This window comes from Thermus sp. H19.2 (genome assembly GCF_054979525.1).
Map to the genome: position 1 here is coordinate 196,130 of NZ_CM143429.1, position 52,614 is coordinate 248,743.

The window sequence follows — 52,614 nt, forward strand, 5'->3', positions numbered from 1 at the left end:
GAGGGCGGAGAGCACCGTGAGCCCACCCACCCCCGAGTCAAAGACGCCGATGGGGGCCTTAGGGTCCTTCACGGGCCCCCATCCTACCTCCCTGGACGGAAAAGGGGGGGTGCTATACTATCAGGGTTGCCCCGAAGGGGCGCGAAGGAGGTGCCTGCGTTGAGGCTGGTCACGTCTGAATCGGTAACCGAGGGACACCCGGACAAGCTGGCGGACCGGATCTCCGACGCCATCCTGGACGCCCTCATCGCCCAGGACAAGAAGGCGCGGGTGGCGGCGGAGACCCTGGTCACCACCGGGCTCGTCTTCGTGGCGGGGGAGATCACCACCGAAGGCTACGTGGACATTCCCGGCCTGGTGCGCAAGACGGTGCGGGAGGTGGGGTACACCCGGGCCAAGTACGGCTTCGACGGGGACACCTGCGCCGTGCTCACCGCCATAGACGAGCAGTCCCCGGATATCGCGGGCGGGGTCAACCTCTCCTACGAGTGGCGGGTCCTCAAGTCCACCGACCCCCTGGACCGGGTGGGGGCTGGGGACCAGGGGCTCATGTTCGGCTACGCCACCGACGAGACCCCCGAGCTCATGCCCCTCCCCATCACCCTGGCCCACCGCCTCACCATGCGCCTGGCCGAGGTGCGGAAGACAGGGCTTCTGCCTTACCTCCGGCCCGACGGCAAGGCCCAGGTCACCGTGGTCTACGAGGGGGATAAGCCCCTTTACGTCAAGACCGTGGTGGTCTCCGCCCAGCACTCCCCCGAGGTGGAGCAGGACCAGCTCCGGGAGGACCTGATCCGCGAGGTGGTGCGCCAGGCCATCCCCCCGGAGTACCTGAAGGAAGGGGAGACGGAGTACCTCATCAACCCCTCGGGCCGCTTCATCCTGGGGGGGCCCCACGCGGACACCGGCCTCACGGGCCGCAAGATCATCGTGGACACCTACGGGGGGGCGGTGCCCCACGGGGGCGGGGCCTTCAGCGGCAAGGACCCCACCAAGGTGGACCGCTCCGCCAGCTACTACGCCCGCTACATGGCGAAGAACATCGTGGCGGCGGGGCTTGCGAGGAGGGCCCTGGTGGAGCTCGCCTACGCCATCGGCAAGGCGAGGCCCGTCTCCCTTAGGGTGGAGACCTTCGGCACCGGGGTCCTCCCCGACGAGAAGCTCACGGAGATCGCCAAGAAGGTCTTTGACCCCAGGCCCCTCGCCATCATCGAGGAGCTGGACCTCCTGCGGCCCATCTACACCCCCACCTCGGCCTATGGCCACTTCGGCCGCCCGGGCTTCCCCTGGGAGGAGACGGACCGGGTGGAGGCCTTAAGGCGGGAGGCGGGGCTCTAGGCGCTCTCCACCCGGTTCTTGCCCTGGCGCTTGGCCCGGTAGAGGGCCTCGTCCGCCCGCTTGAGAAGGGAGAGGGGGGAGTCGGTGGGGCCCGCCTGGGCCACCCCGAAGCTGGCGGAGAGGCCTTCCACCGGGGGCACCTTGAGGCGGGCCACTTCCCGGCGCAGGCGCTCCGCCAGCCGCAGGGCCTGGGGAAGCTCGGTCTCGGGCAGGACCACGGCGAACTCCTCGCCCCCGAGGCGCACGGCGCGGTCGCTCTGGCGGAGGTGGCCCTCGAGGCACCGGGCTAAGGTCCGGAGCACCCGGTCCCCCACCTCGTGGCCGTGGGTGTCGTTCACCGCCTTGAAGCCGTCCAGGTCCAAGAGGATGAGGGAGAGGGGGCGGCCGTAACGCTGCAGGCGGAAGAGCTCCCTTTCCAAAACCAGCTCTAGGTAGCGGCGGTTTCTGAGCCCGGTGAGGAAGTCGGTGTAGGCGTCCAGCTGGGCCTCCATATACCCTTCCTTCAGGCGTACCAGCAGGTAGAGGAGGCCCACGTAGGCCAGGTTGGCCCCGAAGAACTGGGCCAGGGCGTTCCAGTGGACGGGCTGAAAGGGGTTGCGCAGGAGGCCCAGAAGGGTCACGAGAAAGAGGGTGAGGAGGTAGAGGAGGGCCAAGCGCACCGCCCTCTTAGCGGGAAAGAAGAGGTAGCTGGAGAAGTAAAAGAAGGGCACCCAGTAGGCGGCGGGGGAGAGGCCTAAAGGGTTGGGCTTGAAGAGGAGCTGGTAGGTCAGGGTGGAAAGAAGGTACAAGGCGATGAGGGCGTGGGCGCTGGGGATCACCCACCGGGCCGAGGGGGGGAAACGCCAAAGAAGGCCGGCGGAGGCGAGAAAGCCCAGGGCCATGAGGGGCAGGAAGAGCTGGTCCACAGGGTCCAGGCCCCCTGGCCTCGAGGCCCAGTAGGCCACCCCCGCCACCAGGCTTCCCAGGGGCAGAAGCCACAGGGCCATCCGCCGCCGCACCGGGTTCAAGGGGTCCAGAAGCTCCAGGGTGGGGGACAAGTTAAGGCCAGTATAGCGCCCCTTCGGGGAGGCCATGGCCCTATCCTGCCACGCTCCCCCTTAACCGGGCCCTAACGGGCCCTTAGTCCTCCAGGTAGGTGTACCCCTGGAGCTCCCGGGCGTAGCGCTCCAAAAAGGCCCCCTTCTCCGCCGGGGAGAGGCGGCTTTGCCGCACCAGGCGCTCCACCCCCAGCGTCAGCTCCCGGGCGGCGAAGCCCATCTTCTCGATGACCTTCTCGGCGGTTTCCCCGGGCACGAAGCGTTCTATGGCGAAGCCTTCCTCGTCCACCCTCACGTGGGCCTCCCCCACCTGGCCGAAGAGGTTGTGGTTGCTTCCCAAAACGTCCTGGTAGGCCCCCACCAGGAAAACGCCCAGGTAGTAGGACTCCCCCGGGCGCACGGGGTGCACGGGAAGGGTATGGCGCACGTCGTGGAGGTCTATGAAGCGGTCTATCTTCCCATCGGAGTCGCAGGAGATGTCCACCAGGGTGGCCTGGCGGGTGGGGGGTTCCTGGAGGCGGCTTAGGGGCACGATGGGGAAGAGCTGGTGGATGGCCCAGGCGTCGGGAAGGCTCTGGAAGATGGAGAAGTTGCACACCAGCTTGTCGGCGAGGAGCTTCTCCAGGTCCTCGAACTCATCGGGAGTGTAGGGGAGCTCCCGCGCCAGGGTGTAGACCTTGCGGGCGATGTGGTAGAAGATCTCCTCCGCCAGGGCCCGCTCCCTCAGGGAGACCAAGCCCAGGTCGTAGAGGGTCTGGAGGGTCTCCTTGTCGGCGAAGGCGTCGTGGTAGACCTCGCGGAAGTTCTTGGGGCCCAGGCTTTGCAGGCTCTCCCAAAGCTCCTTGACCAGGGGGTGGGCCTCCTCCGGGGGGGCCTCGGGCCTCCTCTCCCCGGGAGGGGCGATGACGTCAATGACCTCCAGGACCAGGACCTCGTGGTAGGCGGTGACCGCCCGGCCGGACTCGGTGACCAGGGTGGGGTGGGGTTCCCCGTGCCCCTCCACCACCTCCTTGGTCACGTAGACCAGGTCCTCGGCGTACTCGGGGAGGGTGTAGTTGGCCGAGGCGTAGAAGTTGGTCTTGGAGCCGTCGTAGTCCACGGCCAGGCCCCCGCCCAGGTTGAGGTAGCGGAGGGGGGCCCCAAGTTTCCTGAGCTGGACGTAGGTCTGGGCCGCCTCCCGCACCGCCGCCTTGATCTTGCGGATGTCCGTCACCTGGCTGCCGATGTGGGCGTGGACCATGACCAGGGCGTCTAAGAGGTCCGCCTCCTTCAGGAGCTCCACCGCCCGCACGATCTCCGGGGTGGTGAGGCCGAACTTGGCGTTCTCCCCTCCCGAGGCCTCCCACTGCCCTGCCCCCTTGGCCTTGAGCTTGTAGCGGAGGCCCAGAAGGGGCTTGACCCCAAGCTCTTGGGAGAGGCGGACCACCCGGGGTAGCTCGGCGAACTTCTCCAGGGTGAGGACCACGTTGCGGCCAAGCTTCCTTCCCATGAGGGCCAGGCGGATGAAGTCGTCGTCTTTGAAGCCGTTGGTGGTGATGAGGGCCTCTGGGGAGAGGTCCTGGGCTAGGATGAGGGCCAGCTCGGCCTTGCTGCCCGCCTCGAGGCCGTAGTGGTAGGGCTTCCCCGCCTTGGCCACCGTCTCCAGCACCAGGCGGCGCTGGTTCACCTTCACCGGGTAAACCCCTCGGTAGGTGCCCCGGTAGCCGTACTTCTCCATGGCCCTGCGGAAGGCCTCGTTGAGCTCCCGCACCCGGGCCTCGAGGATCTGGGGAAAGCGGAGCACCAAAGGCAGGGGCCTTCCCTCGTCCCTCAAGGCCTCCACGATCTCCAGGAGGGAGGCGGCGGGGCCCTCGGGGCCTAAGGGAGTGACCTCCATCTCCCCGTCCCGCCCGATGCGGAAAAACCCCGCGCTCCAGTGGGGCACCAGGTAGATCTCCTCCGCCTCCTTGGGGGTAAAGCGCTTGGCCGTTCGCAACCCGGGTCAACCTCCGCTATGAGTGTAGGGCGGATGGACCTTCTTGGGAAGGGTAGCTTCGGTAGAGGTAGCCCTCTCCTTCGGGAACCTCCTCCGGGTCCACCAGGTACAGGAAAGGCCCCCCTCCCTCGTTGACCAGGGCATGGCCCCTGGCCCGGATGAGGGGGTGAAGGGGCGGGGGCGCCTGGAAGGCCAGGGGGACGGGGCCCACCTCCCTAAGCACCTCCGCAAGCAGGTCCAGCCACCGGGCGAAGACCTCCGGTTCCACCTCGGGCACCAGGAGGCGGACCGCCCCCGCCTTGTCCCCGAAGCGCCGGAACCTTCTTAAGAAGCGCCTCAGGGTACGCCGCTCCTCCCCGCTGGGGCGGAAGGAGAGGTGCTTGTGCCCCATCACGCTAAAGCGAAACCCCTCCGGGGCCAGGGCCCGGAGGCGGCTTATGGTCCTCAGGTCCCCCACCCGGTGCCACCAGGAGAGCTCCACCGTGGGGAAGGCCTTGCGGTAGGCCTTAAACCCCCCGGGAAAGCCCCGGTAGCCCCTAAGCCCCACCAGGATTTCTCCGCTAGCCGTCAAGCCAGTACTCCAGGAAGGCCAGGCCCGTGCGGGCCATGAGGGGGGTTAGGGTGTGGCCTGCCCCCTCCTCCACGAAGCGGGCCAGGCGGCCTTCGGGGTAGTGCGGCCTCAGGGCCTCCACCGTTTTCTCCATGCGCTCTAGGGGGACGATGAGGTCCTTGGTGCCGTGGAGGTGGAGGAGGGGCACGCCCCCGTAGGCCTCCCCCTGGGTGGCGGGCGGAGCCTGGTAGAGGGCCTCCACCCGGGGATCCCTGAGCCGCTGCCCCTGGGGGAGCTTCATGGGAAAGCCCGAACCGATGAAGGCCAGGGCGGCTTTGGGGCGCAACCCCTCCGAGAGGAGGAGGTGGACCACAAAAGCCCCCAGGCTTCCCCCGGCGAGGAAAAGAGGGAGGCCGAAGCGCTTTTGGGCCGCCTCCGCCACCTTTAGGGCCTCTTCCTTGAAGCCCAGGGCCACCTGGTAGACCTCCTCCACGTAGCTCGGGCTTTTGGCCGAGGGGGGTTTTCCCTCCCGCTCCCCGTGCCGGGGGGCGTCAAAGGCCAGGAGGAGGAAGCCCCTTTGGGCGTAGCCGGGGAGGAGGGAAAGGATGTGCTCCTTGGAGCCCTGCAGGCCATGGAGGGCGAGGAGGAGGGCCCGGGGATTCTCCGGCACCTGGGCCAAAAGGGTCAGGCCTTCTAGGGTGAGGCGTTCCTGGCGCATGGCCCTTAGGTGAAGAGGCTGGACACCGATTCCCCGCGGTGGATGCGCCAGATGGCCTCGGCGAAGAGGGGGGCCACGGTGAGGGTCTTGAGCTTGGGGCCTTCCTTGGGGGGACAGGTGTCGGTGGCGGCCACCTCCTTCACGGGGCTTCGGGCGATGCGCTCCAGGGCCGGGCCCACGTAGACCCCGTGGGTGGCGGCGGCGTAAACCTCCTTGGCCCCGGCCTGCAGGAGGGCCTCCACCGCCTCCACCAAGCTGCCCGCGGTGGAGATCTCGTCGTCCACGATGAGGGCCGTCTTTCCCTCCACTTCCCCCACCAGCATCCGCACCCGCACCTCGGTGTCCGAGACCCGCTCCTTGTCGATGAAGGCCAGGGGGAGGCGGAGCCTTCTTGCCAGGGAGCTCGCCCTCTTTAGGTCCCCGGCGTCCGGGGCCACCACCACGGCGTTTTCCAGGTCCACCCGGGTGGCGAAGTGGTTGGCGATGACGGGCTCGGCGGAGAGGTGGTCCACGGGGATCTTGAAGAAGCCGTGGACCTGAGGGGAGTGGAGGGTCATGGTGAGGACCCGGTCGGCTCCCGCCGTCTGCAGGAGGTCGGCGATGAGCCTGGCGGCGATGGAGATGCGGGGGGCGTCCTTCTTGTCGCTCCGGGCGTAGGAGAAGTAGGGGATGACGGCGGTGACCCGGGCGGCGCTGGCCCCCTTGGCGGCGTCCACCATCATGAGGAGCTCCATGAGGTGGTCCTGCACCGGGGGGGTGAGGGACTGGACGATGAAGACGTCCCCTTCCCTGAGGCTTTCCTCGTAGCGCACGAAGAGGTTGTCGTTGGCGAAGCGCAAGGTGGTGCTCTTGCCCAGGGGGAGGCCTAGGGCCTCGGCGATGGCCCGGGCCAGGGGTCGGTTGGACTGGCCGGAGAAGATCAGGAGGGGGCGGTCCATGCCGTTCCCCAAAATACCACGCCCCCTAAAGCGGGGTGAGCTCCCTTTGCAAGGGGGTGGTGACCTCGGGACCCGTGGGGTGGAGGTAGACGTTGACCTCCGTGCGCACGCCGAAGCCCTCCAGGTACACCCCGGGCTCCACGGTGAAGGCCAGGCCCGGCACCAGGGGCCGCAGGTCGTGGGTCTCCAGGTCGTCCAGGTGGGGGCCTGTCCCGTGGACCTCCTCTCCCAGGTTGTGGCCGGTGCGGTGCAGGACGTGGGCCCCGTAGCCCTCCTCCTCCAGGACCTTGCGCGCCACCCGGTCCACCTCAAAGCCCTTGGGGCGGCGCCCCTCGCGGTAGGCCCTCCCCACGAAGGCGATGGCCTCGTCCCGCGCCCGGGCCACCGCGCGGAAGGCCCGGTGGGCGGCCTCCGGGGGCCTTTTCCCCGCCATCCAGGTGATGTCGGCGTAGACGCCGCCCGGCTCCTTGGCCCAGAGGTCCAGGAGGACCACCTCTCCCTCCTCCAGGGGCTTCTCCGTGGGCTCGTGGTGGGGGTTGGCGCTGTGCCGCCCGAAGGCCACCATGGGGGGGTGGTCAAAGGTGAGCCCTAGGCGGGCGAGGACCCTGGCCACCTCTTCCCGGACCTCCTTTTCCGTGGCCCGGGGGTTGGTCCGGAGGAAGGCGAGGGCGGCGTCCCGGGCTTGCACCAGCCCCTGGGCGGCCCGCCTGTGGCTTAAGAGCTTGGCCTCGTCCCAGGTTTGGAAGAGAAGGAGCAAGGGCCAGGAGGAGGCCACCTCCACCCCCATTCCCCGAAGGAGGTCCACCGTTCCCCCGTCCACCCGGGAGAGGTAAGGGATCTGCCCCCCGGGGACGTACTCCAAGGCGATGCGCCTCAGCCCCTCGAGGCCGCGAAAGAGGCCTTCCAGGAAGCCCTGCCAGGTGTGGTAGGTTTGTCGGCTTCCGGGAAGGGGAGGGAAGAGGCTCGCCTCTATGGCGTGGCAGAGAAGGGTGGGTTCCCCCTCCCGGGGGAGGAGGTAGGCGAAGCGGCGGGTGAGGTGGAGGGCGGAGAGGCCTAGGACCTCGAGAGCCACGGGATTGCTCCGCCCAAAGGAGAAGAGAAGCCAACCGTCCAGCCCCTCCTCCCGCAAAGCCTCCTGCACGCGGGAAAGGTCCATGCTCCCATCCTAAACCCTTATGGGATTTGCCTCACCTTTCCCTACCCCTGCCGTGCTAGGCTTACGGGTAGGGAGGTAGAGGCATGGTAGAGGCCCAGGAGGCGGTCATCCGCATCACCCCCTTGGCGGCGGAAAAGGCCAAGGAGATCCTCAGCCGCTACGGCAAGGAGGGTGCGGCCATCCGCGTTTACATCAAGTCCGGCGGGTGCTCGGGCTTCCAGTACGGCATGGCCGTGGACGAAAGGGAGATGGAGGGGGACACCTTCGTGGAGATGCACGGGGTGCGCCTGGTGGTGGACCGGATGTCCCTGCCCTACCTCGTGGGCTCGGAGATCGACTGGGTGGAAAGCCTCATGGGGGGCGGGTTCACCGTGAATAACCCCAACGCCGCCAGCACCTGCGGCTGCGGCCACTCCTTCCGCACCAAGGACCAGGAGGGGGAGGCCCGCACCTGCGGCCACTAAGGATAGGAGCCCAGAAAGGGGCCTTTCTTTGGGCCCCTTTAGCTTTTGCCGGGTTGACCTTAACCTGGGGGGTCGTATAATAGCCTCGGCCACTGCGATAGTGCCACGAAAGGAGGCGGTATGAGGAATATAGGTAAACTGGCTGTACTCGGTATAACCGCTCTGGGCCTGGCCCTGGCGGGCCCTCAGGACAACAGCCTCGTCATCGGGGCTTCCCAGGAGCCCAGGGTTTTGGCGGGGGACTTCTTGAGCGTCATCTCCAACCAGGCCATCAAGTCGGAGATCGAGGGCTACCTCTTTGCCCCCTTCATCGGCTTCAACGCCAACAGCGAGAACTTCCCCGTTCTCGCCACCGAGGTGCCCACCCTGCAGAACGGGCGCCTTAGGGTCACGGACATCGGCGGGGGCAAGAAGCGCCTGGAGATGGACCTCACCATCCGCCCAGACGCCCGCTGGTCCGACGGCCGCCCTATCACCACCGAGGACGTGGCCTTCTACTACGAGGTGGGCAAGGCCAAGGGCATGCCCGTCCTTAACCCCGACTACTGGGAGCGCGTGCAGCTCCAGGTGAAGGACGCCCGCAACTTCACCGTGATCTTTGAACCCGCCTACTACTACGACACCTACGGCTCCCCCATCGGCTACGCCCCCAAGCACATCATGGGGCCCGAGTGGGAGAAGGTGAAGGCGGCGGCCCGAAGCCTGGATCCTGATAAGGATGCCCAGCGCCTCAACGAGCTCTACCGCAACTTCTTCCTGAAGTTTTCCACCCCGGCGCAGCTCAATAAGGGCGCCATGGTCTACTCCGGTGCCTTCAAGCTGAAGCGCTGGGTGCCGGGGAACTCCATTGAGATGGAGCGGAACCCCAACTTCCCCATCAAGCCCGAGGGCGGGGAGAGCAAGTACGTGCAGAAGGTGGTCTACCGCTTCATCCAGAACACCAACTCCCTCCTGGTGGCGGTGATCGGCGGGTCCATTGACGCCACCTCCAGCGTGGCCCTCACCTTTGACCAGGGCCGCAGCCGCCAGCTCACCTCCCGTGCCCCCGGCCGCTTTGACATCTGGTTCGTCCCCGGGGCCATCTGGGAGCACATCGACGTCAACAAGTTTGAGAACTGCCAGGCGGTGCGTGACCTGGGCCTGAACGACAAGCGCACCCGTCAGGCCCTCCTGCACGCCATGAACCGCGAGGGCTTGGTCAAGGCCTTCTTCGATGGCCTCCAGCCCGTGGCCCACACCTGGATCGCCCCCGTCAACCCCCTCTTCAACCCCAACGTGAAGAAGTACGAGTTTGACCTGAAGAAGGCCGAGGCCCTCTTGGCGGAGATGGGCTGGAGGAAGGGCCCGGATGGGATCCTCCAGCGCACCGTGGGCGGGCGCACCGTGCGCTTTGAGATCGAGTTCGTGACCACCGCCGGCAACGCCATCCGCGAGCGCACCCAGCAGTTCTTCGCCGAGGACCTGAAGAAGATCGGCATCGCGGTCAAGATCAACAACGCCCCCTCCGCCGTGGTCTTCGCCGACGAGTTCATCCAGCGGGCCAGCGAGTGCAAGTGGACGGGGATGCTTGAGTTCGCCTGGGTCTCCAACCTGCAGGAGGACGGTGGCCTCTTCCAGTACAAGAACCTGAACACCGGGGCCATCCTGGTGCCCACCAAGGAGAACAACTACCAGGGCCAGAACATCGGCGGCTGGCGCAACGACGAGTTTGACCGCCTGACCAGCCAGGGCGTCCTGGAGTTTGACGAGAACCGCAGGAAGCAGCTCTTCGCCCGGGCCCAGGAGATCTGGGCCGAGGAGCTCCCCGCCCTGCCCCTCTACTTCCGCGCCAACCCCTACGTGGTGCGCCAGGGCCTCGTGAACTACGTGGCCAGCGCCTACTCCGGCGGCTACGGCTACCCCGGCTGGAACGCCTGGGAGATCGGCTGGGCCAGCCGCGGCGCCGTGAAGAAGTGGGACCAGGCGAAGTACGCGCTTTCCATCCGGTAGTCCGGGTGGTATAGTGGGGCCCGCTGGGTTTTCCCAGCGGGCTTTTTAGTGGCATAAACGGGAGGTAAAAGGGTGTTCGCCTACACGGTGCGCAGGCTTTTACAGATGGTCCCCCTGCTCCTTGCGGCCAGCGTGGTCATCTACGCCCTCCTGGCCCTGCAGCCGGGGGACCCTTTGGACGAGCTCAGGCGGCAGAACCCCCGCATCACCGCCGAGCAGTTTGAGGCTTTGAAGCGGGCCTACGGGCTGGACCAGCCCATCCACATCCGCTACTTCAAGTGGCTTTCCCGGGCGGTCCAGGGGGACTTGGGCTATAGCCGCACCTACGGGATCTCCGCGGCGGAGTACATCTTCGTGCAACGCCTGCCCAAGACCCTCCTCCTTTCGGGTCTTGCCCTGACCCTGGCCCTGCTGGTGGCCATCCCCGTGGGGGTGTTCTCCGCCGTGCGGCAGTACTCCCTGGCGGACTACGCCATCACCTTTCTCTCCTTCGTGGGGTTTTCCATGCCCGTCTTCTTCCTGGGGATCCTCCTCCTCTACCTTTTCGCCATCGTCCTGCCGGAGCGCATTCCCGGCTTCCCCCAGTTCCCCACCGGGGGCGTGCCCCCCATCCTTTGGGAGGACGTGCGCTCCGGGGCGGTGAGCTTTGGGGCCTTCCTGGGCCAGTGGGCCTGGCACCTGATCCTGCCCGTCCTCACCCTTTCCGCCCTGCAGATGGCCGAGTGGACCCGGTTCATGCGGGCCTCCCTTTTGGAGGTGCTTTCCCAGGACTACATCCGCACCGCCCGGGCCAAGGGGCTTTCCGAACGGGTGGTGCTCTACAAGCATGCCCTCCGGAACGCCCTCATCCCCATCGTGACCCTGGTGGGCCTGGCCATCCCCGGGGTCTTGGGCGGGGCCACCATCACCGAGACCATCTTCAGCTACCCCGGGATGGGCCGGGCCATCTTTGACGCCCTGGTGGAGAAGGACTACAACGTGGCCATGGCGGCCCTGGCCTTCCTGGCCCTCATGACGGCCCTCTTCAACCTGCTGGCCGACCTGGCCTATGCGGTGGTGGACCCCCGCATCCGCTACAGCTAGGAGGAACCCATGGCGACACAAACCGTATCCGCTAAGCCCCGCACCTTCATGGGCCTGTTCTGGCGCCGCTTTAGGCGGCACAAGATGGCCATGGCGGGGCTCATCGTCATCGTCCTGCTCATCCTCATGGCCATCTTCGCCCCCTGGATCGCCCCTTACGACCCCACGGCCCAGCCCACGGGGGAGGACGTGGGCCAGTACTACTTCAACCCCCCATCCCGGGAGCACCTCCTGGGCACGGATGACCTGGGGCGGGATGTGCTTTCCCGCATCATCTACGGTTCCCGCATCTCCCTTTTGGTGGGCTTCGCCGTGGCCTTTTCCAGCGTGATCCTGGGGACCATCATGGGGACCCTGGCGGGCTACTTCGCGGGCCGCCCCCTGCGGTTTTACCTGGGCCCCTTGCGCAAGGAGAAGGAGGGGTTTTACCCCCTTTCCTTTGCCCTTTGGCGGGTCTTCTCCTGGGTGCTCTACTACGGGGTGCTCTACCTGGCCCTCTCCATCGCCTGGGCCTTGGCGAAGGACGGGATCCAGGCGGGGGCCTTGGGCAGCTACCTGGGGTTCGGCCTGGTGCTGGTCCTGGCCCTCTGGGCGGGGTGGTATGGGCTTAAGGGCCAGATCCGCCTGGACCTGGACATCGCCATCAGCCGCCTCATCGACTTCATGCTCACCATCCCCACCCTGCCCCTTCTCCTGGTGCTTTCCGCCCTCCTCCGGGATCCGGGGGTGAAGGTGGGCCAGTGGGCCCAAGGGGTGTTTGGGGATGCTGCAAGCGTGTTCATCATCATCACCATCCTGGTCCTCTTCGGCTGGCTGGGCACCGCCCGGCTGGTGCGGGGGAACATCCTCTCCCTTAGGGAGCAGGACTACGCCACCGCAGCCCAGGCCCTGGGGGCCAGGGACGCCCGCATCATGTTCCGCCATCTGGTGCCCAACACCCTGGCCCCCCTCATTGTCCAGGCCACCCTGCAGATCGGCGGGGCCATCCTGGTGGAGGCGGCGCTTTCCTTCCTGGGCTTCGGCATCCAGCCCCCGGTGGCCACCTGGGGCAACATGCTCACCAACGCCCAGGAGTACATCTTCACCGCCCCCTGGCTCGCTTTGCCCCCGGGGTTCATGATCTTCATCACCGTCCTGTCCTTCAACTACCTGGGGGACGGCCTCCGGGACGCCCTGGACCCGAGGAGCAAACTCTAACATCACCCCATGCTGGCTTGGGCCAGCATGGGGGCCCCGGTAAAAAAGCCCGCAGGGCTTCCGTACTTTGGCTTGGGCGAAGGATTCACGTCAAAGGGGGCTAGGGCCTGAGCTTTTCCTCCGGGTAGGCGGCCTCCACGAAGTAAAGGCCGTGGGCCGGGGCGGTGGGGCCGGCCAGGCGGCGGTCGGCGGTTTCCAGGATGGCCTTCAGGCTCTCCGGGGGGCGCTTTCCCAGGCCCACCTCCAGGAGGGTGCCCACCATGCCCCGCACCTGGCCCCGGAGGAAGCTTTGCCCCCGGAAGTAAAAGCGCACCTCGAGGCCCCCTTCCCCTTCCACCTCCTCCACCCTGGCCTCCAAAAGCTCCCGTACCCCTTCCCGGGTTTCCTCCTTGGCGAAGCCCAGGAAGTTGTGCCGCCCCAGGAGAAGGGGCAGGGCCTCCCGCATGGCGGAGAGGTCCAGGGGGCGCTTAAGCCAAAGCGCCCGGTGGCGCAGGAGGGGGGAAGGGTGGGGCCGGAGGAGCACCCGGTAGCGGTAGGCCCGCCAGAGGGCGTCCTTGCGGGCGTGGAAGTCGGGGGCCACCTCCCTGGCCCCCACCACCTTGAGGTCCTCGGGGAGGAGGCGGTTCAGGGCCTCGGGCACCTTCGCCACCGGGATCCTGCCCTCCACGTCCACGTGGAAGGGCATGGCCAGGGCGTGCACCCCGGCGTCGGTGCGCCCGGCGGCCACGGCCTTGGGAAGGGCCCCGATCCTGGGCAGGGCCCTTTCCAGCTCGCCCTGCACGGTGCGCAGGCCCTCCCTTTGCCGCTGGAGCCCGGCGAAGTGGGTGCCGTCGTACTCGCAAAGGAGGAGGAGGCGGCGCACGGCCAAAGCTTAAGTGCCCGCACGTCCCTTTCGCAACATGAGATGCCCGAAGTGGGGCTGGGCGGAGGCCCTTTTGGGGCCCCCGCCGCGGCGGGGTGTTTAATCCGCCCCCACGGGGGTTTTGAAGGGGTGGCCCTCGAGGGCCACCCCTTCCCCCACCACCTTAAGCCCCACCCGGTCCCCCACCCGGTAGGGCGCCCCCGGGCTTTCCTGCACCAGCACCTCCCGCTCCCCAGGCCCCAGGAGGCGCACCCGGTAGGTGAGGTCGTGCCCCTTGAACTCCCGGGCCACCACCTCCCCCGTGGGACCTTCTTTCGGGGGCGTAAGCCGCAGGGCCTCCGGGCGCAGGGAGAGGAGAAGGGGCCCGAAGGCGGGCTCGGCCAGGGGCACGGGGCCCAGGCAGGTCTCCGCCACCTGTCCCCTCCCCTCCCCGGGAAGGAGGTTGGTGCGGCCCAGGAACTGGGCCACGAAGGGGGTCTTGGGCCAGAGGTAGACCTCCTCGGGAGTGCCCACCTGGAGGATCTCCCCCCCCCGCATCACCCCCAGGCGGTCGGCGAAGGAAAGGGCCTCCTCCTGGTCGTGGGTAACCAGGAGGGCGGTGGTGCCCGTTTCCTTCAGCACCTTGCGCACCTCCTCACGGGTGGCGGCCCGAAGCCCGGCGTCCAGGCTGGAGAAGGGCTCGTCCAGAAGCACCAGCTTGGGCCCCGGGGCCAGGGCCCGGGCCAGGGCCACCCTTTGCTGCTGCCCCCCGGAGAGCTCGTGGGGCTTGCGGTGCTGGAAGAGGGTCATGCCCACCCGCTCCAGGGCCCTTTGCGCCCTCTGGAGGCGGTCCTTGCCCCTTAGGCCGAAGGCCACGTTGCCCAGGGCGGTGAGGTGGGGGAAGAGGGCGTAGTCCTGGAAGACGAAGCCCACGCCCCGCCTTTCGGGGGGAAGGGAGGTGACGTCCCGGCCCTGGAGGAGGACCCGGCCGGCGTCCGGGGCTTCCAGCCCGGCGATGATCCGCAAAAGGGTGGTCTTGCCGCAGCCCGAGGGGCCCAAAAGGGCCAGGATCTCCCCGGGGTAGACCCAAAGATCCACCCCCTTCAGCACCTCGTGTCCGCCGAAGCGCTTCCTTATCCCCTGGAGTTCTAGAAGCGGCGCTCGCTCCAAAGCAACACCCCCACAAAGGCCGCCGAAAGGAGGGCGATGAGGAGGGCGAAGGGGGCGGCCTCGGCGAACATGGCTTCCTGAGTGTAGCTGAAAACCCGGGTGGAAAGGGTGCTGTAGCCCATGGGGGCCAGGAGGAGGGTGATGGGCAGCTCCTTCACCGCCCCCATGAAGGCCAAGGCGCCCCCCGCCGCCACTCCCCGCCAGAGGAGGGGGAAGGTGACGCGGAAGAAGGCCCGGGCGGGCGTCTCCCCCAGGGTCCTCGCGGCCTCCTCCAGCCTCTTCGGCACCTGGCGCAGGGCGCTTTGGACGGGACCCAGGGTTTCCGCCAAGAGGTGAAAGGCCAGGACCAGGACCAGAAGGGCCAGGTTCCCGTAGAGAAAGGGCAGGCTTCTCAAGCTGAAAAAGATCCAGGCCAAGGCGAAGGCCAAGGGAGGGATGGCGTAGCCCAGGTAGGCCAGGCGCTCCAACAGGGAGGAGGCGAAGGAAGGGTGGCGCACCACGAGGTAGGCCAGGGGCAGGGCCATCCCCACGGAGAGCAGGGCGGCGGGAAAGGCCGCCAGGGCGGAGTGGAAGAGGGCCTCGTAAAGGCCCTGCAAGCTTTCCCTGGGGAAGCGGCTCGCCAGGTGGAAAAGGGCGTAAAAGGGAAGGACCAGGGCCAGGAGGACGGGGGTGAGGGCGAGGAGGTAGGCCAAGGGAGCCCAGGGTCCCAGGCGCACCGCCCTGGCCTTCCGGCCCGAGCCCTTGCCCGTGCGGGCCAGGGCGAGGCGCCGGAGGAAGAGCCCCTCCAGGAAGAGAAGCCCCCCGGTGAGGAGGAGGAGAAAGAGGGCAAGCCACGCGGCGTACACCCGGTCAAAGGCGGCGTTGTATTGCAGGTAGATGGCGTAGGAGAAGGTCTCGTAGCGGAGAAGGCTCACCGTGCCGAACTCCCCCAGGACGTGGAGCCCCACCAGGAGGTAGCCGGAGAGGAGGGCGGGGAGGAGCTGGGGAAAGACCACCCTAAAGAAAGCCGCAAGGGGCTTCTGGCCCAGGGTCCTGGCCGCTTCCTCCAAGGAGGGGTCCAGGCCCAGGAAGGCGGCCCGCAGGGAGAGGAAGAGGTAGGGGTAGGTGATGAAGGAGAGGACCAGCAAAGCCCCCCAGTACCCCTCCAGCCGGGGGAGGGGGAGTACTCCCCCAGGCCCCGTGGCCGCGAGCAGCACGAAGGCCCCCACGTAGCCGGGGACGGCCAGGGGCAGGGCGAGGAGGAGGGCCAGAAGCCGCTTGCCCTTGAGGTCCGTGCGGGTGGTGAGGAAGGCCAGGGGCAGGGCGAGGAGGGTGGTGAGGAGGAGAACCCCCAAAAGAAGGGCCAAGGTGTTTCCCAAAAGCTCCAGGTTCTTGGGCCGAAGGAGGATCTCCCGCAGGGCCAGGGGGTCGGCCTCGAGGGCCCTGAGGACCAGGTAAAGGAGGGGAAGGGCCACCCCACCCCCCGTGAGGAGGGCGGGGAGGAGGAAGGGCAGAAGCCCGGGAAGGTGGGGCAGTTTCAGGGTCATAACCCCTTGGTGTGCATCCCTCGTCCTAGACCAGGCGTGGTGCCAGGGCCCCCATGGGGCGGTATCACAGGATGCCTAGCTCCCGGAGAAGCTTGAGGGCCTCTTCCAGGGGAAGCCTCTCAAAGTCCAGCCTGGGGCTTTTCCTGAGGGCCTCCTCGAGGGGCAGGAGGTTGGGGTCCACCACCACCCCCTTGACCAAGGGATACTCTCCCACGTTGCCCACGAAGTACTGCTGCGCCTTGGGGGAGAGGAGGTAGGTGAGGAACCGGGTGGCGGCGGCCAGGTTCTTGCTGGTCTTCAGGATGCCCGCCCCCGTCACCAGGGCCAGGTTGCCCACGTCCCCGTCCTTGAAGTGGTGGAGGCCCAGGTTGTACCCCGCCCGGCGGAAGCGCACCACGTAGTAGTGGTTGGTGGAGCCCAGGTCCACCTCCCCGGCGCGGATGGCGTCCAGCATGGCGGGGTTGGAGGGGTAGGCCTTGGGGGCGAGGGCCTTCATGGAAAGAAGCCACTCCCGGGTCTTGGCCTCCCCGTGGAGGAGGATCATCCCGGCCACCATGTCCTGGAAGCTGGAGTAGGTGGGGGTCCAGCCTATCCGAAGCCCCTTTTCCCGGACGAACCGGGGAAGGTCCTGGAGGCTATCGGGAAGTTCCTCGGCCTTCACCTTCTGGGGGTTGTAGGCCAGGACCCGAAGCCGCACCGTGATCGGCACCCAGGCCCTGGAAGCGGGCACAAAGGCCACCGGCCTTCCCAAGAGGGTTTCCCCCAGGGGTCTGAGGAGTCCCTTGGCCGCGGCCTGTCCCAGGGCCCCGGAGGTGTTGAGCCAGAGGACATCGGCGGGGGAGCGGCTTCCCTCTTCCTGGAGGGCGGCGAGGATCTGGGCGTCGGTGCCGTAGCGCACCTGGACGCGGATCCCCGTTTCCTCCTGGAACTGGCGGAGGATGGGCTCCACCAGGCTCTGCCCCCGTCCGGAGTAAAGGGTAAAGGTGGCTTGCTGGGCGAGGCCCAGGCTTAAGGCGGTGAGGCCGATCAGGGTAAGAAGCTTTCTCATGCTACCTCCTTGGGAAATGGCCCGGAAGCGCGGGCCGAGGGCGCCCTCGGGGGGACTCTACCTCGCCTCCGGCAAAAAGTCAAGTATTCCGGTCGGATTTAGTAAGTTTAGGAATGAGAAGCGTTTGCATCCAGGGAAAGACCCCGGCCAGGTCCTTAGGGGGCGGGGGGGCCTTTCCCGTGCCCACCAGGGGCACGGGGTTTCGGGTGTGGTGGGGGTGCCAGGGTTCCTCCGCGTTGCCGTGGTCGGAGGTGAGGCAAAGTTCCCCTCCCTCGGCCAGGAAGCCTCGGAGGAAGCCCGTAAGCTCCGAAAAGCGCTGGGGCAGGGTCTCGGGGTGGCGGTGGGCGGCCAGGTCCAGGGCCCAGTACTCCAGGACCACCAGGTGGAAGCGGCGGGCGAGGTCCGCCGCCTTGGCCCCGGCCCCGTAGGGGTCTTCCCAGAAGCCGGGGGGCAGGGCCAGGGGGTGGCCCTGGGGGAGGAGGGGGAGGCCCGCCAGGCGGGCGGCCTGGGCGAAGGCGGAAAGCAGAAGCCTCCTTCCCTCCGTGGCCCGCTTCAGGTATAGGTATTCAGGCCGGTAGGCGTTGGCGTGGAGGACCTTCAGGCCCCTGCCCTTGGCCCAGGCGTAGAGGCTTTGCGCCAGGAGGGGCCTGAGCCTGGGGCTCGGGAAGGGGCCCTGGTGGTGGCCGAGAAGCCGGGCGGCGTTCACCCCCGTGAGGAGGGTGGTCTGGCCCGTGCCCGACTGGGGCAGGCCCTCTACCCCCAAGGCGGCGTCCAGGGGGTGGGGGGAGAGCTCTAGGAGGAGGGGGAAAAGGTCTTCCAGGGCTTCTCCCAGGCCCAAGCCGTCCACGAAGAGGAGGAGCACCCCTTTAGTGTGCCCTTTGGGAGAGGGGAGAAGGTGGTGGGGTTTCCAAAACCTTGGGGAGAGCGGGGTATTCTGGAAGGGGAGGTGTCCTTATGCCGGTGAGGAAAGCCCAGGCGGTATGGGAAGGCGGGTTGCGTTCGGGCAAGGGGGTGATGAGGCTTCAGAGCCAGGCCTTTGAGGGGCCTTATTCCTTCCCCTCGCGCTTTGAGGAAGGCCCTGGCACCAACCCCGAGGAGCTCATCGCCGCGGCCCACGCGGGGTGCTTCTCCATGGCCCTGGCGGCCAGCCTGGAGCGGGAGGGCTTCCCCCCCAAGCGGGTTTCCACCGAGGCCCGGGTCCACCTGGAGATGGTGGAAGGAAGCCCCACCCTCACCCGGATTGAGCTCGTGACCGAGGCCGAGGTACCGGGGATATCCCCGGAGAAGTTCTTGGAGATCGCCGAGGCGGCCAAGGCGGGGTGCCCGGTCTCGCGGGCCTTGGCGGGGGTGAAGGAGATCGCCCTCTCGGCCCGCCTGGTGGGCTAAGCGGCCACGCCTCGGTGAGTTCCCTGGGAAGGGGGTTGCCTTCGCATACCCTCTCGGCGTGAAGCCTTCGCCCGAACCAGGGTCCTGGGGCCCTTTGGGGTTCCTTTTCCGGCCCAAGCCGACATGGGGTGGCGTCAGCCTTCCCCCTTCCAAAGGAGGCGGCCACAGGAGGGGCAGCGGGTGAGCTGCCCCTGGACTACCTTTTGCGCCACGTGGGTGGGCAGGACCACGTTGCACCCCTCGCAGCGGAAGACCTGGCCTTGGCGGAGCATGCGCACGATGCCGGTGCCCTTGCGGGCCCGGCGGATGGCCTCGTACTCCTTGAGCACGGGGGTGGGAATGCCCTGGGCCATGGCCTCCCGCTCCTCCTGGAGCCTTTGGATCTCCACCTTCAGGGCCTCCACCCTCAGGGTGTTTTCCTGGAGGAGGGCCTCGAGGCGGGGACGGAGGCCGGCGAGGCCCTCCTCCACCTGGGCGATCTGGGCCTCCACCTCTTCCATGGCCTCCATGATGGGGGTGGAGAGCTCCAGGAGCTCCTTGATGCGGTCCTTGATCTGCTGGATGCGGTTCTCGTACTGGGTCTGCTCCCGGGCGCTTTGGGCCTGGCGCTGCTCCGCCTCCGCCTGCTTTTCCTTGGCGGTGAGGTCCTCTATGTCCAGGCTGTGGCGGGTGTAGGCCTTGCGCAGCTCCGCCTGCCGCTCCAGGAGGTCCCCGAGCTCCCGCTCCAGGGCCTCCACCTGGGCCTTCACCGCAAGGAGCTCCTCCGGAAGGCTTTCCGCTTCTTTCTGGAGCCGATCTATTTCCAAATCCTTTTCCTGAAGGGCGTAAAGGGCCTTCAGCGCCTCCAGCTGTCCCCGTTGAGGAGCGTCCGCCCCGTTCACGTTTCCCATTCTAACCCGGTGAGGAAGGGGTTGGCCCGGGCCTCGAGGCCCAGGGTGGTCCCGGGGCCGTGCCCGGGGTGGACCCGGGTTTTGGGGGGAAGGGCGAGAAGGCGCTTCAGGGAGGCGAAGAGGGCCTTGGGGTCGGCCCCGGGGAGGTCGTAGCGGCCCACCCCTCCCCGGAAGAGGAGGTCCCCGGAGAAGACCTGGGCGCCCTCGGGGTCATAGAAGGCCACGTGGCCGGGGCTGTGGCCGGGGAGGTGGAAGACCTGGAATCCGAAAAGCGTCATGCCCTCCTCCAGGGGCTCCACGGGGAGGGGGGGCTTGGGAATGGCGAAGCCCCAGGCCCGGGCGACGAGGTCCGCTCCTTCGTACAGGGGGAGGTCCAGGGGGTGGAGGAAGACGGGAAGGCCCAGGGCCTCCACCAGGGGGGCCACGGCCCCCACGTGGTCAAAGTGGGCGTGGGTGAGGAGGATGGCCCTCGGGGTGAGGCCGGTTTCTCGGAAAAGGGCGAAGAGCCTCTCCGGTTCGTCACCCGGGTCTATGAGGACCGCCCCCTCCCCGGTCTCCACCAGGTAGGCGTTTTCCTGGAGGGGGCCCAGGGTGACGGGAAAGACCCTCATGGCTCGGTGGGCAGGCCCTCCTGGAGCCACTCGTGCATGGAACCCAGGTAGTTCCTGGCCTTGACCCCCAGGCTCCGCAGGACGAAGAAGGCCACGGCGCTCCTGGCCCCGGAGTGGCAGTAGACCCCTACCTCCTGGCCGGGCTTCAGGGAAAGCCGTTCCAGCAGCCCTTGGGGCTCCAGAAACAGGTCCAAGGGGGCGTTCCTGCTCCCCGGGATGCGCCCTCCCCGGGGGCAGCAGGGGGGGTGAACCTGGCCCTGGAACTCCTCGGGGCTCCGCACGTCCAAAAGGAGGGGGTGGCGGGCGGCCTCGTCGGCGGTGAGGAGCCAGTCCCGCCGGAGCTTGGCCACCACCTCCGTGCGCTCGGGCTTGGGCTCTTCCTTCTCCGTGGCCTGGGCCTCCCACCCCTCGGTCCAAAGGCTCACCTCCAGCCCCCCCAGGCCCAGGAAGAAGGCGGTGCGGCACAGGCGGCTGGTGAGCCCCTCGTCGTAGAGGACCACGGGGCTTTTCAGGCCCAGGCTTTGGAAGAGCTCGGTGAGGCCCGCTTCCAGGGCCTTAAGCTCCGCCTCCTCCCGCAGGCGAAGCCGGGGGGCGGAGAGGTCCAGGTGGCGGGCCCCCGGAAGGTGCCCCGCCTCGTAAGCGGCCCGGGGACGGGTGTCCACCAGGACGGCGTCCTTGGGCAGGTCCATGGGCCTGATTATAGGGGACGCATGGGTAAGCCAGAAAGAGTAAGGGTACTTGACAAAAGAGCGCGCATGTGTTATTAGTGTACTTCGGAGGTGATGGGTATGGCTCTGGTGCGGAAGGACGCGCGCGCCACGGAGATCACGCCCTTCAGGACCTGGGGACCCCTCTCCCTCTTGGAGGAGGCCAACCGGCTCTTTGAGGAGGTGATGGGCGAGTTCGCCCGGCCCTTGGCTACCGCTTACGTGGCCCCGGCGGACCTCTACGAGACCGACGAGGCCTTGGTCCTGGAGATGGCCGTTCCCGGCCTGGCCCCGGAGGACCTGGAGGTGAGCCTCGAGGGCACCAAGCTCACCGTCCGGGGCCAGGTGAAGCCTCAGGAGGACGTGAGGGTGCGCCGCTACTACCTCCAGGAGATCCCCCACGGCTCCTTCGTGCGCACCTTCACCCTGCCCGTGGAGGTGAAGGCGGAGGAGGCCAAGGCGGAGTTCCGCCACGGGATCCTGAGGCTCACCCTGCCCAAGGTGGCCGAGGCCCGGGCCAAGCGGATCCCCATTGAGGTGGTCCAGTAGCCCTAGGCCCTGAGGAACCCCCTGGGGAAGCCCCAGGGGGATTATACCCCTTTGGCGTGAATCCTTCGCCTAAGCCCTACGGGCCTTTTTGACCGGGGCCCCCATGCTGGCTTGGGCCAGCATGGGGTGGTATTACGCTACCCTCCCCGGCCCAGGGCCTTCCCCAGCCGCCTCAAGGCCTCCTCCAGGACCTCGGGGTAGGTGGCGAAGTTGAGGCGCACGTAGCGGTCGTACCCCTCCCCGAAGCTCTCCCCCGGGTTCAGGGCCACCCGGGCCTCCTTTAGGAGGTGGGCCGCCGCTTTGGGGATCCCCGTCTTGAGCCAGGCCAGATAGGTGCCTTCCGGGGGGAAGTGGCCGAGGCCCACCTCCCGGGCCCAGGCCGCCACCCGGTCCCGGTTGGCCTTAAGCCTTTCCCGGGTTTCCCGAAGCCAATCCTCCCCCTCCAAAAGGGCAGCCTTCCAGGCGGCCATGGCCAGGACGTTGGGGAAGGTGTGGGGGAGGTGGCGCTTCAGGGCTTCCACCAGGGGCTTGGGCCCCACCGCCGCCCCCAGGGGCAGGCCCGCCAGGTTGTAGGCCTTGCCCGGGCCCAGGAGGGTGAGGGTGCGTTCGGGGAGGAAGCGGGCCAAGGGGACGTGAGGCCTCTCGTAGGTCAGGGGGGCGTGGAGCTCGTCGGAGACCACGATGAGGTCGTGCTTGCGGGCGATGTGGGCCAGGGCCAGAAGTTCCTCCTCGGTGAACACCCGGCCCGTGGGGTTTTGCGGGTGGCAGAAGAGGAGGAGCCTCGAGGCGTAGGCCAAGCGCTCCAGCCCCGAAAGGTCCAGCCTCCACCCCTCCTCCGTCTCCCTCAGGGGGTTGGAGAGGAGGGTGCGCTTCTGCTCCCGGATGGCGGCCAGGAAGGGAGGGTAGACGGGCACCTGGCTCAAGACCCCCTGCCCGGGGGCGGTGAAGGCGGCCACGGCGGCGTACAGCCCCACCACCACCCCGGGCATGAAGGCCACCTCCCCCTCGAGGCCTCCCTTTTCCAGGAGGAGGGCCTTGAGCTCCGGGTCCCCTTCCCGGGGCGGGTAGCCTAAAAACCCCTCCGCCCGCTCCTTCAGGGCCTTGCGGATGGGCTCGGCCACGGGGAAGTCCATGTCCGCCACCCACAGGGGGAGGACGTCCTCGGGGTAGGCGCTCCACTTCAAGGAGTCCTTGCGGGGGGGAAGCACCATGGGGTTATCTTACCGCCCGGCCCAGGCGCCTCAGCATGTAAAGGGAAAGGAGGACGAGAAAGAGGCTCACCACCTGGGTGGCGGTGAAGAGGCCGATGCCCAGGGCTTCGTTCCGGTAGACGGGAAGCCAAAGGGGGTTCAGGCGGAAGGGCTCCTCCAGGACCGAGCGGAGGACGCTGTACCAGAGGAGGAAGTTCCAGAAGGCGTACCCGTAAAAGGGCTTTTTCCTGAGCCAGTAGAGGGAGAGGGGCAGGAGGACGAGCCCCACCAGGGCCCCGTAGACCTGGGTCAGGTGCACCGGCCCCCGGAGGAGCTCTTGGCACCGGTAGACCTGGGAGATGTCGTCCATCCCGGGGCAGACCCCGGGGAAGCCCCGGGCCCACTCCGGCCAGGTGAAGCCGATGGGCAAGGAGGTGAGGCGGCCCACGGTGTCCGAGCCGTTCATGAGGTTCCCGATCCTTCCGGCCACGATGCCCAGGGCCACCCCGGGGGTGGCGGCGTCCAGGTAGGGCCACAGGGGATAGCCCCGCTTCCGGTGGAAGTAGTAAAAGGCCAGGGTGCCCCCCAGGATGGCCCCGTGGAAGGAAAGCCCCCCGTGCCAGATGTAGAGGATTTCCACCGGGTTTTCCAGGAAGTAGCCGGGGGAGGTGAGGACGTACCCCAGCCTGGCCCCCACCACCCCCCACACCACGGCCCAGAAGACCGCGGTTTCAAACCGCTCCGTGTCCAGCCCCCAGGCCTTCAGGCGCCTCTTGGCCAGCTCAAAACCGATGAAGATGGCCAGGGTGAGGAGGAACCCGTACCATTGGATCCTCAGGGGGCCGATCTGGATCATGGTGGGGTTCATCCCTGGCCTCCCAGAAGCGCCGCCATGCGCTCGGCGAGCTCTTTTTCCCCAAAGGCCCCTTCCAGAAGCACCTCCTCCCCCCAAAGGAGCACCGGGACCCGGAAGGTGTACCGCCGGAAAAGCTCCGGGTCCCGGTCCACATCCCGGCGCACGTAGGGCACCCCCAGGCTCCAGAGGGCCCTTTCCGCCTTCTCGCAAAGCCCGCACCCTTCCCGGGTGACGAAGACGAGCTCCATGGGGGAAAGCATACCCCAGCCCGGCTAGAAGATCTGGCGCAGGACCCAAAGCCCCATGGCCAGGTGGACCAGCACCTTGGCCACCAGGCCCCCCATGAGGCCCACCAGGGTGCCCCAGGCGGCCTTTAGGGCCTCCTCGGGCCTGCGCCCCGAGAGGTACTCAAAGAGCCACGCCAGGAGGAAGGGAAGGACCAAGACCCCCACCACCCCCAGGAAAAGGCCCAGAAGGCCACCCAAAAAGGCCCCCCAAAGCCCCGCCCGGCCCGCCCCGTAGCGCCTGGCCCCCCAGAGGGCCGCCAGGTTGTCCAGGGTCATGGCCAGAAGGGCCAAGACCCCAAGGAGGGCCCACGCCCCTAAAGTGAGCTCCCGGAAGCCCCCAAGGAGCTCGTGGAGGAAGGCGGCGAGGAGGATGACCAAGGTGGCGGGCACCAAGGGGAGGAGGGTGAGGAGGACCCCGAGGAGCCAGAGGACCACGAAGAGCCAGTCGGCGAAGGCGTCCACGGAAAAAGCCTAAGGCCGGGGCCCATGAGAAGGGAAAGGGACATCTGCCCAGGGGGTTTCCCGTAAGCTTGGGGCCAGGAGGCGGGTATGGACATCGGCCTACCCAAGGAGCGGATGGCGCTAAAGAACCTCCCTCTTTTCGGGGAGGAGGTGCGGGAGGGGCGGGTGGCCCTCACCCCCCAGGGGGTGCGGGAGCTCGCCGCCTTGGGCCACCGGGTCTACGTGGAGCGGGGGGCCGGGGAGCGGGCGGGCTTTCCCGACGAGGCCTACGAGAGGGCGGGGGCCCGGCTGGTGAGCCGGGAGGAGGCCTTTGGCCGCCCGGAAGTGGTGCTCAAGGTGGGGAGGCCCACCCTCGAGGAAGTCGCCCTCCTCCGCCCCGGGGCCACCCTCCTGGGCTTTTTGCACCTGGCCACGGCGGAGTCCGGGCTCATAGAGGCCATGGCGGAAAAGGGCCTCACCGCCATCGGCTACGAGCTGGTGGGGGAAGGAAAGAGGCGCCCGGTCCTCAAGGCCATGAGCGAGATCGCCGGTAGGCTCGCCCCCCAGATCGCCGGGCGGCTCCTGGAGGCCCCCTTGGGCCCCGGGGTCCTCCTCTCGGGCCTGCCCGGCATTCCCCCGGCGGACGTGGTGGTCCTGGGGGCGGGGGTCCTGGGCCGGGCGGCGGGGAAGGCCTTCTTGGGGAGCGGGGCCTCGGTCTACCTTCTGGACAAGGCCCTCCCCGCCCTGGAGGAGGCGGCCAAGGAGGTGCCCGGGGCCGTCACCGCCCTCGTCACCCAAAGCCGCCTGGAGCGCTACGTGGCCTTCGCCGACGTTTTGGTGGGGGCGGTGGCCGTGCCGGGGGAGCGCACCCCCATCCTCCTCACCCGGGAGCTCCTCTCCCGCATGCGCCCGGGCAGCGTCCTCCTGGACTTCGCCATAGATCAGGGGGGCATCGCCGAGACCAGCCGGGTGGGCCTGTACCAGGAGATGGGCGTGACCCACTTCTGCCTGCCCAACGTCCCCGCCCTGGTGCCCCGCACGGCGAGCCACGCCCTCACCGCCACCCTTCTGCCCTTCCTGCTAAGGATGGGGGACGACCCCCTAAAGGTCCCCGCCCTCCGCCAGGGGGCCTACCTCCTCCTGGGCCAGAAAGGAGGCCACCTAGAATGAGCTACCGGAAGAAGCTCACCTCCCCCGAGGACGCCGTGACCCTCATCCGGTCCGGGATGCGGGTCTTCGTGTCCGGCAACGCCGCCACCCCCACGCCCCTCCTCAAGGCCCTCGCCGCCCGCAAGGACGAGCTTAGGGACGTGGAGCTCGTCCACCTCTTGCAACTGGGGGAGGACCCCTTCGTCTCCCCGGAGATGGAGGGGCACTTCCGAAGGCGTTCCCTCTTCGTGGGCCCCGCCGATAGGGAGGCGGTGAACCAGGGGCGGGCGGACTACGTGCCCATCATGCTCCACCAGGTGCCCTGGCTCTTCAAGCGCCGGGTCCTTCCCCTGGACGCCGCCATCGTCCAGGTTTCCCCCCCCGACGAGCACGGCTTCTGCTCCTTGGGGGTGGAGGTCATCGCCACCAAGGCCGCCCTCGAGGCCGCCCCCCTGGTCATCGCCATGGTGAACCCCAGGATGCCGAGGACCCTGGGGGACACCTTCGTTCACGTCTCCCGCTTCACCGCCATCGTGGAGCTGGACTGGCCCCTGCCCGAACTCAAGCGGGAGGGCTTCGGGGAGGTGGAGCGCAGGATCGGGGAGCACGTGGCGGGCCTCATCGAGGACGGGGCCACCCTGCAGATGGGCATCGGGGCCATCCCCGACGCCGTCTTGGCGAGCCTTTCGGGCCGCAAAGACCTCGGCGTCCACACGGAGATGATCTCCGACGGGGTCCTGGAGGCCTTCCTCAAGGGCCTCATCACCGGCGCCAGGAAGACCCTTCACCCGGGCAAGGTCATCGGCACCTTCGTCCTGGGCTCGGAGAGGCTCTACCGCTTCGTCCACGACAACCCCCTCTTTGAACTCCACCCCGCCGACTACGTCAACGACCCCTTCGTGGTGGCCCAGAACCGCAAGATGGTGGCCATCAACTCCGCCATCGAGGTGGACCTCACCGGCCAGGTGGTGGCCGACTCCATCGGCACCCGCATCTACTCCGGGTTTGGCGGCCAGCTGGACTTCATCCGGGGAGCGGCGAGGAGCGAGGGAGGAAAGCCCATCATCGCCCTCCCTTCCACCGCCAAGGGGCAGAGCCGCATCGTCCCCTTCCTGAAGCCGGGGGCGGGGGTGGTGACCACCCGGGCCGACGTGCACTACGTGGTCACCGAGTGGGGCGTGGCCGAGCTCTTCGGCCGCTCCTTGAGGGAGAGGGCTCTGGCCCTCATCGGCATCGCCCACCCCGACTTCCGGGAGGAGCTCTTCAAGGCCGCCTGGGAGCGGAGGCTTCTTCCCAGGAGTTACCCCGGGGCGGACGTGGGGCCGCAAAACCCCGCCTAACCCTTGAAAAACCCCGCCTAACTGAGCTCCACCTTTAGGTTCGGACATCTGCCCCCTGCCCGGGGGAAACGGGGGTAGGGAACAACCTTTGCAGCCAGGCTTCCAGGGCGCGGCGCAGGATGTCTACCCACTCCTCTGGGGAAAAGCGCACCGGCTGCCTCAAGAGGACAAAGAGCCCGGAGTAAGCCCCCCACTTCCGCCTCCCCTTTGAGCCCCCCCTTTCAGGCGCCCCCGCGCCTCCTCCCCCACCATCAACCCTACCCCGTAAGCCAAGGCCACCAGGGCCAGGGTCTTCTCCATGGCCTCCCATCCCTTGCTCATCACCCCACCCAACCCCAGGTGCCCCTTCAGGTCCCTAAACCCCTCCTCAATCTTCATCCGCTCCTCGTAGACCCGCAAAAGCTCCTCCGGGGGAAGGTTCCCCATCACCCAAAGGGGCTCCCTCATCCCCTCCCGCCACACCCCCACCAGGTTCACCTCCACCTCACCCCGGTACCACACCCCCTCGTACCTCACCTCCCGACCCCGGTCCACCCAGGGAATAAGCCGCTCCCCACGCCACAAAAGCCTGGGCCTCGTCCCCAGGTTCAACCGCACCGCGTACCTCACCCCCCACCGCTCCAGGGCCTCCAGCCACCCCCCGAAGGAAAACTCCCGGTCAAACACCCACACCGTCCCCTCCTCCACGTACTCCACCACCTCCTCCACCAGTCCCTCCCAGGTCCGGTTCCTCCCCTCCCCCTTCCCCTCCCAGTAGCTCCCCACGTACACCGGCACCGCCCGGCCCCCGTAAGGCTGGGCAAAGACCACCGCCCAAAAACCCAGGGTCTTGCCATCGGAAAGCCGTCCCACGTAGGGGGTGCGCCTGGCCTGGGGACGGGGGACCTCCGTGGGGTCCACCAGGAGAAAGGGCGTCTTGGGGTCCAGAAGCCGCAGGAGGTAGCGCTTGGGCTCCAAGAGGGGCAAGAGGCGGTCTATCGCCTTGTAGTTGGCCTCCTCCTTGGCCTCCTCCCGGTAAGCCCTGGCCCAGTCGCTCTTCCGAGCCGAGCCCGAGGCCAGGATGGACCACAGCAAACGGGCCACCTTGTCTTCCCACCGCCAAAGCCACGGGTCCAGCAAAGGGCTCACAAAGGGCCTCAAAGCCTCTGGCTCAAAGGGTAACCTCCTCATGCCTACATGATGTCCGAACCAAAAGGGGGAGGCCAGCGCCTAACCCTTGACAAGCCCCGCCTAACCCCCCTAAATAGGGGGCGATGCCCACGAAAGGCAAGCGCCCAAGATCCCCTCATGAAACCGCTACCCAAGGGCCCACCACCCTGGTGGTGGTGGAGTCCCCCGCCAAGGCCAAAAGCATCCAGAAGATGCTGGGGCCTGGCTACGAGGTGCGGGCGAGCCGGGGCCACGTGGCGGACCTTCCCGAGAGGGAGCTGGGGGTGGACGTGGCGCGGGACTTCGCTCCCACCTACGAGGTGAAAAAGGACAAGAAGCCCGTGGTGGAGGAGCTCAAGAAGGCCGCCCAAGGCAGGCGCCTCCTCATCGCCACCGACCCCGACCGGGAAGGGGAGGCCATTGGCTGGCATGTGGCCCGGCTTTTGGGCCGTGACCCCAAGGAGCCCATCCGGGTGGAGTTCCACGAGATCACCCCGAAGGTGGTCCGGGAAGCGGTGGAGCGGCCCAGGCCCATCGACCAGAACCTGGTGGACGCCCAGCAGGCGAGGCGGGTCCTGGACCGGCTTCTCGGCTACAACCTCTCCCCCCTCCTCTCCCTGGAGTTCCGCAAACGGGCCCTCTCCGCAGGCCGCGTCCAAAGCGTGGCCTTGAGGCTCGTGGCGGAGCGGGAGGAGGAGATCGAGGCCTTCCAAAAGGAGGAGTACTGGACCCTGGAGGGGGAGTTCCGGGTAGAGGGGAAGACCTTCCCCGCGCTCCTCCTCGAGGCGGAGGGGAAGCGCATCTGGGCGGGACAGGGGGAGAAGGAGGGAAGGCTCCACCTGAGGACCGAGGCCGAGGCCAAGGCCTTGGCGGAGGCCGTGGCCAGGCCCCCTTACCGGGTGGCCCGGGTGGAGGTGAGGGAGCGCCGCAAATCCCCTCCGCCTCCTTTCACCACCTCCACCCTGCAGCAGGCCGCCAGCAGCCGCCTGGGCTACACCGCAAGCCGCACCATGCGCATCGCCCAGCGCCTCTACGAGGGGGTGGACCTTCCCGAGGGGACCGTGGGCCTCATCACCTACATGCGCACCGACTCGGTGCGGGTTTCCCCCGAGGCCCTGGCCCTGGCCCGGGAGGTCATCGGGGAGGCCTTCGGGAAGGAGTTTCTGCCGGAAGCCCCCCGGGTCTACAAAAACCGCAAGGAGGGTGTCCAGGACGCCCACGAGGCCATACGCCCCACCGACCCTAGGCGCACCCCGGAAAGCGTCCGCAGGTACCTCTCCGAGGAGGAGTACCGGCTTTACGAGCTCATCTGGCGGCGCTTCTTGGCGAGCCAGATGAAGGACGCCCTCTACGAGCAGACCTCCGTTCTCCTCCAAGACGACGCGGGCCGCTACCTCTTCCGGGCCTCGGGCTCGGTCCTCAAGTTCGAGGGCTACCTCAAGGCCTGGGGCCGGGACCCGGAGGAGAAGGAGGAGCCCCCGGTGCCCCCCGTGCCCGAAGGGGCTTTGGCGGAGCTTCTTCGGGCCATCCCCGAGCAGCGCTTCACCGAGCCCCCGCCCCGGTACACCGACGCCAGCCTGGTGAAGACCATGGAAGAGCTGGGCATCGGCCGCCCCTCCACCTATGCCCCTACCCTCGAGACCCTGGAAAAGCGGGGCTACGTGGAGAGGAGGGGGCGCACCCTCCTCCCCACTCCTCTGGGCCGCCAGGTGACCCGCTACCTCAAGGAACGCTTTCCCCAGGTGGTGGCCTACGAGTTCACCGCCCGGATGGAGGACCGCCTGGACGAGGTGGAGGAGGGCAAGGCCCCCTGGCCCAAGGTGGTCTGGGAGTTCTACGAGCCCTTCCTGGGGGAGCTCGCCCAAGTGCCCAAGAAGACCTGCCCCCTTTGCGGCAGGCCCTTGGAGCTCAAGGTGAGCCGCTACGGCCAGTTTCTGGGGTGCACCGGCTACCCGGAGTGCACCTACACCGAACCCCTAGAGAAAAAGGAGGCCGAGCCCATCGGGGAGGCCTGCCCCCGGTGCGGGAGCCCCCTTCTTCGGAAAGAGGGGCGCTACGGAAGCTTCATCGCCTGCTCCGGCTACCCGGAGTGCGACTATACCCGGGACGACGGCCGCCCCACGGGCCACGCCTGCCCCAAGTGCGGCGCCCGGGTTTTGGAAAAGAGGAGCAAGCGGGGCAAGCCCTACTACAAGTGCGAGAACAACGCCTGCGGCTTCCTTTCCTTTTATCCCCTCCTGGAGGAGACCTGCCCCGCCTGCGGCTGGCCCCTGGTGAAGAAGGGGGAAGGGGCTTGCGTAAACCCCAGCTGCCCCCGGCGCGATCCCAAGCTCCTCCCCGCTCCCAAGGCCTCCCTTTCGGGGAAGAAAAGGGCCGGGTCCCGCAAGCCCTCCAAGAAGGCCACCCCGCCTAAGGACTGGGAGGAGCTCAAGCCCTTCCTCCCCGAGCTTCCCCCTGAGGAGCGCCGGGCGGCGGAGGCCTTGGCCCAGGGGAAGGCCTTGGGCCAAGAGGAAGAAAGGCTCGCCCGGCGGGCCCTCTTCAAGCTCCGCATGAGGAAGGGCCGGGCCAGGAAGGAGGTGGCCCCGGCTTGAGGGAGAGCTACAAGCTCCACCTCCTGCGCCTGGCCCGGGAGGGCCGGGTGGAGGTGCCGGGCCTGCCCCTGAGGGCCTACGCCCTGAAGGAGGGGGAGGAGCGCTTCCAAAACGCCTTTTACCTCCTCTTGGAAGGGGAGCTGGTCATCGACCTGCCGGAGGGGCGGTACCTGCACCTTCGGCGGGGGGAAGGGGCCTGGGTGGGGGAGCCCCACCGCCTCCTTCCCGTGGAGCGGGCGGTGCTGCTGGAGTTTCCGGCCTAGGCCCCACCAGGTAGACCGCCCCCCAGGGGCGGTAGAGGCTCAGGAGGCGGTCTTCCCTCACCCGCCCGTCCCGGTAGCGCACCACCCGCCGCACCTCCACCCTGGCCCCCTCGGCGGCGAAATCCACCTGCTTGCGCGCCCCCGGGGGGAGGGTGGGGTCGGGGATTTCCCGGGGGGGAAGGGGGGGCTTTCGGTCCGTGATGAAGGGGCCCTCCCAGGCCACCTCCCGGTCCTTGGTGCCGAAGAGGTGGAAGCGGAGCCGGGTGCCCACCACCGAGCGCTGGACGAGGATGTGCCCCGGGGTGTCGCTCAGGACCTCGAGGTCCTTGTGAGGCTGGAACACGGCGGCGTCCAGGCCCGGGGGCTTGTAGTAGGCCACCTGGTAGCTGTGGGCGTGGCGCTCCTTTATGGGAAGCCCGGCGAAGAAGAAGGCCCGGAAGAGGGTGGTGGAGACCTGGCACACCCCGCCCCCCACCCCCTGCTCGGTGCGGTCTCCCACGATGACGAAGGCCTCCTTGTACCCCTCCTCCTCGCTCACGGGCCCCAGGGCTTGGTTGAACGAAAAGGCTCCCGGAGGGATCAGGAGGCCGTCCAGCCGGGAAGAGGCCAGGAGGAGGTTGTGGGTCCGCTCCCGGCTGGAGCCCCGGAAGTCGGTTTCGCCCGTGGCCAGGTGCTCCCGCACCCCGAGGGCGTAAAGCTCCCTAAGGCTTGGGCTTGGGGGCGTGTGGCGCGCGGGGAGGCGGAAGCCCTTTTTGCCCTGGGCCAGGGCCTCCCGGTAAGCGGCCAGGGCTTCCTTCTCGTCAAAGGCGAGGCCTTTCTTCTCCACCCCCCGCCACTTCCCTTCCTGGAAGACGAAGCGGGGCGGACGGGGAGGGCGGGCGAGCCTCTTGAGGAGGGCCTTGAGCGCCCCCTCGGAGGCCACGGGGTAGCGCTTCGCCCCGGTGTAGGTGCGGAGTTCCCCGTCCTCGAGGACCTCTTCTTGGACCACCAGGATGGCTTCCAGAGGGGCGCCTGGGGACCCCTGCCCTAAGGCGATGAGGCCTACCAGGAAAACCCCGGCCAAGGTCCGCCGCATGGTCCAAGGGTAGCATCGGGAGCGTGAAGGGGCTGTGAAAGAGGCCTTGCCCTGGAATAGGGCTTGTGGTACCTTCTAGCCCAGGTCCCGGGTTTTCACACCGTTTTCACACGCCTACCCCATCCTGGGACCTGTGAAGGGAGGGCAGAGATGAAGGCAAAAGGCTTCACGCTTATAGAGCTGGCGATCGTCATCGTCATCATCGGGATTTTGGTGGCCATCGCGGTGCCGAGGTTCGTGGACCTCTCTGGGGACGCCAAAGATGCCGCCGTTCAGGCTACGGCGAGCTCGGTGCGTTCGGCCTACGCCATCTACGTGGCCCAGAACAAGGACTATCCCGACTATTGCTCGGACGTGCTTAACATGCTGGAGGGGGTGAACATCGGCAGCGGATCGTCTTCGGTTACCCTGGGCGGTAACGTTACGGTTTCTTGCTCTGCGGCTAATCCGTCTTCGGGCAATGCAGACATCTCCATCTACGCTTCCGGCGCCAAGACCTATAACAGCGCTTCTAACGCGCTCAAGGTTAACCTGCGGTTTAAGTAATGCCCCGTCTAGCCATCCCCTCGAGGCCCCTCCTCGGGGGGGTGTTGTTTCTGGCCCTCGCCGGCATCAACCCCTGGGGCCAGGGGCACGAGGGGGTGTGGAACGCCCCCCGAGAGGGGGGCATGGCCCTCTTCGCCCTCGGAGCCCTGGTGGGCGTTCTCTTGGGGACACGGGGGCGGAGCCCGTCCTTAGGGTGGGGTGTGTTCTTGCCCCTCTTGGCCTCGGCGGGGTTCCTCCTCGCCGGGGCAGCCTCCACCCTCCTTTCCCCCCAGCCCGTCTGGAGCTGGACGGGCTACCCCAGCGTGGGAGACGGGCTTCGCTTCTGGGCCCTGGGGGTGGCCTTCGCCTGGGCGGTGTTTTTGGCCTTGGAAACAGGGGTTTTGTCGCCTCGAGGGCTCTTCGGGGCCTTGCTCCTGGCCTTGAGCCTCCACGCCCTCGCCGTCTTCCCCCAGGTCTGGGATTGGAGGCTAGACTACACCCAGACCCAAGGGCAGACCTACGTGCGTTGCTTTGACCCGGAGCGCGCCGACTGCTACGAGAACCCCAACGCCACCGCCTCCGGGGTCCACCGGGGCCAGATGCCCATCGGCCTCACCTCCCATCGGGGGCACGCCGCCGGGGCCCTGGCCCTCCTCGGCCTCTTTGCCGCCGGGCTTTACCTGCAAAACCCCAGGCCCGGGCTTCTCCTCCTCTTTGGCCTTGGCGCCCAGGCCCTCTGGTTCACCCAGACCCGTGGCGGGTGGCTCGCCTTGTGGGGGACGCTCGCCCTCCTCGCCCTCTGGTTCGCCTGGAAATGTCCTAAGCGCTTGCGCTCCGCCCTCGCCCTCTTTCTCGTGGGGGCGCTTTCTTACGGCCTCTACCTGGTCCCAGGCCAGATGGGGGTCCAGGAGCCCAGGCGCTTCCCCGAGTTCGGGGCGAGCTTCGCCGAGGCCGACGCCTACAGCTCGGGACGGCTGGAGCTCTGGCGCAAGGCCCTGGCCGCCCTTCCCCTTCGCCCTTGGCTGGGGTGGGGCTTTGACGGCTACGCCCGGGCTTACCCCCACGCCGTGGACTGGAACGGGGAGGACCGGCGCCTCGTTCCCGTGGCCCTTTCCCTCCCGGTGCGGCTGCTCCAGGGGGAGGACCGCCTCCTCTACCTGGAAGACCCCACGGGCCTCCGCCTCCTCGCGCCTTCCCCCTACGCCAAGGCGCACAACCTCCTCTTGGACCTCTTTCTCTCCGTGGGGGTGCTGGGCGGCGCGGCGTACCTTCTCTGGCTTGGGGTCGCCCTTCGGCAAGCTTCCTGGGCGAAGCTTCCTTTCGCCTTGGCGGTGGCGGGCTACCTCCTCTACGGCCTCACCTGGTACGATAGCGTCCACGTCACCCCCTTGGCCCTCTTGGCCCTGGGCGCCCTGGTCACGCGGGAGGAAATATGGCGAGGGGTCTGACCTTGGTAGAGCTGGCGGTGGTCCTCCTGATCCTGGGGGTCCTGGCGGCCGTGGCCGTGCCCCGCTTCCTGGACCTCCAGGAGGAGGCCAAGCGCGCCCAGCGGCAGGAGGTCTTGCGCCACCTGCGCACGGCCTACGCCATCTTCATCGCCCAAAACAAGACCGCGCCCACCTGGAACCAGCTCAAGGCCCTTATGGGGAGCCCGAGTGATCTTCGGCTTTCCTCCTCTTGTCCATCGGGGCAGACGGTGGCCTACTGGGACCACAACCGAAACGCTTCCTGCAACGCCGGGGAGCGGCTGGCCTACCTCTACGCCGACGAGGCCTGCACCCTCTTCCTCATCGCCGTGAGCTCCACTACCGTGACCGTGCCCATACGGTGCCTTCGGGGACACCCGGACACCTTAGACTGAATGGGAGGAGCTATGCGGAAGGGCCTCACTTTGGTAGAGCTGGCCGTGGTCCTGGTGGTCCTGGGGATTTTGGCCGCCATCGCCGTCCCCAGGTTTGTGGACCTCTCCCTCCAGGCCGAGCAGGCCGCCGCCCGGCAGACCCTCCTTGCCCTAAACAGCACCGTGCGCATCCTTATGGTGAAGCTTGGACGTCCCCCGGGCCTGGACGAGGTCTGGGACGCCCTGGACTCCCCCTACAAGAAGGACGTGTGGGAGGAACCTTTTCTCAAGCGGAACCCCTACGGGAGCTACAACTACCAGATCGTCCTCCGCTACCGCCCGGGTCGGGAGTACTGCATGGACGGGTACAACCCCTTGGGGGGCCTGGCCACCAACGGCGACCCGGCCACGGACCCTTCCGCCCGGATCGTGGCCTTTAGGCCCTACACCTCAGGGATCGCCGCCTACTGCCAGGGGAGCTTCTGATGTCGGGGCGTGGGTACATCATCCTGATCGTGGCGATGGCCTTGGCCTTCCTCGGCGTTTTGGTTTTGCCCCTTTCCCTCCTGGCCCGCCTTAACGCCGAGCGGGAGGTGCTCTCCGCCGCCCAGCTCCAGGCTCTTTATCTGGCAGAAGCTGGGGCCCAGGAGGCCATAGCCGCCATAGGAGCCAACCCAGCCTCCCCCCCTTACGCTAGCCAACCGGTGCTCATCTGTCGGAGCACCACTCCCTGCAACGCTTTAGCTGCCGACTTTGTGGGGCGTTACTGCTACAGCACGGGAAACCTAGGTGGGATGACGTGCCGAGTCAGCCAAAGCACCTCCGGCGGGAAAACCCGTTTCACCATAGAGGCCGCAGGGGAATCTGGAGGCGGGGTCGCTTGGGTAAGGGCCGTGTATAACCTAACCGACGACCTTGTGGAAGCCTGGGAGGTGGGTCCTTGAGGCAAGGCTTTTCTTTAGTCGAGGTGGCCATTGGGTTGCTCCTCGTAGGCGCGGTAGCGGCCATCCTCCTGGCCCTCGCCACGGCATTGAGGTCCGGTGGAGAAACGGGCAACCTTCAAGGGCCCCTTCTCGGTCTCGCCGGCCTTGCCGAAAGCGATGCGAGCTTACCGCCCTGCCCCTCCACCCAAAGCCTAACCCTGGGTGGAAGCGCTTATGAAGCGTGCCAGCAAAGCCGTAGCGAGGCGGTCGGGAGCTTGGAAAGACAGATTAGGACCCTACAGATCTGGAAAGGAGGAAGCTTGGCGGGTGTCCTCGTGCGGGTAGAGGTCGCCTCTTCCACCCCGGTCGTTCCTGGGACCTGTAGCGCTGGGAACCGAAGACAGGTGTACCTGGATCTGGAAGCCGTGGGACGGGTCTTCACCCACTTCAGCTTGAGTTGGTCCCCTCCAACCCCTGCCAGCCAAAGGCTGAGAAGGATTCAACAGCTCCCATCGCGGCTTCCTCTATGGACGGGCTCCTACGCCTCGGGAAGCGGTTACCAAAGACTAAATACACCCTTGTCCCTGCTTACTCCCAACCGTATCCTGCTGACGTTTTCCAGCAATTTCCCTCGGAGAACCAACTACACCTTTGACCTTCGCTTCCGCGACGCCTCGGGAAACGAGTTCAGGGTGACCCCTTGCACGGTGGTGTGGTGAAATGCGCCGCGGGCTTTCCCTAACCGAGCTAGCCGTAACCTTGGCCGTGGGGGGCGTTCTTGCTCTAGCCTTTGCCACCCTGCTCCTTTGGGGGGTGCGCGACCAAGGAGAGGCTTCTCTTCTCCAGGCCCAGGCCCTGGCCCAAGACCTTTGGGACCGCCTGGGCCGCGACGTGCGGAGCGCCACCAGCACGGGCATCGTGAGCGTTTCCGGCCAGAGCCCGGTGGCGGGAGGCTTCATCTTGGAGGCCCGGCTCCAGGGAAGCCCACGCTGCGTCCAGTACCGCCTGAACGGCCAAGCCCTGGAGCGGCGGGAATGGTCGGGGAGCTGCACGAGCCCTTCCGGCGTCTTTCAAAACCTTCTGGAGCCTGCCACCCTGCCTTTGGCCGAGTTCTGCTACGACGACCCTCGGGCCCCCACCCTTGTGGCCCTTATGGACGCCCCCTGTTCTCTTGCCTCCCTGGACGGCAAGGGGCTCACCCTCCGCCTGGGGGGCAGGGATTACCGCTTTCCCCCTCTGGTGGTGGGGGTGCGGAGCGGGTAGACTATCCGCGAGCGGGGTATGGACTTCTTTTTCGCCACCCAAAACCGCCTCCTCCGCGTTAGGGAGGGGAAGACCGAGGTCTTTCGCCTTGAGGACCTCTTCACGGAAGAAGGGAAGCCCCGCTACGAGCGGCTTCTCCGGGTCCTCAAGGAGGCGGGGGCGGGGCGAGGAAGCTATCTGGGCCTCGGCCCCGAGCTTGCCCTCCTCAGGCTTCAGCCTTTCCCCAGCCTCCAAGGGTTTCCTTTGGAGGAAGCGGTTTTGGCCGAGGCGGAGCGGAGCCCCCTTTTTGCCGGGGAAGACCTCCTTGTGGACTACCTTCTGGTGGCGCCGGAAGACGAGCGCCGGGTCCGGGTGCTCTATGCGGCCCTGCCCCAGAAGGGAGCGGCGCTTCTGGGGAGGTTAAGGCCGAAGCGGATGGAACCGTTGCCCCTTCTTTTCTGGCGCTTTGCCCTGGCCCAGAGCCGGGCGTCCAGCCTTTTGGTCCTGGAGAACCTGAGCCACACCCTGGCCCTCTTTGAAAGGGGGGTGCTCAGGGGCTTTCGTTACCTGACCCTCCCTGCGGATGAAGGCACGGAGCGGCTTTCGGAGGAGATCGCCCGCTCCCTGGCGCTCTTCGGCCACGCCGGGGAGGTGGAGGAGGCCTGGCTCTTGGGGTTTCCTACCCCGCCTCCGGTGCCTCCCGGGCTTGCCGCTGGGAAGGTGGAGCAGGTGGTACCGGGGGGCCTCGAGGCCTTCGCCCTTTCCCGGGAGCTGGCCCTGGACCTGAGGCCGAGGCGGAAAGCCCTGGGAGAAGGGCTTCCCCGGGAGGCCCAGGTGGCGGTTTTTTGGGCCGCCCTCTTTTTCGTCTTGGGGTTGGTGGGCAAGGGGGTGCTGGATACGCAAAGGGCCGCCCTTTCCCGGCAGGCCGAGGCGTTGAAGCAGGAGGTGGCCCTCCTTCAGGCCCAGGCTTTCCGGCCCGCCCGCCCTCGAGGCTTGGGTCTGGAAGAGGTGCTGAAGGTGGCGGCGGAAAAACCCCAAAGCCTCTGGCTGACCGCTTTGGAGGCGGAGGAGGGGGTGCTCTCCCTGCAAGGGAAGGCCCTAGACCCTTATGCCCCCCTTCTCTTGGCCCGCAGGCTGGGGGGTCGCCTGGGCCAGCTGCGGGCTGAAGGGGCGCTGTTCGCCTGGGAGGTGGAGGTTGTTAAGGCCCAAGCTCGGTGAACTCCTCCTGGAGCTGGGCTACCTTACCCCGGAACAGCTCCAAGCGGCCCTGGAGGAACAGGCCCGTACCGGGGATCTCCTGGGCCAGATTCTCCTCCGCCGGGGATACGTGCGGGAGGAGGACCTGGTGCGGGTTCTTGCCGACCAGCAGCGGGCGCCCCTTGTCCGCCTCGCCGAAACCGTTCCCGATTCCCAGGCCATGCGCCTTTTGGACCCCAGGTTCGCCCGGGAGAAGCGGGTCCTGCCCTTCAAGGTGGAAGGCAACCGCCTTCATGTGGCCATGGCCCACCCCTCGGACCTGGCCCTTCTGGACGAGCTCCGCTTCCTCACGGGGAAGGAGATCGTGCCCTACCTGGCTCCGGACCGGGAGATCCTGGAGGTTTTGGACCGCCTCCTGGCGGAGGAGGCCCGGCCTCGGGAGGAGGGGCGGCAGGAGGTGGCGGAGGCGGTGGACCTCACCCTCGAGGCCATGCCCGCCGTCCGCCTGGCCCAGGCCCTTTTGGAGCGGGCCATTGCCCTCTCCGCCAGCGACCTCCACCTGGACCCGGAGGAAACCCACCTCTTGGTGCGTGCCCGGGTGGACGGGGTCATGCAGGATTTGGAGAGGCTTTCCAAGGACCTCGAGGCCCCTCTTGCCGCCCGTTATAAGGTCTTAGCCGGCATGGACATCGCCGAAAGGCGTCGCCCCCAGGACGGGCACTTCACCTTTCTCTTTGAGGGCAGGCGCTACGAGGTGCGGGTGGCCTCGGTGGGCACGCTCCACGGGGAGAAGCTCACCCTGCGGGTCATCTACCCCACGGGGGTGCGCCTGGGTCTTTCCGAGCTGGGAATGCTGCCCGAGGAGCTCGCCCTGTTCCAAAACCTCCTTCTCAGACCCTACGGCATCCTCTTTGTCACCGGACCCACGGGGAGCGGCAAGACCACCACCTTGTACGCCGCCTTGGACCGGATCTACACCCGGGAGAAGAACTTCGTGACCATTGAGGACCCGGTGGAGTTCCCCCTAGAAGGGGTGGTCCAGATCCCGGTCCAGCCCAAGATCGGCCTCACCTTCGCCGAGGCCTTGAGGAGCGTCCTTCGCCTGGATCCCGACGTCATCCTGGTGGGGGAGGTGCGGGACGCCGAAACCCTGGACACCGCCCTTAGGGCCGCCCTCACGGGGCACTTGGTCCTTGCCACCCTCCACGCCAACGACGCCATCGCCACCCTCACCCGGCTTCTGGAGATGGGGGCGGAGCGGCACCTTTTGGCCTCTACCCTGATCGGGGCTGTGGCCCAGCGCCTGGTGCGCCGGGTCTGTCCCCAGTGCGCAAGGCCTAAGCCCCTTTCCGAGGAGGCCCGCCTTTTCTTCGGCGAGGAGGCGCCGGAAGAGGAGATGCGGGGGGAGGGGTGCCCCTACTGCCGGGGTACGGGCTACCGGGGAAGGATCGGGCTTTACGAGGTCTATGCTCCCGATCGCGAGGCCCTCTACCGCCTGGGCCAGGGGGCAGGGGAGGAGGAGCTGCGCCGTCTGGCCCAGGCGAGGGGGCACCGGGACCTGAGGCGGGTGGGCTTGATCCAGGTGCGGTCAGGGGTGACCACGGGGTCGGAGCTCTTGCGGGTTCTAGGGCTTTGGGAGTAGGATGCGCTTTTTTTACGAGGCCACCGATGAAAGAGGGGAGCGGGTCTTCCGGGGGGTGCTGGAGGCCGCAAGTTCTCAGGAGGCCCGGCAGCGCCTGCGGGGAATGGGGCTTTACCCCTTGCGCCTGGAGCGTCTAAGGCGCCCCTCGAGGGGCCGGGTGCCCCTTCCGGAGCTGGTGCTTTTCATGGAGGAATTCGCCACCCTGGTGGGGGCCGGGGTGCCCGTGACCCAGGCCCTGCACACCCTTTCCCTAGAAAACCGCCATCCCCTTCTCAAGGAGGCCGCCCGGGGGGTGCGGGAGCGGGTGGAGGGCGGGGAGGGCCTGGCCCAGGCCATGGGCGCCTATCCCGAGGTCTTTCCCCCCTTGGTACGGGCCCTGGTGGCGGCGGCGGAGGTGGGGGGAGCCTTGGAGGTGATCCTCCGGCGCGTCGCCGAGTACCTGGACAAGAGCCACGACCTGCGGGAGAAGGTGCGTACCGCCCTCCTCTACCCTTCCTTCGTGGTGGCGGTCCTGATCCTGGTGGTCACGGTCCTCCTCCTCTTCGTCATCCCCGTTTTTGCCCGGCTCTACGGGGCGGCGGGGGCGGAGCTTCCCTGGCCCACCCGCTTCCTCATCGGCACCTCCTTCTTCCTGCGGCAAAACTTCCTCTGGATCCTCCTCTTCCTTCTGGGCGCCTTTTACCTCCTTCGGGCCTGGCACCGGACCCCGGGGGGGGCGAGGGCCCTGGACGGCCTTTTCCTCCGCCTCCCCCTCGTGGGCCCGGTCCTCCACAAGGCGGCCATGGCCCGCTTCGCCCGCACCCTGGCCACCCTGTACGAGGGGGGGGTGCTCATCACCCAGGCCCTCGAGGCCACCCGGAACACCTTGGGCAACGCCGCCTTGGCCGAGGCCCTGGACCGGGTGCTGGAGCGGGTGGTGCGCGGGGAGTCCCTGAGCGCCGCCATGGCCCGGGAGTCCCTTTTCCTCCCTATCCTGGTCCGCCTGGCCTTGGTGGGAGAGGAGGCGGGAAGCCTGGACCGGATGCTCTACCAGGCGGCCTTTCACCTGGAGCGGGAGGTGGACTACGGGGTGAAACGGCTTTCCTCCAGCATTGAGCCCGCCCTCACCGTGCTCCTCGGGGGTATAATGCTCGTGGTCGCCCTCGCCCTGTATCTGCCCCTTTTCGACCTTTCCCGGATCCTGCGCCGATGAAGCCCCCTATCTGGCTCTGGTTTCTCCTGCCCCTTCTGGCCCTCCTGTGGAGCGCCCGGGAGGTGGCTTTGGGGTTTGCCCAGTACCAGCGGGCGCGGGCCGAGGTCCGTGCCCTAGGGCGTCAGGCAGAGGCCTTGGCCAAAGCGCTTCCCCAGGCCTTGGCGGAGGCCCCGGTCCAGGAAAGGGAGCTTCCTTTTCTTTACGAAGCCCTCCTGCGCCTGGCGGAGAGGGAGGGCCTCACCCTAAAGGGCCTCGTCCCTGGGCAGGTGGAGGCCGTGGGGGAGGTGCGCTCATGGCGGGTGGAGCTGGGCCTCGAGGGCCCCTATCCCGGGGTCTTGGCCTTCTTGAACCGGCTTCCCGAGGCCGGTAAGCCTCTTTGGGTAGAGCGCTACCGCCTCGAGCCCGTGGAGGGAACCCAGGGGGAGCGCCTGGCTTTAGACCTGGTCCTGCGGGTCCTTGCCCCGTAGCCCCACCGCCCGGTAGAGGGCCTCTTCCTCGGCCTTCGTGAGGGGCCGGGCCTTTCCCGGGGGAAGGTCGCCGAGCTCCAGGGGGCCCAAGGCCAGGCGCTTGAGGTAGAGGACCCGGTTCCCCCGGGCCCCGAACATGCGCTTCACCTGGTGAAAGCGCCCCTCCAGGAGGACCACCTCGGCCCAGGTGGGGTCTTCTAGGGGAGTAAGCTCGGCGGGGAGGGTCTTCTTGCCGTCCAGGAAGAGGCCCTCCAGGAAGGCTTCTCGGTCCCTAGGCCCCACGGGCCTTTCCAGGCGCACCAGGTAGCGCTTTTCCACCTTGTGCCGGGGGTGGGTGAGGCGGTGGAGAAGCTCCCCGTCCGTGGTGAAGAGCAAAAGCCCCTCGGCGTCCTTGTCCAGGCGGCCCACCGGGGAAAGGTCCCGGGTGGGGAAGCCCTCGAGGAGGGCGTAGACGGAGGGCCCCTCGGTCCGGTTCGTCACGAAGCCCCTTGGCTTGTGCAGGAGGACGTGGTGGTGGCGGCGGAGGAGGAGGGGCTGGCCGTCCAACTGGACCTCGGCCTCCTCCGGCACGTGGAAGCCCGGGTCCCGCACCTCCGCCCCCGCCACCAGGACCCGCCCCGCGCGCACCAGCCTCGCCACTTCCTTGCGGCTTCCCAGGCCCAGGCGGGCGAGGAGCTTGTCCAGCCTTTCCCCCCTCACAGCTCCACGGCCCCTTCCAGCCACCAGAGGGCGCCTTTGGCCTGAAGCCGGGCGAACTCCTCGGGGGTGAGCCCCCGGGCCTCCACCCGCCCCGGGTTTAGCCCTTGCAGGAGCGCCAGGCGCTCCAGGGGGTCCTGGGGGAGATGGGGGGAGACCACCAGGAGGTCTATGTCGCTTTCCAGGTTGAAGTCCCCCCGGGCCACGGAGCCGTAGAGGAACACCCGGGCCTCCCCCAAGGCTTCCCCCACCCGCCTGGCGTACTCCCGGGCCTCGGCGAGGAGGTCCTCCCAGGCCTTCTGCCGCGCCTCAAGCCCCCTCGAGGCCACGCCACACCTCCTCCACCCAGGCGAGGGTTTTTCTGGCCGCCTCCAAAGCCCCCTGGGCCCTCCCTTCGGTGTAGTACTCGTGGGGGCTTCCCTCCGGGTAGGCGTCGGGATATCGGGCGGGGATGTAGTGTAGGTCCAGCCCCTTGGCCTCCTCCTCCACTTCCCCAGGCGCTTCCACGCCCGCTTCCCGCAAGGCCTGAATGAGGCGCAAAAGGGCGTGGCCGAAAGCAGGCCTTCCCAGGCCGCGCAGGAGACCCTTGAGGGCGTACTCCGCCGCCTGGTGGGCCTTGAAGCTCGCCCAGTCGTAGTCCCCTTCCTCCAGGTCCCGTTCCCCGGAGGCGAGGGTGTGGCGCGCCTGGGCAAACCACCTGGCGAACTCCTCCCGGTCCAAGGGCGCCATCCTCCTTATCCTAAGGGGCATGAGGCTTTACCAGCTGGACAGCTACGCCACCCGCTTCCAGGCCCGGGTGGAAAGGGCCTGGAGCGACCCGAAGGGGCACCACGCCGTGCTTTCCCAGACCCTCTTCTACCCCGAGTCCGGGGGGCAGCCCGCCGACACGGGGGTCCTCCGGGGGCCGTTCGGCGAGGTCCGGGTCCTCCACGCCTACGAGGAGGAGAAGGCCTTCGGGGACGTGGTCCACGTGCTTTCCGATCCTCTCCCCGAGGGCGTGGAGGTGGAGGGGGAGATCGACTGGCCGAGGCGCTTCCGCCACATGCAACGCCACACCGCCCAGCACCTCCTCTCCCAGGCCCTCTTCAGGGCCGGGAACTACCGCACCGTGGCCGTGAGCCTGGACTCCCCGGTGTGCACCGTGGACCTCGAGGAGGAGGCGGAGGAGGAAGGGATCCAAAAGGCCGAGGCCCTCGCCAACTTCGCCGTCTACGCCGACTACCCGGTGGAGGCCTTCTTCGTTTCCGAGGAGGAGCTCGCCCAATACCCCTTAAGGCGCCCCCCCAAGGTCCGGGGCAAGGTGCGTCTGGTGCGGATCGGGGACTTTGACCTGGCGGCTTGCGGGGGGACCCACCTCAAGACCAGCGCCCAGGCGGGGCCCATCAAGGTTCTCAGGTGGGAGCGCTACAAAGGGGGGACGCGGGTTTACTTCGCGGCCGGGTGGGAGGCCCTGGAGGACTACCACGCCAAGCACGCCCTCCTTTCCCGATTGGCCCTGGCCTTCTCCACCCACCCCCTGGAGCTGGAAAAGCCCATCAAGAGGCTTCAGGAGGAGCTTTACGCCCTAAAGGGGGAAAACCTGGCCCTCGGGGAAGCCCTGGTGGAAGCCCTCCTCCCCAGGGCCTTGGAGGAAGAAGCCCTCCTCGTGCCGGCCCCCGTTCTGGCGGAGCTGGCCAAGAAACTCCTTGCCTGGAGCGGGAAGACCTTCCTCCTGGTTTCTCCGGAGGGGCGCTTCGCCCTCCTCGGCCCCAGGCGCCAAGAGGTCCTGGAGAGGCTCAAGGCCCTGGGGGCCAAGGGGGGCGGCAAGGAGGTGGTCCAGGGGGCCCTGCCCAGGGAGCGGGTGGCGGAGGCCTTGGGGGCTTTAAGCTAGGGGCATGGGGGGGTTTGAGGGGAAAGGGGTTTTGGTCACGGGGGCGGCCCGGGGCATCGGCCGGGCCATCGCCCGGGCCTTCGCCCGGGAGGGGGCCATGGTGGCCTTGTGCGACCTTCTGCCCCAAGGCCTCGAGGTGGCCCGGGAGATCGGGGGGTTTTTCGTGCAGGCGGACCTCGCGGAGGAGAAGGACCGGGTGCGCTTCCTGGAGGAGGCGGCCCACGCCCTGGGGCGGGTGGACGTCTTGGTGAATAACGCCGCCACCTCCACCCCCGGCTCGGCCCTCACGGTGCGGCTTCCCGAGTGGCGAAGGGTCTTGGAGGTGAACCTCACCGCACCCATGCACCTCTCCGCCTTGGCCGCCCGGGAGATGCAGAAGGTGGGGGGTGGGGCCATCGTGAACGTGGCCAGCGTCCAGGGGCTTTTCGCCGAGCAGGAAAACGCCGCCTACAACGCCTCCAAGGGGGGCCTCGTCAACCTCACCCGCTCCATGGCCTTAGACCTCGCCCCTTTGGGCATCCGGGTGAACGCCGTGGCCCCGGGGGCCATCGCCACCGAGGCGGTCTTGGAGGCCATCCTGCTTTCCGAGGACCCCGAGAAGACCCGCCGGGACTGGGAAGACCTCCACGCCCTGAGGCGGCTTGGGCTTCCCGAGGAGGTGGCCGAGGCCGTGCTCTTCCTGGCCTCGGAGAAGGCCAGCTTCATCACCGGGGCTGTCCTCCCCGTGGACGGGGGGATGACGGCCAGCTTCATGATGGCGGGCCGCCCGGTGTAGGCCTATTTCGCGTGGTCCTTGTAGGGCTCGCCCCGAAGATCGGAGACCAGGTGCACGGCCACGTAGGCCCCGTCCCCGGCGCTCACGATGGCGTGGCCCGGCACCTTGCCCCGGGCCACCCCGGCGGCGTAGACCCGGGGGTAGCTGGTGCGTCCTTCCTCGTCGGTGTCGATGTAGGTACCCCGGCGGGCGAGGCCTAGGAGGGAGGGCAGGGTGGGGTCCTTGTGGGTGCAAAGGAGGAGCCTTTCCGCTTCCTCTAGGCCCCCGTCGGTCTCCACCTCAAAGACCCCGCCCATGTCCCGCACCCCCCGTACCAGGCCCTTCCGCACCTCGGCCCCGTAGCGCTCGGCGTGCTCCCGCAGGCGTCTTAGGAGCTCTTCCCCCGAGGGCTCGTCCAAAAGCCCCGGATAGTTGGGCACCTGGCTCACCTGGGCGATCTTCGCGTGGCCGCCGTCCAGCACCAGGACCTTGAGCCCGGCGCGGGCCAGGAAAAGGGCGGCGGAAAGCCCGGAAGGCCCCCCGCCCACCACGAGCACGTCCCACATAGCACCTCCAAGTATAGGCGAGGGAGGGGCTTGGGCGCCGGGTATAATGGGCGGCGCATGCTTTTGGACGACCGCTACCCGGTTTTGGAGACCCTTAGGGCCGAAGGGGGCGTCACCCTCTACCGGGTAGAGGGGGGGCTGGTGTTTTTCTTCGAGGTGAAAACCCCCGAGGACAAGGAGCGTTTTTACCGCTTCCGGGCCGCCGTGCGCCGGTTGGGGGAGCTGGGCCTTCTGGAGGCCCAGGTTTCCGCCAAGCCGGGCCGCCACTACGTCTTCTTTCCGGAAAGGCCCCTGGCCCGTAAAGCCCCGCCCAAGGAGGCCCTCGAGGCCCTGGCTCCCCTGGGCTTCGGGCGGGAACACCTGGCCATGGCCGAGGACGGGGTGGCCTACCTCTCCCCCTGGCCCCTTGGGGGAAGACTTCCCAAGACCCAGGCGCCCCGGCCTGGGGGCCGGTTCCTGGGGGTGGCCCCGGGCCTCCTCTTGCTCCTTCTGGGCTCCTGGCTTTTGGGCCAGGGCCTTTACCGCTACCTCAACCCGCCGGAGTACGCCGTGCCCGAGCTGGTGGGCAAGAGCGCCCGCGAGGCCTTCCTCCTCCTCAAGGACACGGGCTTGCGCCTGGAGGTGGCGGAGGGGAACGACCCCACCCGCCCCAAAGAGGTGGTCCTGGACCAAGACCCCCCGCCCGGTACCCGGCTTAGGGCCGGGCGGGCGGTGCGCTTGGTGCTGAACCAGGCCCGCCTGAACTCCTTGCCCGACCTCGCTGGCCTGCGGGAGGAGGAGGCCGAGGCCCGGCTCTCCGAGCTGGGGTTTAAGGTGGCGGGAAGGGCCTATTTGCCGAGCGGGGAGCCCCTGGGCGTGGTCCTGGCCACCGACCCCGCCCCCGGCACCCCCGTGCCCCCGGGGGGCGGGGTGCGCCTTCTCCTTTCCCAGGGGGCCCGGGAGGGGGCCTCGGTCCCCCTGCCCAGGCTGGCGGGGCTTCCCCGGGAGGAGGCCCTCTTCCTCCTGAACGCCGCTGGCCTCCAGGCCCAGGTGGAGGAGGTGCCCTCGGGGGCCCCTCCGGGGACGGTCCTGGCCACCGACCCCGCCCCCGGCACCCCCGTGCCCCCGGGGGGCGGGGTGCGCCTCCGGGTGGCGGTGCGGGGGGAGGTGCTCCCGCCCCCCGCCCCTCCTGAACCCCAGGCCCGCACCGTGAGCCTGGCCCTGAACCTCCCCCCGGAGGCGGAGGGTAAGGAGGTGCGCCTGGTCCTCCTGGACGAGGGGGGGGAGCAGGTGGTCTACGAAGGGATGGGGCGCGAGGGCTTGAGGCTTTCGGGAAGCTACCAGGTCCAGGGGGAGGCCCGCTTCCGCCTCTACCTGGACGGGGAACTTTTCCAGGAATGGGCGCCTTGAGGGGACGGTGGGCCGAGGAGGAGGCCCTCCGCTTCCTCCTCGCCCAGGGCTACCGCCTCCTGGGAAGGAACCGCCGCACCCCCTTCGGGGAGGTGGACCTTTTCCTGGAGAAGGAGGGGGTTTACGTGGTGGTGGAGGTGAAGCAGCGGGCCTCCGCCCGCTTCGGCGCGCCCTTGGAGGCCCTCACCCCGAACAAGGTGCGAAGGCTCCTCCAAAGCGCCCGCTTCCTCCTGGGACGGGACGACCTCCCGGTGCGCCTCGAGGCCGTCCTCGTCCACGGCACCCCAGAGGACTTCCGCCTGGAGCACCTTGTGCTGGAGCTCTAAGGGTAAGCTTAGGGGTGTTTCGGAACCTTCGGGCCTACCTCGAGGCCTTGGAGAGGCGGGGGGAGCTCCACCGGGTCCGGGTCCCGGTGAGCGCCGAGCTGGAGATGGCCGAGATCGCGGACCGGGTGGTGAAAAGGGGAGGCCCCGCCCTCCTCTTCGAGCGGGTGGTGGGGAAGGACTTCCCCGTGGTCATGGGCCTTTTCGGCACGAGGGCGCGCGCGGCCTTGGCCCTGGGGGTGGAGGATTTGGACGAGCTGGCGAAGAAGGTGGAGGCCCTCCTCGCCTTGGAACCGGGGAAGGGGGGGCTTTCCGCCCTCTTGGGCCTCCTCCCCAAGCTTCCCCTCCTCCGGGGCTTCTTCCCCAGGCGGGTCCGCCGGGCCCCGGTGCAGGAGGTGGTGTGGCGGGGGGAGGAGGTGGACCTAGGGCGCCTTCCCGTCCTCAAGACCTGGCCCTTGGACGGGGGGCCCTTCCTCACCCTTCCCCTGGTGATCACCAAGGACCCGGAGACCGGGGAGCTCAACCTCGGCATGTACCGCATGCAGGTCCTGGACCAAAGGAGCACCGCCATGCACTGGCAGCTCCACAAGGTGGGCCGCCGCCACCTGGAGAAGGCGAAGAAGCTGGGGAAGAGGCTCCCCGTGGCCGTGGCCCTAGGGGGGGACCCGGTCCTCACCTACGCCGCCACCGCCCCCCTCCCCCCCTTGCCGGGGGTGAGCGAGTTCCACCTGGCGGGCTTCCTCCGGGGGGCCCCCATAGAGCTCGCCCGGGGAGTGACCGTGGACCTTCCCGTGCCCGCCGAGGCGGAGTTCGTCCTCGAGGGCTACATAGACCCCGAGGAGCCCCTGGTGGAGGAGGGGCCTTTTGGCGACCACACGGGCTTCTACACCCCCGTGGACCTCTACCCCCGCTTCCACGTCACCGCCGTCACCCACCGCAAGGGGGCCATCTACCCCGCCACCCTCGTGGGGGTCCCCCCCATGGAGGATGCCTACCTCATCGAGGCCAGCGAAAGGCTTTTCCTCCCCGCCCTTCGCCTGGTGCTCCCCGAGGTGGCGGACTACCACATGCCCCCCGAGGGGGTGGCCCACAACTGGGTGAACGTGAGCCTGAGGAAGGCCTACCCGGGGCAGGCCTACAAGGTGGCCTACGGGATGCTGGGCCTGGGGCAGATGATGTTCGCCAAGGTGGTGGTGGTGGTGGACGAGGAGGTGCCGGTGAAGCCGGGCTTTCCCGCCCTGCTGGAGGCCCTCAAGCACGCCCTTCCCGGGCGGGACACCCTCCTTCTCCGGGGCCCTGTGGACGTCCTGGACCACAGCTCCCGAGCCTTCGCCTTTGGGGGGAAGCTGGTCATAGACGGCACGCGGAAGTTCCCCGAGGAAGGGGGGGAGGTGGCCTTCACCCCCAGGGCCCACCTCGAGCTCCCCGAGGACCCCGAGGTGGTGGCCCAGAGGCAGTGGCCGGGCCTCTGGGGGGTGGTCCTGGCGAAGCGGCGCCCCCGCCAGGCCTGGGAAGCGGCGGAAAGGCTTCTAAGGACCCCGCAAAGCGCCGGGGTCCGCCTCCTCCTCCTCGCCGACGAGGAGGCGGGCCTAAGCCCGGAGGAGCTCCTCTGGTACGTCCTCAACAACATAGACCCCGAGCGGGACGCCCGGGTGATGGCGGGAGTGGAGGGGCCGGTTTTGGTCCTGGACGGCACGAGGAAGCTCCCCGAAGAGGGGTTCCACCGGGCCTGGCCCGAGAGGGTCCGCATGGACCCCAAGGTGCAGGCCCTGGTGGACGCGCGCTGGGAGGAGTACGGCTTTAGACCTTGATTAGGCGGTTTCGCAAAAGCCCGCTCCTTAGGGCCCGCACCACCTCCCGGGAAAGCTTCCCTCCCTTGGCCTCCTTCTCCAGGACCTCCAAGGCCTCCTGGGGGCGCAGGGGCTTGCGGTAGGTGCGCCCGCTGGTGAGGGCGTCGTAGATGTCTGCGGCGCTCAGGGCCTGCACCAGGAGGGGGATCTCCGTGAGGCCGTCCGGGTAACCGGAGCCGTCCAGCCTCTCGTGGTGCCAGCGCACGTAGGGGCGGAGGCGAGGGTGGGCCCGGAGGGGCCTTAGGATCTCGTCTCCCCGCACGGGGTGCTCCCGGATGAGGCGCCACTCGTGCTCGCTGAGGAGGTGGTCCCCCCGCAGAATGTGGTCAGGGAGGGCGATCTTGCCCACATCGTGGAGGAGGGCTCCCATGCGCAGCTCCTCCAGTTCCCCGTCCTGGGCCCCCAGCTCTTCGGCCGTCAGGAGGGCGTACTGGGCTACCCGTTCCCCGTGGCCTGCGGTGTAGGCGTCCTTGGCCTCCACCGCCCGCATGAGCACCACCAGGGTCCGCTCCAGGTCCTCTAGTTTGTCCTGAAGCCGCCGCCGCTCCAGGTGGCCCTTGACCCGGAGGCGGAGCTCGGCCAGGTCCACGGGGCGGTTGAGGAAATCGTCGGCCCCCGCTTCTATCCCCCGAAGGCGCACCTCCTTGTCCCCGTCGGCGGTGAGGAGGATCACGGGGAGGAGGGGGTCTTGGGCCTTGAGGCTTTGGGTAAGCTCCAGGCCGTTCATGACGGGCATGTGCAGGTCGGTGAGCACCACGTGGGGGAGACCGTCTTTGAGGAGGTCCAGGGCCTCCTGGCCGTTCCTGGCCTCCCACACCTCCACCTCCAGAGGGGCCAGGGCCCGCATGAGGAGGCGGCGCTGGATGGGGTCGTCGTCCACGATCAGCACGCACATAACTCCTTCTCCCTTAGCGGCTCCAGGGTCCGAGGAGGCGGCGCAAAGGCTCCCCCCCTTTGGCCTCGGCCCGCTTCACCGCCCCCAGGTGCTGGAGCTTGTAGAGGTAAAGGCGCGCCTGGTCCAGGGGGATACCCAGGGCCTGGGAAAGCTCCCTGGCCGAGGCGCCCCGTTGCAGGTGGGGTAAGGCCAGCCGGAAGAAGTCCTGGTAGCGAGGGTCTTCGGGGGAGCTTCCCGAGAGGCGGAAACGGGCCTCGGGGGAGGGGAGGAAGGGACGGTAACGCTCCAGCTCGTCCTGCAAGGTGGTGAGGGAAAGGAGTACCCTTTCCGTGGGCCAGTTGAGGCGTTCCTTGTGCTTGGGCTTGGCCCCGGGGAGGAACTCAAAGCTTCCCTGCCGGGCCAAGAGCAGGGCCTGCAGGGTGGCTTTGGCGGCGAGGGGCGGCAAGGGTTTGCCCTTCTGGTCCACCGAGCGGATGTGCCCGGGCTTGAGGTAAAGGGTGGTGGGCGGGATGTCCTTAAGGTTCCAAACCTCCAAGGCCCCTTCCTTGTGGGCGAGGAGGGAGAGGATTTCCTCCAGAGCCATGGAATCCAGGCTTCCGAATAGGGCCATGGCAACCTCCTCCTAAGTCGCAGACTACGTCCCCCCTTTGAAAAGGGTGTGAAAACCTTCTATAATGCCCCCTTGTGCTGGTGCGCCCCGTCCTCCTTCCCTCCTGGCCCCCGGCCCCCAAGGACCTCTTCGGGCGGGAAGGCCCTTTGGTCCTGGAGATCGGCTTCGGGGATGGGCGCTTCACCGCCGAGCTCGCCAAGGCCCATCCCCACTGGCTCGTCCTTGGGGCCGAGGTCTCGGCGGCAAGCGTCCTCAGGGCCTACCGGAGGGCGCGCCGGGAGGGCCTAGGGAACGTCCGCCTCTACCACGGGGAGGGCCCTTTCGCCCTGAGGAACCTGGTTCTCCCGGGAGCCCTCCACCAGGTGATCGTCAACTTCCCCGACCCCTGGCCCAAGAAGCGCCACCAGGAAAGGCGCCTCCTCCAGGAGGCCTTCTTCCGGAGGCTTTCCACAAGGCTAGGGGAAGGGGGGAGCCTCCTCCTCACCACCGACCACGAGGCCTACTTTCGCTTCGCCCTCGAGGAGGCCGAGAAAACGGGGCTTTACCGCATAGAGGTGAAGCCTCCTCCGGAGGGCCACCTCCGCACCAAGTACGCCCTCAAGTGGAAGGAGGCGGGGAGGCCCTTTTTCCACGCCGCCTTCACTAAAGTGGCCGAGGATCCCACCCCTTGGCCTCCCATAAGGAGGTACGCCGTGGCCCACGCCCTTTTGGAAGGAAGCTTGCCCGAGGCCCTGCCCCTGGGAAGGACGCCCGTGGCCCTGGAAGGGGGCGTGGCGGTCTTCCTGGAGGTGGCCAAGGGAGAGGAGGGTTTTTACCTCCTCACCCACCTGGAAGAGGAGGACCTGACCCAGGACCTCCTCCTGGAGGTGCGCCGAAGCGCCCACGGGATCTACGCCGGGGTGAGCCGCTTCGGAAGCCCTCTGATCACCCAGGGGGTTAGGAAAGCGGTGGCGGCTTTGGTGCGTTTCCTGGAGACGCTGGGTTTGAGGGTGGTGCAGGACCACACCGGGGAGGGGCTAAGATAGCCTTATGCACGCCCACGTGATCCTGGCCGCGGGGCAGGGAACCAGGATGCGCTCCCGCCTGCCCAAGGTCCTGCATCCCCTCTTGGGAAGGCCCATGCTCCTCTACGCCCTCGAGGCCGCCTTGGCCCTTGGGCCCGAAAGGCTCGTGGTGGTGGTGGGCCACGGGGGGGAGAAGGTGGCGGAGGCCCTGGAGGGCTACCCCGTGGAGGTGGCCTGGCAAAAGGAGCAGCTCGGCACCGCCCACGCCCTCCTCCAGGCGGAACACCTCCTCCAAGGCTTCCCCGGGCCCTTCCTCGTGACCCAGGGGGACACCCCCCTCCTTTCCCCGAGGACCCTGGAGGCCCTTCTCGCGGGGGTGCGGGAGGGGGCGGGGATGGCCCTCCTCACCGTGGAGCTCCCTGACCCCACGGGCTACGGCCGGATCCTCCGGGAAGGGGAAGAGGTCTTGGCCAACGTGGAGGAGAAGGACGCCTCTCCCGAGGTGAAGGCCCTCCGGGAGGTGAACGCCGGGGCCTACGCCTTTGACGGCTTCCTCTTCCAGGCCCTCAAGGAGGTGAGGAACGAAAACGCCGCCCGGGAGTACTACCTCCCCGACCTCATCGCCATCTACCGCGCCCACGGGAAAAGGGTGGCGGCGGTGCGCGGGGTGGCGGAGGAGGCCCTGGGGGTGAACACCCGCGAGGAGCTCGCCCGGGTGGAGGGGGTGCTTTTGGGAAGGCTCCGCGGGGAGTGGATGCGAAAGGGCGTGCGCATGATCCTCCCCGAGACCATCTACCTGGAGCCTTCCGTGGAGCTCGCCCCCGACGTCACCCTCTGGCCCGGGGTGGTCCTTAAGGGGAAGACCCGGATCGGCGAGGGGTGCGAGGTGGGGCCTTACGCCGTCCTCGAGGACACGGTGTTGGAGCCCGGAGCCAGGGTAGAAAGCCACACCGTGGCCCAGGGGGCCCACCTCCACCCCGGGGCCTCCGCCGGCCCCTTCGCCAGGCTCCGCCCGGGGGCGGTCCTCATGGAGGAGGTGCACGTGGGGAACTTCGTGGAGGTGAAGAATAGCCTCCTTCACAAGGGGGTGAAGGCGGGCCACCTGGCCTACCTCGGGGACGCCGAGGTGGGGGAGGGAACCAACATCGGCGCCGGGGTCATCACCGCCAACTACGACGGCAAGCGGAAGCACAAGACCGAGATCGGCAAGAAGGCCTTCATCGGTTCCAACAGCGTCCTGGTGGCCCCGGTGCGGGTGGGGGACCGCGCCTTGGTGGGGGCGGGGAGCGTCATCACCCAGGACGTGCCCGAGGGGGCCCTGGCCGTGGCCCGGGGGAGGCAAAGGAACCTCGAGGGCTACGCCCTTAAGAAGCTCGGAGAGGGGGGATGATGCGCTTCATCCTCCCTTCAGCCCCCAGGTGGTAAACTGAAGGCCATGAACCTGGGCATGCCGGAAATCCTGGTGATCCTGGTGGTGGCCCTCCTCATCTTCGGGCCCAAGAAGCTCCCCGAGCTCGGCCGCTCCTTGGGCCAGAGCATCCGCGAGTTCAAGCGGGGGGCCCAGGAGATCCGCGAGGAGCTGGAGAAGAGCGTGGAGGTGAAGGAGGAACCCAAGCCCGCGCCGGGGCCTAGGCCCCAGGAGGAGCCCAAAGCTTGAAGGAAGCCCCCCTGGTAGAGCACCTAGAGGAGCTGCGGAGCCGCCTCATCTGGGCCCTCCTCTCCTGGGCGGTGGGGACGGGGGTGGCCTGGACCTTCAGGGTCCAGCTCCTGGAGTGGCTCAAGCGGCCTCTGGACCTGGCGGCCAAGCAAAACGGCATCCAGGTCAACCTCATCGTCCTGGACATCACCGAGCCCTTCCTGGTTTCCCTGAAGGTGGCGGCCTTCGGGGGGCTCGTGCTCGCCCTCCCCTTCATCGTCTACCAGGTCTGGGCCTTCATCGCCCCCGGGCTTTACGAGCACGAAAAACGCCTGGCGGTGCCCTTCCTTCTGGGGGCGGGGTTCAGCTTCGCCCTGGGGGCGCTCTTCGCCTACCACGGCTTTCTGCCCTTCGCCATTCCCTTCCTCCTGGGCTTCCTGGGGGACGTCATCACGCCCCAGATCTCCATCGGCCGCTAC

56 protein-coding genes (2 of these 56 only partly in view) are annotated in these 52,614 nt (G+C 68.0%); 29 read left to right on the forward strand and 27 right to left on the reverse strand.

Annotated elements, in window-relative coordinates; all coding sequences use genetic code 11:
* Window positions 1–72, reverse strand: the 5' end (the start) of a protein-coding gene (gene murI / locus ACY5J6_RS01085) for a glutamate racemase (RefSeq protein ID WP_462845585.1). It extends 702 nt beyond the left edge of the window; 72 of the gene's 774 nt are visible here — the first part of the coding sequence; it begins with the start codon at window positions 70–72; the stop codon falls past the left edge of the window.
* An 87-nt stretch (window positions 73–159) separates the two neighbouring features.
* Between murI and metK the strand changes: the two genes are divergently transcribed.
* Window positions 160–1,338 carry a methionine adenosyltransferase gene (metK, locus tag ACY5J6_RS01090; RefSeq protein ID WP_462845586.1) on the forward strand — a complete coding sequence of 393 codons (1,179 nt, stop codon included), beginning with the start codon at window positions 160–162 and terminating at the stop codon, window positions 1,336–1,338.
* On the opposite strand, the gene ACY5J6_RS01095 is transcribed toward metK, so the two are convergent.
* From ACY5J6_RS01095 to ACY5J6_RS01120, 6 genes are read right to left on the reverse strand one after another with little or no spacing between them, the layout of a single operon-like run.
* Window positions 1,335–2,411, reverse strand: a complete 1,077-nt coding sequence (locus ACY5J6_RS01095; RefSeq protein ID WP_462845587.1) for a GGDEF domain-containing protein — start codon at window positions 2,409–2,411, stop codon at window positions 1,335–1,337. The two genes, metK and ACY5J6_RS01095, sit on opposite strands and share 4 nt — an antisense overlap.
* A gap of 46 nt (window positions 2,412–2,457) precedes the next feature.
* A complete protein-coding gene (gene speA, locus ACY5J6_RS01100; RefSeq protein ID WP_462845588.1) occupies window positions 2,458–4,350 on the reverse strand; it encodes a biosynthetic arginine decarboxylase in 1,893 nt (630 codons plus the stop codon).
* A 16-nt stretch (window positions 4,351–4,366) separates the two neighbouring features.
* Window positions 4,367–4,921, reverse strand: coding sequence for a DUF72 domain-containing protein (locus ACY5J6_RS01105; protein ID WP_462845589.1), 555 nt, complete (start codon window positions 4,919–4,921; stop codon window positions 4,367–4,369).
* Window positions 4,911–5,618 carry an alpha/beta hydrolase gene (locus ACY5J6_RS01110; protein WP_462845590.1) on the reverse strand — a complete coding sequence of 236 codons (708 nt, stop codon included), beginning with the start codon at window positions 5,616–5,618 and terminating at the stop codon, window positions 4,911–4,913. Before ACY5J6_RS01110 ends, ACY5J6_RS01105 begins: the two co-directional genes overlap by 11 nt.
* Before the next feature lie 5 nt (window positions 5,619–5,623).
* Window positions 5,624–6,556, reverse strand: coding sequence for a ribose-phosphate diphosphokinase (locus ACY5J6_RS01115; RefSeq protein ID WP_462845591.1), 933 nt, complete (start codon window positions 6,554–6,556; stop codon window positions 5,624–5,626).
* A 25-nt stretch (window positions 6,557–6,581) separates the two neighbouring features.
* Window positions 6,582–7,712 (reverse strand): M24 family metallopeptidase, encoded by a 1,131-nt coding sequence (locus ACY5J6_RS01120; RefSeq protein ID WP_462845592.1) that lies wholly within the window; start codon window positions 7,710–7,712, stop codon window positions 6,582–6,584.
* An 83-nt stretch (window positions 7,713–7,795) separates the two neighbouring features.
* Between ACY5J6_RS01120 and erpA the strand changes: the two genes are divergently transcribed.
* The 4 genes from erpA (at window position 7,796) to ACY5J6_RS01140 (ending at window position 12,445) form a co-directional block, all read left to right on the forward strand.
* Window positions 7,796–8,176 carry an iron-sulfur cluster insertion protein ErpA gene (gene erpA, locus ACY5J6_RS01125; protein WP_462845593.1) on the forward strand — a complete coding sequence of 127 codons (381 nt, stop codon included), beginning with the start codon at window positions 7,796–7,798 and terminating at the stop codon, window positions 8,174–8,176.
* Between the two features lie 120 nt (window positions 8,177–8,296).
* On the forward strand, window positions 8,297–10,165 hold the full coding sequence (locus ACY5J6_RS01130) for a peptide ABC transporter substrate-binding protein (RefSeq protein WP_462845594.1): 1,869 nt from the start codon (window positions 8,297–8,299) through the stop codon (window positions 10,163–10,165).
* Window positions 10,166–10,237: 72 nt separating this feature from the next.
* Window positions 10,238–11,248, forward strand: coding sequence for an ABC transporter permease (locus tag ACY5J6_RS01135; RefSeq protein ID WP_462845595.1), 1,011 nt, complete (start codon window positions 10,238–10,240; stop codon window positions 11,246–11,248).
* Between the two features lie 9 nt (window positions 11,249–11,257).
* Window positions 11,258–12,445, forward strand: coding sequence for an ABC transporter permease (locus ACY5J6_RS01140; RefSeq protein ID WP_462845596.1), 1,188 nt, complete (start codon window positions 11,258–11,260; stop codon window positions 12,443–12,445).
* A gap of 100 nt (window positions 12,446–12,545) precedes the next feature.
* On the opposite strand, the gene truA is transcribed toward ACY5J6_RS01140, so the two are convergent.
* The 5 genes from truA to ACY5J6_RS01165 form a co-directional block, all read right to left on the reverse strand.
* Window positions 12,546–13,307 carry a tRNA pseudouridine(38-40) synthase TruA gene (gene truA, locus ACY5J6_RS01145; protein ID WP_462845597.1) on the reverse strand — a complete coding sequence of 254 codons (762 nt, stop codon included), beginning with the start codon at window positions 13,305–13,307 and terminating at the stop codon, window positions 12,546–12,548.
* A gap of 99 nt (window positions 13,308–13,406) precedes the next feature.
* Entirely contained in the window at window positions 13,407–14,456 is a 1,050-nt protein-coding gene (locus ACY5J6_RS01150) for an ABC transporter ATP-binding protein (protein WP_462845598.1), read from the reverse strand.
* Window positions 14,435–15,982, reverse strand: coding sequence for an ABC transporter permease (locus ACY5J6_RS01155; protein ID WP_462845599.1), 1,548 nt, complete (start codon window positions 15,980–15,982; stop codon window positions 14,435–14,437). Before ACY5J6_RS01155 ends, ACY5J6_RS01150 begins: the two co-directional genes overlap by 22 nt.
* Before the next feature lie 64 nt (window positions 15,983–16,046).
* On the reverse strand, window positions 16,047–17,030 hold the full coding sequence (locus ACY5J6_RS01160; protein WP_462845600.1) for an iron ABC transporter substrate-binding protein: 984 nt from the start codon (window positions 17,028–17,030) through the stop codon (window positions 16,047–16,049).
* 79 nt (window positions 17,031–17,109) lie between these two features.
* Window positions 17,110–17,892 carry a metalloenzyme gene (locus ACY5J6_RS01165; protein ID WP_462845601.1) on the reverse strand — a complete coding sequence of 261 codons (783 nt, stop codon included), beginning with the start codon at window positions 17,890–17,892 and terminating at the stop codon, window positions 17,110–17,112.
* Between the two features lie 92 nt (window positions 17,893–17,984).
* Between ACY5J6_RS01165 and ACY5J6_RS01170 the strand changes: the two genes are divergently transcribed.
* Window positions 17,985–18,416, forward strand: a complete 432-nt coding sequence (locus tag ACY5J6_RS01170; protein WP_462845602.1) for an OsmC family protein — start codon at window positions 17,985–17,987, stop codon at window positions 18,414–18,416.
* Between the two features lie 134 nt (window positions 18,417–18,550).
* Here the strand turns inward: ACY5J6_RS01170 and ACY5J6_RS01175 are convergent, their stop codons facing one another.
* Genes ACY5J6_RS01175 through ACY5J6_RS01185 form a run of 3 tightly spaced genes read right to left on the reverse strand, consistent with a single transcriptional unit; the run spans window position 18,551 to window position 20,606 of the window.
* Window positions 18,551–19,306, reverse strand: coding sequence for a zinc ribbon domain-containing protein (locus ACY5J6_RS01175; protein ID WP_462845603.1), 756 nt, complete (start codon window positions 19,304–19,306; stop codon window positions 18,551–18,553).
* Window positions 19,294–19,917 carry an MBL fold metallo-hydrolase gene (locus ACY5J6_RS01180; RefSeq protein WP_462845604.1) on the reverse strand — a complete coding sequence of 208 codons (624 nt, stop codon included), beginning with the start codon at window positions 19,915–19,917 and terminating at the stop codon, window positions 19,294–19,296. The genes ACY5J6_RS01175 and ACY5J6_RS01180 overlap by 13 nt, the downstream gene beginning before the upstream one ends.
* Window positions 19,914–20,606 (reverse strand): sulfurtransferase, encoded by a 693-nt coding sequence (locus tag ACY5J6_RS01185; protein WP_462845605.1) that lies wholly within the window; start codon window positions 20,604–20,606, stop codon window positions 19,914–19,916. Before ACY5J6_RS01185 ends, ACY5J6_RS01180 begins: the two co-directional genes overlap by 4 nt.
* A gap of 99 nt (window positions 20,607–20,705) precedes the next feature.
* Here ACY5J6_RS01185 and ACY5J6_RS01190 point away from each other — a divergent pair, with 99 nt between their 5' ends.
* On the forward strand, window positions 20,706–21,173 hold the full coding sequence (locus tag ACY5J6_RS01190; protein ID WP_462845606.1) for an Hsp20/alpha crystallin family protein: 468 nt from the start codon (window positions 20,706–20,708) through the stop codon (window positions 21,171–21,173).
* Window positions 21,174–21,310: 137 nt separating this feature from the next.
* Here the strand turns inward: ACY5J6_RS01190 and ACY5J6_RS01195 are convergent, their stop codons facing one another.
* The 4 genes from ACY5J6_RS01195 to ACY5J6_RS01210 are packed head-to-tail and all read right to left on the reverse strand — an operon-like array spanning window position 21,311 to window position 23,968.
* Complete coding sequence (locus tag ACY5J6_RS01195) at window positions 21,311–22,384, reverse strand: cystathionine beta-lyase (RefSeq protein ID WP_462845607.1); 1,074 nt, start codon at window positions 22,382–22,384, stop codon at window positions 21,311–21,313.
* 4 nt (window positions 22,385–22,388) lie between these two features.
* Window positions 22,389–23,219: a prolipoprotein diacylglyceryl transferase gene (gene lgt / locus ACY5J6_RS01200; protein ID WP_462846475.1), complete on the reverse strand. Its 831-nt coding sequence runs from the start codon at window positions 23,217–23,219 to the stop codon at window positions 22,389–22,391.
* 8 nt (window positions 23,220–23,227) lie between these two features.
* The gene (locus tag ACY5J6_RS01205; protein ID WP_462845608.1) at window positions 23,228–23,479 is read right to left on the reverse strand and encodes a glutaredoxin family protein; all 252 of its coding nucleotides are present in this window, start codon (window positions 23,477–23,479) and stop codon (window positions 23,228–23,230) included.
* Between the two features lie 12 nt (window positions 23,480–23,491).
* Window positions 23,492–23,968, reverse strand: coding sequence for a DUF456 family protein (locus ACY5J6_RS01210; protein WP_462845609.1), 477 nt, complete (start codon window positions 23,966–23,968; stop codon window positions 23,492–23,494).
* 87 nt (window positions 23,969–24,055) lie between these two features.
* On the opposite strand from ACY5J6_RS01210, the gene ACY5J6_RS01215 reads away from it, so the two are divergent.
* Entirely contained in the window at window positions 24,056–25,117 is a 1,062-nt protein-coding gene (locus ACY5J6_RS01215) for an alanine dehydrogenase (RefSeq protein WP_462845610.1), read from the forward strand.
* A complete protein-coding gene (locus ACY5J6_RS01220; RefSeq protein ID WP_462845611.1) occupies window positions 25,114–26,436 on the forward strand; it encodes an acetyl-CoA hydrolase/transferase family protein in 1,323 nt (440 codons plus the stop codon). The genes ACY5J6_RS01215 and ACY5J6_RS01220 overlap by 4 nt, the downstream gene beginning before the upstream one ends.
* Window positions 26,437–26,595: 159 nt before the next feature.
* Here the strand turns inward: ACY5J6_RS01220 and ACY5J6_RS01225 are convergent, their stop codons facing one another.
* Entirely contained in the window at window positions 26,596–27,606 is a 1,011-nt protein-coding gene (locus ACY5J6_RS01225) for a transposase (protein ID WP_462844384.1), read from the reverse strand.
* A gap of 83 nt (window positions 27,607–27,689) precedes the next feature.
* On the opposite strand from ACY5J6_RS01225, the gene topA reads away from it, so the two are divergent.
* Together topA and ACY5J6_RS01235 are read left to right on the forward strand one after the other, a co-directional pair.
* Window positions 27,690–30,176, forward strand: coding sequence for a type I DNA topoisomerase (gene topA, locus ACY5J6_RS01230; RefSeq protein ID WP_462845612.1), 2,487 nt, complete (start codon window positions 27,690–27,692; stop codon window positions 30,174–30,176).
* Window positions 30,173–30,439: a hypothetical protein gene (locus tag ACY5J6_RS01235; RefSeq protein WP_462845613.1), complete on the forward strand. Its 267-nt coding sequence runs from the start codon at window positions 30,173–30,175 to the stop codon at window positions 30,437–30,439. Before topA ends, ACY5J6_RS01235 begins: the two co-directional genes overlap by 4 nt.
* Here ACY5J6_RS01235 and ACY5J6_RS01240 read toward each other — a convergent pair.
* Entirely contained in the window at window positions 30,321–31,514 is a 1,194-nt protein-coding gene (locus ACY5J6_RS01240; RefSeq protein WP_462845614.1) for a VanW family protein, read from the reverse strand. The genes ACY5J6_RS01235 and ACY5J6_RS01240 overlap by 119 nt on opposite strands.
* Window positions 31,515–31,664: 150 nt before the next feature.
* Here ACY5J6_RS01240 and ACY5J6_RS01245 point away from each other — a divergent pair, with 150 nt between their 5' ends.
* The 9 genes from ACY5J6_RS01245 to ACY5J6_RS01285 all read left to right on the forward strand — a co-directional run bounded on the left by ACY5J6_RS01245 (window position 31,665) and on the right by ACY5J6_RS01285 (window position 40,542).
* Window positions 31,665–32,060 (forward strand): type II secretion system protein, encoded by a 396-nt coding sequence (locus ACY5J6_RS01245; RefSeq protein ID WP_462845615.1) that lies wholly within the window; start codon window positions 31,665–31,667, stop codon window positions 32,058–32,060.
* Window positions 32,060–33,487, forward strand: coding sequence for an O-antigen ligase family protein (locus ACY5J6_RS01250; RefSeq protein ID WP_462845616.1), 1,428 nt, complete (start codon window positions 32,060–32,062; stop codon window positions 33,485–33,487). Before ACY5J6_RS01245 ends, ACY5J6_RS01250 begins: the two co-directional genes overlap by 1 nt.
* Complete coding sequence (locus ACY5J6_RS01255; protein ID WP_462845617.1) at window positions 33,472–33,900, forward strand: type II secretion system protein; 429 nt, start codon at window positions 33,472–33,474, stop codon at window positions 33,898–33,900. The genes ACY5J6_RS01250 and ACY5J6_RS01255 overlap by 16 nt, the downstream gene beginning before the upstream one ends.
* 12 nt (window positions 33,901–33,912) lie before the next feature.
* A complete protein-coding gene (locus tag ACY5J6_RS01260; RefSeq protein ID WP_462845618.1) occupies window positions 33,913–34,365 on the forward strand; it encodes a prepilin-type N-terminal cleavage/methylation domain-containing protein in 453 nt (150 codons plus the stop codon).
* Window positions 34,366–35,522: 1,157 nt separating this feature from the next.
* Window positions 35,523–36,065, forward strand: coding sequence for a prepilin-type N-terminal cleavage/methylation domain-containing protein (locus ACY5J6_RS01265; protein WP_462845619.1), 543 nt, complete (start codon window positions 35,523–35,525; stop codon window positions 36,063–36,065).
* An 18-nt stretch (window positions 36,066–36,083) separates the two neighbouring features.
* The gene (locus tag ACY5J6_RS01270) at window positions 36,084–37,262 is read left to right on the forward strand and encodes a hypothetical protein (RefSeq protein ID WP_462845620.1); all 1,179 of its coding nucleotides are present in this window, start codon (window positions 36,084–36,086) and stop codon (window positions 37,260–37,262) included.
* Window positions 37,240–38,883: a GspE/PulE family protein gene (locus ACY5J6_RS01275; protein WP_462845621.1), complete on the forward strand. Its 1,644-nt coding sequence runs from the start codon at window positions 37,240–37,242 to the stop codon at window positions 38,881–38,883. Before ACY5J6_RS01270 ends, ACY5J6_RS01275 begins: the two co-directional genes overlap by 23 nt.
* A gap of 1 nt (window position 38,884) precedes the next feature.
* On the forward strand, window positions 38,885–40,075 hold the full coding sequence (locus ACY5J6_RS01280; RefSeq protein ID WP_462845622.1) for a type II secretion system F family protein: 1,191 nt from the start codon (window positions 38,885–38,887) through the stop codon (window positions 40,073–40,075).
* Entirely contained in the window at window positions 40,072–40,542 is a 471-nt protein-coding gene (locus tag ACY5J6_RS01285) for a hypothetical protein (protein ID WP_462845623.1), read from the forward strand. Before ACY5J6_RS01280 ends, ACY5J6_RS01285 begins: the two co-directional genes overlap by 4 nt.
* Here the strand turns inward: ACY5J6_RS01285 and ACY5J6_RS01290 are convergent.
* Genes ACY5J6_RS01290 through ACY5J6_RS01300 form a run of 3 tightly spaced genes read right to left on the reverse strand, consistent with a single transcriptional unit; the run spans window position 40,510 to window position 41,967 of the window.
* A complete protein-coding gene (locus ACY5J6_RS01290) occupies window positions 40,510–41,241 on the reverse strand; it encodes a pseudouridine synthase (RefSeq protein ID WP_462845624.1) in 732 nt (243 codons plus the stop codon). The two genes, ACY5J6_RS01285 and ACY5J6_RS01290, sit on opposite strands and share 33 nt — an antisense overlap.
* Window positions 41,238–41,567: a nucleotidyltransferase domain-containing protein gene (locus tag ACY5J6_RS01295; RefSeq protein ID WP_462841153.1), complete on the reverse strand. Its 330-nt coding sequence runs from the start codon at window positions 41,565–41,567 to the stop codon at window positions 41,238–41,240. The genes ACY5J6_RS01290 and ACY5J6_RS01295 overlap by 4 nt, the downstream gene beginning before the upstream one ends.
* Window positions 41,548–41,967 (reverse strand): HEPN domain-containing protein, encoded by a 420-nt coding sequence (locus tag ACY5J6_RS01300; RefSeq protein WP_462845625.1) that lies wholly within the window; start codon window positions 41,965–41,967, stop codon window positions 41,548–41,550. Before ACY5J6_RS01300 ends, ACY5J6_RS01295 begins: the two co-directional genes overlap by 20 nt.
* A 19-nt stretch (window positions 41,968–41,986) precedes the next feature.
* Between ACY5J6_RS01300 and ACY5J6_RS01305 the strand changes: the two genes are divergently transcribed.
* Together ACY5J6_RS01305 and ACY5J6_RS01310 are read left to right on the forward strand one after the other, a co-directional pair.
* Complete coding sequence (locus ACY5J6_RS01305) at window positions 41,987–43,108, forward strand: alanyl-tRNA editing protein (RefSeq protein ID WP_462845626.1); 1,122 nt, start codon at window positions 41,987–41,989, stop codon at window positions 43,106–43,108.
* Between the two features lie 4 nt (window positions 43,109–43,112).
* Window positions 43,113–43,883, forward strand: a complete 771-nt coding sequence (locus tag ACY5J6_RS01310) for an SDR family NAD(P)-dependent oxidoreductase (protein ID WP_462845627.1) — start codon at window positions 43,113–43,115, stop codon at window positions 43,881–43,883.
* A 2-nt stretch (window positions 43,884–43,885) separates the two neighbouring features.
* Here ACY5J6_RS01310 and ACY5J6_RS01315 read toward each other — a convergent pair whose 3' ends face one another.
* Complete coding sequence (locus tag ACY5J6_RS01315; protein WP_462845628.1) at window positions 43,886–44,428, reverse strand: NAD(P)/FAD-dependent oxidoreductase; 543 nt, start codon at window positions 44,426–44,428, stop codon at window positions 43,886–43,888.
* A gap of 57 nt (window positions 44,429–44,485) precedes the next feature.
* Here ACY5J6_RS01315 and ACY5J6_RS01320 point away from each other — a divergent pair, with 57 nt between their 5' ends.
* Genes ACY5J6_RS01320 through ACY5J6_RS01330 form a run of 3 tightly spaced genes read left to right on the forward strand, consistent with a single transcriptional unit; the run spans window position 44,486 to window position 47,951 of the window.
* Window positions 44,486–45,817 carry a PASTA domain-containing protein gene (locus tag ACY5J6_RS01320; protein ID WP_462845629.1) on the forward strand — a complete coding sequence of 444 codons (1,332 nt, stop codon included), beginning with the start codon at window positions 44,486–44,488 and terminating at the stop codon, window positions 45,815–45,817.
* Window positions 45,805–46,143, forward strand: coding sequence for a YraN family protein (locus ACY5J6_RS01325; RefSeq protein ID WP_462845630.1), 339 nt, complete (start codon window positions 45,805–45,807; stop codon window positions 46,141–46,143). The genes ACY5J6_RS01320 and ACY5J6_RS01325 overlap by 13 nt, the downstream gene beginning before the upstream one ends.
* Window positions 46,144–46,157: 14 nt before the next feature.
* Complete coding sequence (locus ACY5J6_RS01330) at window positions 46,158–47,951, forward strand: menaquinone biosynthesis decarboxylase (RefSeq protein ID WP_462845631.1); 1,794 nt, start codon at window positions 46,158–46,160, stop codon at window positions 47,949–47,951.
* On the opposite strand, the gene ACY5J6_RS01335 is transcribed toward ACY5J6_RS01330, so the two are convergent.
* Entirely contained in the window at window positions 47,941–48,885 is a 945-nt protein-coding gene (locus ACY5J6_RS01335) for an HD-GYP domain-containing protein (RefSeq protein ID WP_462845632.1), read from the reverse strand. The two genes, ACY5J6_RS01330 and ACY5J6_RS01335, sit on opposite strands and share 11 nt — an antisense overlap.
* Before the next feature lie 13 nt (window positions 48,886–48,898).
* On the reverse strand, window positions 48,899–49,495 hold the full coding sequence (locus ACY5J6_RS01340; RefSeq protein WP_462845633.1) for a DUF4388 domain-containing protein: 597 nt from the start codon (window positions 49,493–49,495) through the stop codon (window positions 48,899–48,901).
* A gap of 74 nt (window positions 49,496–49,569) precedes the next feature.
* Between ACY5J6_RS01340 and trmB the strand changes: the two genes are divergently transcribed.
* The 4 genes in view from trmB to tatC are tightly spaced (at most 45 nt apart) and all read left to right on the forward strand, a layout consistent with a single transcriptional unit that may run on beyond the window.
* Window positions 49,570–50,520, forward strand: coding sequence for a tRNA (guanosine(46)-N7)-methyltransferase TrmB (gene trmB, locus ACY5J6_RS01345; protein ID WP_462845634.1), 951 nt, complete (start codon window positions 49,570–49,572; stop codon window positions 50,518–50,520).
* A 4-nt stretch (window positions 50,521–50,524) separates the two neighbouring features.
* Window positions 50,525–51,889 carry a bifunctional UDP-N-acetylglucosamine diphosphorylase/glucosamine-1-phosphate N-acetyltransferase GlmU gene (gene glmU, locus ACY5J6_RS01350; RefSeq protein WP_462845635.1) on the forward strand — a complete coding sequence of 455 codons (1,365 nt, stop codon included), beginning with the start codon at window positions 50,525–50,527 and terminating at the stop codon, window positions 51,887–51,889.
* A 45-nt stretch (window positions 51,890–51,934) separates the two neighbouring features.
* Window positions 51,935–52,156: a twin-arginine translocase TatA/TatE family subunit gene (locus ACY5J6_RS01355; protein ID WP_054637982.1), complete on the forward strand. Its 222-nt coding sequence runs from the start codon at window positions 51,935–51,937 to the stop codon at window positions 52,154–52,156.
* Window positions 52,153–52,614, forward strand: partial view of a twin-arginine translocase subunit TatC gene (gene tatC / locus ACY5J6_RS01360; RefSeq protein WP_462845636.1) — the 5' portion only. The gene runs 279 nt beyond the window's last position; 462 of the gene's 741 nt are visible here — the first part of the coding sequence; its start codon is at window positions 52,153–52,155; its stop codon lies off the right edge, out of view. The genes ACY5J6_RS01355 and tatC overlap by 4 nt, the downstream gene beginning before the upstream one ends.

What these genes read in the sequence shown, in the direction of transcription:
- ACY5J6_RS01300 (WP_462845625.1), bottom strand. Translation starts at nt 41,967, where the DNA reads ATGGCGCCCTTGGACCGGGAGGAGTTCGCCAGGTGGTTTGCCCAGGCG.
- ACY5J6_RS01280 (WP_462845622.1), top strand. Translation starts at nt 38,885, where the DNA reads ATGCGCTTTTTTTACGAGGCCACCGATGAAAGAGGGGAGCGGGTCTTC.
- ACY5J6_RS01115 (WP_462845591.1), bottom strand. Translation starts at nt 6,556, where the DNA reads ATGGACCGCCCCCTCCTGATCTTCTCCGGCCAGTCCAACCGACCCCTG.
- ACY5J6_RS01120 (WP_462845592.1), bottom strand. Translation starts at nt 7,712, where the DNA reads ATGGACCTTTCCCGCGTGCAGGAGGCTTTGCGGGAGGAGGGGCTGGAC.
- ACY5J6_RS01110 (WP_462845590.1), bottom strand. Translation starts at nt 5,618, where the DNA reads ATGCGCCAGGAACGCCTCACCCTAGAAGGCCTGACCCTTTTGGCCCAG.
- ACY5J6_RS01335 (WP_462845632.1), bottom strand. Translation starts at nt 48,885, where the DNA reads ATGTGCGTGCTGATCGTGGACGACGACCCCATCCAGCGCCGCCTCCTC.
- ACY5J6_RS01155 (WP_462845599.1), bottom strand. Translation starts at nt 15,982, where the DNA reads ATGACCCTGAAACTGCCCCACCTTCCCGGGCTTCTGCCCTTCCTCCTC.
- lgt (WP_462846475.1), bottom strand. Translation starts at nt 23,219, where the DNA reads ATGATCCAGATCGGCCCCCTGAGGATCCAATGGTACGGGTTCCTCCTC.
- ACY5J6_RS01190 (WP_462845606.1), top strand. Translation starts at nt 20,706, where the DNA reads ATGGCTCTGGTGCGGAAGGACGCGCGCGCCACGGAGATCACGCCCTTC.
- ACY5J6_RS01240 (WP_462845614.1), bottom strand. Translation starts at nt 31,514, where the DNA reads ATGCGGCGGACCTTGGCCGGGGTTTTCCTGGTAGGCCTCATCGCCTTA.
- ACY5J6_RS01140 (WP_462845596.1), top strand. Translation starts at nt 11,258, where the DNA reads ATGGCGACACAAACCGTATCCGCTAAGCCCCGCACCTTCATGGGCCTG.
- ACY5J6_RS01320 (WP_462845629.1), top strand. Translation starts at nt 44,486, where the DNA reads ATGCTTTTGGACGACCGCTACCCGGTTTTGGAGACCCTTAGGGCCGAA.
- ACY5J6_RS01170 (WP_462845602.1), top strand. Translation starts at nt 17,985, where the DNA reads ATGCCGGTGAGGAAAGCCCAGGCGGTATGGGAAGGCGGGTTGCGTTCG.
- ACY5J6_RS01130 (WP_462845594.1), top strand. Translation starts at nt 8,297, where the DNA reads ATGAGGAATATAGGTAAACTGGCTGTACTCGGTATAACCGCTCTGGGC.
- ACY5J6_RS01220 (WP_462845611.1), top strand. Translation starts at nt 25,114, where the DNA reads ATGAGCTACCGGAAGAAGCTCACCTCCCCCGAGGACGCCGTGACCCTC.
- ACY5J6_RS01315 (WP_462845628.1), bottom strand. Translation starts at nt 44,428, where the DNA reads ATGTGGGACGTGCTCGTGGTGGGCGGGGGGCCTTCCGGGCTTTCCGCC.
- ACY5J6_RS01255 (WP_462845617.1), top strand. Translation starts at nt 33,472, where the DNA reads ATGGCGAGGGGTCTGACCTTGGTAGAGCTGGCGGTGGTCCTCCTGATC.
- ACY5J6_RS01260 (WP_462845618.1), top strand. Translation starts at nt 33,913, where the DNA reads ATGCGGAAGGGCCTCACTTTGGTAGAGCTGGCCGTGGTCCTGGTGGTC.
- ACY5J6_RS01340 (WP_462845633.1), bottom strand. Translation starts at nt 49,495, where the DNA reads ATGGCCCTATTCGGAAGCCTGGATTCCATGGCTCTGGAGGAAATCCTC.
- ACY5J6_RS01265 (WP_462845619.1), top strand. Translation starts at nt 35,523, where the DNA reads ATGCGCCGCGGGCTTTCCCTAACCGAGCTAGCCGTAACCTTGGCCGTG.
- ACY5J6_RS01185 (WP_462845605.1), bottom strand. Translation starts at nt 20,606, where the DNA reads ATGGACCTGCCCAAGGACGCCGTCCTGGTGGACACCCGTCCCCGGGCC.
- topA (WP_462845612.1), top strand. Translation starts at nt 27,690, where the DNA reads ATGCCCACGAAAGGCAAGCGCCCAAGATCCCCTCATGAAACCGCTACC.
- ACY5J6_RS01305 (WP_462845626.1), top strand. Translation starts at nt 41,987, where the DNA reads ATGAGGCTTTACCAGCTGGACAGCTACGCCACCCGCTTCCAGGCCCGG.
- ACY5J6_RS01225 (WP_462844384.1), bottom strand. Translation starts at nt 27,606, where the DNA reads ATGAGGAGGTTACCCTTTGAGCCAGAGGCTTTGAGGCCCTTTGTGAGC.
- glmU (WP_462845635.1), top strand. Translation starts at nt 50,525, where the DNA reads ATGCACGCCCACGTGATCCTGGCCGCGGGGCAGGGAACCAGGATGCGC.
- ACY5J6_RS01195 (WP_462845607.1), bottom strand. Translation starts at nt 22,384, where the DNA reads ATGGTGCTTCCCCCCCGCAAGGACTCCTTGAAGTGGAGCGCCTACCCC.
- ACY5J6_RS01205 (WP_462845608.1), bottom strand. Translation starts at nt 23,479, where the DNA reads ATGCTTTCCCCCATGGAGCTCGTCTTCGTCACCCGGGAAGGGTGCGGG.
- ACY5J6_RS01355 (WP_054637982.1), top strand. Translation starts at nt 51,935, where the DNA reads ATGAACCTGGGCATGCCGGAAATCCTGGTGATCCTGGTGGTGGCCCTC.
- ACY5J6_RS01095 (WP_462845587.1), bottom strand. Translation starts at nt 2,411, where the DNA reads ATGGCCTCCCCGAAGGGGCGCTATACTGGCCTTAACTTGTCCCCCACC.
- ACY5J6_RS01285 (WP_462845623.1), top strand. Translation starts at nt 40,072, where the DNA reads ATGAAGCCCCCTATCTGGCTCTGGTTTCTCCTGCCCCTTCTGGCCCTC.
- ACY5J6_RS01245 (WP_462845615.1), top strand. Translation starts at nt 31,665, where the DNA reads ATGAAGGCAAAAGGCTTCACGCTTATAGAGCTGGCGATCGTCATCGTC.
- ACY5J6_RS01180 (WP_462845604.1), bottom strand. Translation starts at nt 19,917, where the DNA reads ATGAGGGTCTTTCCCGTCACCCTGGGCCCCCTCCAGGAAAACGCCTAC.
- ACY5J6_RS01175 (WP_462845603.1), bottom strand. Translation starts at nt 19,306, where the DNA reads ATGGGAAACGTGAACGGGGCGGACGCTCCTCAACGGGGACAGCTGGAG.
- ACY5J6_RS01270 (WP_462845620.1), top strand. Translation starts at nt 36,084, where the DNA reads ATGGACTTCTTTTTCGCCACCCAAAACCGCCTCCTCCGCGTTAGGGAG.
- ACY5J6_RS01325 (WP_462845630.1), top strand. Translation starts at nt 45,805, where the DNA reads ATGGGCGCCTTGAGGGGACGGTGGGCCGAGGAGGAGGCCCTCCGCTTC.
- ACY5J6_RS01250 (WP_462845616.1), top strand. Translation starts at nt 32,060, where the DNA reads ATGCCCCGTCTAGCCATCCCCTCGAGGCCCCTCCTCGGGGGGGTGTTG.
- ACY5J6_RS01310 (WP_462845627.1), top strand. Translation starts at nt 43,113, where the DNA reads ATGGGGGGGTTTGAGGGGAAAGGGGTTTTGGTCACGGGGGCGGCCCGG.
- erpA (WP_462845593.1), top strand. Translation starts at nt 7,796, where the DNA reads ATGGTAGAGGCCCAGGAGGCGGTCATCCGCATCACCCCCTTGGCGGCG.
- ACY5J6_RS01215 (WP_462845610.1), top strand. Translation starts at nt 24,056, where the DNA reads ATGGACATCGGCCTACCCAAGGAGCGGATGGCGCTAAAGAACCTCCCT.
- ACY5J6_RS01160 (WP_462845600.1), bottom strand. Translation starts at nt 17,030, where the DNA reads ATGAGAAAGCTTCTTACCCTGATCGGCCTCACCGCCTTAAGCCTGGGC.